At 73.0% G+C, this 57,671-nt stretch carries 39 protein-coding genes and 1 pseudogene (1 of these 40 running past the window's edge); 25 read left to right on the top strand and 15 right to left on the bottom strand.

The features are described 5' to 3' along the window. The coding region (locus LO762_RS07900; RefSeq protein ID WP_230613631.1) for a heterodisulfide reductase-related iron-sulfur binding cluster at positions 1-238 on the top strand (238 nt) is incomplete at its 5' end. 145 nt (positions 239-383) lie between these two features. Here the strand turns inward: LO762_RS07900 and LO762_RS07905 are convergent. After that, positions 384-1,328, bottom strand: coding sequence for a methionyl-tRNA formyltransferase (locus LO762_RS07905; RefSeq protein WP_230613633.1), 945 nt, complete (start codon positions 1,326-1,328; stop codon positions 384-386). Between the two features lie 116 nt (positions 1,329-1,444). Between LO762_RS07905 and LO762_RS07910 the strand changes: the two genes are divergently transcribed. From LO762_RS07910 to LO762_RS07925, 4 genes are all read left to right on the top strand, one after another. Beyond that, positions 1,445-2,761: a lysine N(6)-hydroxylase/L-ornithine N(5)-oxygenase family protein gene (locus LO762_RS07910; RefSeq protein ID WP_230613635.1), complete on the top strand. Its 1,317-nt coding sequence runs from the start codon at positions 1,445-1,447 to the stop codon at positions 2,759-2,761. A 181-nt stretch (positions 2,762-2,942) separates the two neighbouring features. Beyond that, on the top strand, positions 2,943-3,962 hold the full coding sequence (locus tag LO762_RS07915; RefSeq protein ID WP_230613637.1) for an ABC transporter substrate-binding protein: 1,020 nt from the start codon (positions 2,943-2,945) through the stop codon (positions 3,960-3,962). Between the two features lie 53 nt (positions 3,963-4,015). Continuing rightward, positions 4,016-19,732 (top strand): non-ribosomal peptide synthetase, encoded by a 15,717-nt coding sequence (locus LO762_RS07920; protein ID WP_230613639.1) that lies wholly within the window; start codon positions 4,016-4,018, stop codon positions 19,730-19,732. Continuing rightward, positions 19,729-19,941 (top strand): MbtH family protein, encoded by a 213-nt coding sequence (locus LO762_RS07925; protein WP_230613640.1) that lies wholly within the window; start codon positions 19,729-19,731, stop codon positions 19,939-19,941. Before LO762_RS07920 ends, LO762_RS07925 begins: the two co-directional genes overlap by 4 nt. A gap of 114 nt (positions 19,942-20,055) precedes the next feature. On the opposite strand, the gene LO762_RS07930 is transcribed toward LO762_RS07925, so the two are convergent. Both LO762_RS07930 and LO762_RS07935 read right to left on the bottom strand, forming a co-directional pair. Beyond that, a complete protein-coding gene (locus LO762_RS07930; RefSeq protein ID WP_304523628.1) occupies positions 20,056-21,840 on the bottom strand; it encodes an ABC transporter ATP-binding protein in 1,785 nt (594 codons plus the stop codon). 20 nt (positions 21,841-21,860) lie between these two features. Beyond that, positions 21,861-23,540 carry an ABC transporter ATP-binding protein gene (locus LO762_RS07935; protein ID WP_230613644.1) on the bottom strand — a complete coding sequence of 560 codons (1,680 nt, stop codon included), beginning with the start codon at positions 23,538-23,540 and terminating at the stop codon, positions 21,861-21,863. A gap of 252 nt (positions 23,541-23,792) precedes the next feature. Here LO762_RS07935 and LO762_RS07940 point away from each other — a divergent pair, with 252 nt between their 5' ends. Continuing rightward, positions 23,793-24,968, top strand: a complete 1,176-nt coding sequence (locus LO762_RS07940) for a CaiB/BaiF CoA-transferase family protein (protein ID WP_230613646.1) — start codon at positions 23,793-23,795, stop codon at positions 24,966-24,968. Between the two features lie 14 nt (positions 24,969-24,982). On the opposite strand, the gene LO762_RS07945 is transcribed toward LO762_RS07940, so the two are convergent. Continuing rightward, a complete protein-coding gene (locus LO762_RS07945; protein WP_230613648.1) occupies positions 24,983-26,125 on the bottom strand; it encodes a CaiB/BaiF CoA-transferase family protein in 1,143 nt (380 codons plus the stop codon). 298 nt (positions 26,126-26,423) lie between these two features. Between LO762_RS07945 and LO762_RS07950 the strand changes: the two genes are divergently transcribed. Both LO762_RS07950 and LO762_RS07955 read left to right on the top strand, forming a co-directional pair. Beyond that, positions 26,424-27,884: a PKD domain-containing protein gene (locus LO762_RS07950; protein ID WP_255685194.1), complete on the top strand. Its 1,461-nt coding sequence runs from the start codon at positions 26,424-26,426 to the stop codon at positions 27,882-27,884. A gap of 199 nt (positions 27,885-28,083) precedes the next feature. Next, complete coding sequence (locus tag LO762_RS07955) at positions 28,084-29,574, top strand: aldehyde dehydrogenase (RefSeq protein ID WP_230613650.1); 1,491 nt, start codon at positions 28,084-28,086, stop codon at positions 29,572-29,574. Between the two features lie 149 nt (positions 29,575-29,723). Here the strand turns inward: LO762_RS07955 and LO762_RS07960 are convergent, their stop codons facing one another. Beyond that, on the bottom strand, positions 29,724-30,185 hold the full coding sequence (locus LO762_RS07960) for a VOC family protein (RefSeq protein WP_230613652.1): 462 nt from the start codon (positions 30,183-30,185) through the stop codon (positions 29,724-29,726). A gap of 210 nt (positions 30,186-30,395) precedes the next feature. Here LO762_RS07960 and LO762_RS07965 point away from each other — a divergent pair, with 210 nt between their 5' ends. The 3 genes from LO762_RS07965 (at position 30,396) to LO762_RS07975 (ending at position 33,658) form a co-directional block, all read left to right on the top strand. After that, on the top strand, positions 30,396-30,737 hold the full coding sequence (locus LO762_RS07965; protein WP_230613654.1) for a DUF4286 family protein: 342 nt from the start codon (positions 30,396-30,398) through the stop codon (positions 30,735-30,737). Between the two features lie 282 nt (positions 30,738-31,019). Further along, entirely contained in the window at positions 31,020-33,275 is a 2,256-nt protein-coding gene (locus tag LO762_RS07970) for an ATP-binding protein (protein WP_230613656.1), read from the top strand. Next, on the top strand, positions 33,272-33,658 hold the full coding sequence (locus LO762_RS07975; protein WP_230613658.1) for a roadblock/LC7 domain-containing protein: 387 nt from the start codon (positions 33,272-33,274) through the stop codon (positions 33,656-33,658). The genes LO762_RS07970 and LO762_RS07975 overlap by 4 nt, the downstream gene beginning before the upstream one ends. 502 nt (positions 33,659-34,160) lie before the next feature. On the opposite strand, the gene LO762_RS07980 is transcribed toward LO762_RS07975, so the two are convergent. From LO762_RS07980 to LO762_RS08000, 5 genes are all read right to left on the bottom strand, one after another. After that, complete coding sequence (locus LO762_RS07980) at positions 34,161-35,321, bottom strand: low temperature requirement protein A (protein ID WP_230613659.1); 1,161 nt, start codon at positions 35,319-35,321, stop codon at positions 34,161-34,163. Positions 35,322-35,408: 87 nt separating this feature from the next. Continuing rightward, on the bottom strand, positions 35,409-36,296 hold the full coding sequence (locus LO762_RS07985; protein ID WP_230613661.1) for a CoA ester lyase: 888 nt from the start codon (positions 36,294-36,296) through the stop codon (positions 35,409-35,411). Between the two features lie 47 nt (positions 36,297-36,343). Further along, positions 36,344-37,138: an enoyl-CoA hydratase/isomerase family protein gene (locus LO762_RS07990; RefSeq protein ID WP_230613663.1), complete on the bottom strand. Its 795-nt coding sequence runs from the start codon at positions 37,136-37,138 to the stop codon at positions 36,344-36,346. A 48-nt stretch (positions 37,139-37,186) separates the two neighbouring features. Further along, complete coding sequence (locus tag LO762_RS07995; protein WP_230613665.1) at positions 37,187-38,431, bottom strand: CoA transferase; 1,245 nt, start codon at positions 38,429-38,431, stop codon at positions 37,187-37,189. A gap of 105 nt (positions 38,432-38,536) precedes the next feature. Then, positions 38,537-39,433 carry a LysR substrate-binding domain-containing protein gene (locus LO762_RS08000; RefSeq protein WP_308103554.1) on the bottom strand — a complete coding sequence of 299 codons (897 nt, stop codon included), beginning with the start codon at positions 39,431-39,433 and terminating at the stop codon, positions 38,537-38,539. An 83-nt stretch (positions 39,434-39,516) separates the two neighbouring features. Between LO762_RS08000 and LO762_RS08010 the strand changes: the two genes are divergently transcribed. The 4 genes from LO762_RS08010 to LO762_RS08025 are packed head-to-tail and all read left to right on the top strand — an operon-like array spanning position 39,517 to position 43,181. Then, entirely contained in the window at positions 39,517-40,689 is a 1,173-nt protein-coding gene (locus tag LO762_RS08010; protein WP_230613666.1) for an acyl-CoA dehydrogenase family protein, read from the top strand. A 24-nt stretch (positions 40,690-40,713) separates the two neighbouring features. Beyond that, positions 40,714-41,454 (top strand): 3-oxoacyl-ACP reductase FabG, encoded by a 741-nt coding sequence (fabG, locus tag LO762_RS08015; RefSeq protein ID WP_230613667.1) that lies wholly within the window; start codon positions 40,714-40,716, stop codon positions 41,452-41,454. A 49-nt stretch (positions 41,455-41,503) separates the two neighbouring features. Continuing rightward, positions 41,504-41,959 carry a MaoC family dehydratase gene (locus LO762_RS08020; protein ID WP_230613668.1) on the top strand — a complete coding sequence of 152 codons (456 nt, stop codon included), beginning with the start codon at positions 41,504-41,506 and terminating at the stop codon, positions 41,957-41,959. A gap of 25 nt (positions 41,960-41,984) precedes the next feature. Continuing rightward, positions 41,985-43,181, top strand: coding sequence for an acyl-CoA dehydrogenase family protein (locus LO762_RS08025; RefSeq protein ID WP_230613670.1), 1,197 nt, complete (start codon positions 41,985-41,987; stop codon positions 43,179-43,181). Between the two features lie 61 nt (positions 43,182-43,242). Here LO762_RS08025 and LO762_RS08030 read toward each other — a convergent pair whose 3' ends face one another. Continuing rightward, positions 43,243-44,085 (bottom strand): NAD(P)H-binding protein, encoded by an 843-nt coding sequence (locus LO762_RS08030; protein WP_230613672.1) that lies wholly within the window; start codon positions 44,083-44,085, stop codon positions 43,243-43,245. 198 nt (positions 44,086-44,283) lie between these two features. On the opposite strand from LO762_RS08030, the gene LO762_RS08035 reads away from it, so the two are divergent. The 7 genes from LO762_RS08035 (at position 44,284) to LO762_RS08065 (ending at position 52,904) form a co-directional block, all read left to right on the top strand. Further along, on the top strand, positions 44,284-45,108 hold the full coding sequence (locus LO762_RS08035; protein ID WP_230613674.1) for a helix-turn-helix domain-containing protein: 825 nt from the start codon (positions 44,284-44,286) through the stop codon (positions 45,106-45,108). A gap of 258 nt (positions 45,109-45,366) precedes the next feature. Then, positions 45,367-46,959, top strand: a complete 1,593-nt coding sequence (locus LO762_RS08040) for an amidohydrolase (protein ID WP_230613676.1) — start codon at positions 45,367-45,369, stop codon at positions 46,957-46,959. Further along, positions 46,959-47,630, top strand: a complete 672-nt coding sequence (locus LO762_RS08045) for a TetR/AcrR family transcriptional regulator (RefSeq protein ID WP_230613678.1) — start codon at positions 46,959-46,961, stop codon at positions 47,628-47,630. Before LO762_RS08040 ends, LO762_RS08045 begins: the two co-directional genes overlap by 1 nt. Continuing rightward, positions 47,627-48,349: a C45 family peptidase gene (locus LO762_RS08050; RefSeq protein ID WP_230613680.1), complete on the top strand. Its 723-nt coding sequence runs from the start codon at positions 47,627-47,629 to the stop codon at positions 48,347-48,349. The genes LO762_RS08045 and LO762_RS08050 overlap by 4 nt, the downstream gene beginning before the upstream one ends. 118 nt (positions 48,350-48,467) lie before the next feature. Next, entirely contained in the window at positions 48,468-49,166 is a 699-nt protein-coding gene (locus LO762_RS33400) for a GntR family transcriptional regulator (RefSeq protein WP_230613682.1), read from the top strand. A 467-nt stretch (positions 49,167-49,633) separates the two neighbouring features. Then, a complete protein-coding gene (locus tag LO762_RS08060) occupies positions 49,634-51,238 on the top strand; it encodes a sigma-54-dependent Fis family transcriptional regulator (RefSeq protein ID WP_230613684.1) in 1,605 nt (534 codons plus the stop codon). 115 nt (positions 51,239-51,353) lie between these two features. Continuing rightward, positions 51,354-52,904 (top strand): aldehyde dehydrogenase, encoded by a 1,551-nt coding sequence (locus LO762_RS08065; RefSeq protein ID WP_230613686.1) that lies wholly within the window; start codon positions 51,354-51,356, stop codon positions 52,902-52,904. Between the two features lie 186 nt (positions 52,905-53,090). Here LO762_RS08065 and LO762_RS08070 read toward each other — a convergent pair whose 3' ends face one another. Together LO762_RS08070 and LO762_RS08075 are read right to left on the bottom strand one after the other, a co-directional pair. Next, on the bottom strand, positions 53,091-53,981 hold the full coding sequence (locus LO762_RS08070) for an alpha/beta hydrolase (protein WP_230613687.1): 891 nt from the start codon (positions 53,979-53,981) through the stop codon (positions 53,091-53,093). 262 nt (positions 53,982-54,243) lie between these two features. Beyond that, a complete protein-coding gene (locus tag LO762_RS08075) occupies positions 54,244-54,597 on the bottom strand; it encodes a metalloregulator ArsR/SmtB family transcription factor (RefSeq protein ID WP_230613689.1) in 354 nt (117 codons plus the stop codon). A 335-nt stretch (positions 54,598-54,932) separates the two neighbouring features. On the opposite strand from LO762_RS08075, the pseudogene LO762_RS08080 reads away from it, so the two are divergent. After that, a pseudogene (locus LO762_RS08080) lies at positions 54,933-55,754 on the top strand (cation diffusion facilitator family transporter); the annotation flags it as partial. A gap of 110 nt (positions 55,755-55,864) precedes the next feature. Here LO762_RS08080 and LO762_RS08085 read toward each other — a convergent pair. Beyond that, positions 55,865-56,485 carry an FAD-dependent oxidoreductase gene (locus LO762_RS08085; protein ID WP_230614463.1) on the bottom strand — a complete coding sequence of 207 codons (621 nt, stop codon included), beginning with the start codon at positions 56,483-56,485 and terminating at the stop codon, positions 55,865-55,867. Between LO762_RS08085 and LO762_RS08090 the strand changes: the two genes are divergently transcribed. Both LO762_RS08090 and LO762_RS08095 read left to right on the top strand, forming a co-directional pair. Continuing rightward, positions 56,447-56,929 carry a helix-turn-helix transcriptional regulator gene (locus LO762_RS08090; RefSeq protein WP_230613691.1) on the top strand — a complete coding sequence of 161 codons (483 nt, stop codon included), beginning with the start codon at positions 56,447-56,449 and terminating at the stop codon, positions 56,927-56,929. The genes LO762_RS08085 and LO762_RS08090 overlap by 39 nt on opposite strands. A gap of 50 nt (positions 56,930-56,979) precedes the next feature. Then, positions 56,980-57,495 carry a hypothetical protein gene (locus LO762_RS08095; RefSeq protein ID WP_230613693.1) on the top strand — a complete coding sequence of 172 codons (516 nt, stop codon included), beginning with the start codon at positions 56,980-56,982 and terminating at the stop codon, positions 57,493-57,495. 149 nt (positions 57,496-57,644) lie between these two features. On the opposite strand, the gene LO762_RS08100 is transcribed toward LO762_RS08095, so the two are convergent. Continuing rightward, positions 57,645-57,671 carry the 3' portion of an isoprenylcysteine carboxylmethyltransferase family protein gene (locus LO762_RS08100; RefSeq protein WP_230613695.1) on the bottom strand. The gene runs 579 nt beyond the window's last position, so only the last 27 of its 606 coding nucleotides appear in the window; the start codon falls outside the window, past its right edge; the stop codon is at positions 57,645-57,647.

Below are 57,671 nucleotides of genomic sequence, written 5' to 3' on the forward strand. Positions count from 1 at the left end.
CGCCCGGATGTGGATGGAAGAGCGGATCGGCAAGCGCATCAACACCGAACGCGTCGATGAGGCCCTGGAGACCAACCCCGACACCGTGTCGACAGCGTGCCCGTTCTGCCTGGTGATGCTCGGCGACGCCATCAACGAGAAGAAGTCCGCGGGAGAAGCGAAAGAGACCCTGGAAGTCGTCGACGTCGCCCAACTCCTCATCAAATCCATCAAGGGCGAAGTCCCGGCCGCTTCCTAGCCGTGACCGCGCGGCGGTGAGCACCAGACCCGTCGCGTGAGAGCTCAGTCAAGGCCCGGTTCCGGACATGCTCCGGTACCGGGCCTTCGCGTTGAGGCGGGCCGTCCTGCCGTGGAGCGGTGACGGGGGACGGCCGGGCCCGGCGTCAGGGCTCGCGGGTGAGATAGCCGCCCATCACGGTGAACAGCTCGGTGGCGGGCAGCTCGGTGCCGTCGTCCAGCCGGACGCGCTCGATGACGAGCCCGTGGCTGCGGCCGCGCCGCGCCTCGGCGCCCGCGACGATGACGACGCCGTCGCCCTCGCGGATGAAGACACGGCCGGGCGTGCCGCCGTAGACGCCCTCCGACAGCGACGCCTTCAGCACCCGGACACGCTGCCCCTTGTAGTGGGTGAAGGCGTTCGGGTACGGGTCGGACTGGGCGCGGACGAGGCGTTCGATGTCCTCGGCGAGCCAGGTCCAGTCGATCTTGCTGTCCTCGATCGAGCGCTTGTGGAAGAAGTTCGCCCGCGCGCGGTCCTGCGGCGTCAGCTCGGCGGTGCCCGACGCGATGCGCTCCAGCGCCTCGGTGACGATCGGGCCGATGAGGTCCACCGTGCGGTGGAACAGGTCCGTCGCGGTGTCCTTCGGGCCGACGGTGATGGCCTTCTGCACGACGATGTCACCCGCGTCGAGCTCGGCGTCCATCATGTGCGCCGTGACGCCCACCTCCTTCTCGCCGTTGATGAGCGCCCAGATGAGCGGGGAGAAGCCCGCGTACTTCGGCAGCAGCGAGTCGTGCACGTTGAGCGTCCCGTGCTTGGGCAGGGTGAAGATCTCCGGCGGGATCCAGGTGCGCCAGTTGTTGGCGACGATGAGGTCGGGCTCGGCCTCCTTGAGCGCGACGGCGAGCTCGTCGTCCGGCCGGTTCTTCAACACCGTCGGGACGCCGTGCGCGTGCGCGAGGTCGGCCACCGAGTCGCTCCAGATGCGCTCGTAGGCGTGGTCGCTCTGGGGGTGGGTGACGGCGAGGACGACGTCGTGCCCGGAGTCCAGCAGGGCTTGGAGGGTGCGGTGTCCCCAGGTCTGGTAGCCGAACATCACGACCCGCATCAGGGCTCTCCTTGTGGGGGGGATCAAGTAAAGGTTACGCTCCTATATTAGGTGAGCCTAACCTAACAAGAGTTTCGGCTCCACCATGGATCCCCCCTTTCCCGAAAGGCATTGTCATGCCCACTCCCGACCGGCACGTCCACGACCTCGTCGGCATCGGCTTCGGACCGTCCAACCTGGCGCTCGCCATCGCGCTGCGGGAGCGCGAGGAGCGCACCGGCGAGCGGATCGACGCGGTGTTCCTGGAGAAGCAGCACGCGTTCGGCTGGCACCGCGGCATGCTCCTGGAGGGCACGACGATGCAGGTCTCCTTCCTGAAGGACCTGGTCACGCTGCGGAATCCGGCGAGCGGGTTCAGCTTCCTCAGCTACCTCAAGGACCGCGGCCGGATGGTGGACTTCATCAACCACAAGACGATGTTCCCCTCCCGGATGGAGTTCCACGACTACCTGGAGTGGGCGGCTGCGCCGTTCACCGACCAGGTCGAGTACGGCGCCGAGGTCGTCGCGGTGACTCCCGTCACGGTGGACGGCGCGGTGGAGTACCTCGACGTGGTGGTCCGCCAGGACGGCGACGAACTGAGCACCCGCCGCACCCGGAACCTCGTCGTCGCGGTCGGCCTCGAACCGGTGCTGCCGGACGGCCTCGTCCGCGACGAGCGGGTGTGGCACAGCGAGGAGCTGCTGCACAGGCTGCCGGGCGTGCGGGACCCGCGCAGGTTCGTTGTGGTCGGCGCCGGGCAGAGCGCCGCCGAGGTCACCGACCACCTGCACGGCACGTTCCCGGACGCCGAGGTGTGCGCGGTGTTCGCCAAGTACGGCTACACGCCCGCCGACGACAGCCCGTTCGCGAACCGCATCTTCGACTCCGCCGCCGTGGACCACTGGTTCGACGCCCCCGAGCAGGTGAAAGAGAGCCTGCGCACCTACCACTCGTCCACGAACTACTCGGTGGTGGACCTCGAACTCATCGAGGAGCTGTACCGCAAGCACTACCAGGAGAAGGTCCAGGGCCGGGAGCGGCTGCGCATCCTCAACACCTCGCGCCTCGTGGACGTCACCAGGGGCGCCGACGGGGTGCGCGCGACCGTCGAGCACCTGGTGAGCGGCGAGCGCGCGGTACTGGAGGCCGACGTGCTCGTCTGCGCCACCGGCTACCGGCCCGGCGACCCGGCGACGCTGCTGGGCGCGACGGGCGAGCTGTGCGAGCGGCTGCCCTCGGGCGCGCTGCGGATCGAGCGCGACTACCGGATCGCCACGTCCGACCTGCTGCGCTGCGGCGTCTACGTGCAGGGCGCGACCGAGCACACGCACGGCCTGACCTCGACACTGCTGTCGAACACCGCGGTCCGGGCCGGCGAGATCGTCGAGGCCGTCGCGGTGCGGCTGCGCGACGGCGGGCGCGCCACCGGCGCCTACGCGCTCTCCGGCTGACCTGTTTCGGCCACCCCCTTTTTTTTCGGCCGCGCACTATCGACGTCCCGTGACGCCGGTGCCACCCTGCGCGGCCTTCTGTGGGGCACCCCGCGTTGATGATTAGGTAAGCCTTACCTTAGTATCGCCATGATCGACGGCCGGCGCCCGACGTCGGCCGGTTCCCCCGAAGAGGACGCAGATGCCCCACGCTTCCCCGTTGTTCCGCCGGATGGCCGCCCTCGCGGTCGCCCTGGCGCTGCCCCTGGCCCTGACGGCCTGCGGCTCGGACTCCGCCGACGAGCCCGCCGCCACCGGCACCCCCACCCCCGCCGCGGCGGCGTTCCCCGTGACGGTGGAGCACCTGCATGGTTCGACGACGGTGGACAAGGCGCCGGAGCGGATCGTGACGATCGGGCTGTCGGACCACGAGCCGGTCCTGGCACTGGGGTACAAGCCCGTCGGAGTCACCGACTGGTTCGAACGCAAACCCTTCACCGACTGGCCCTGGGCCAAGGACGCCTGGGGCGACACCGAACCCGAAATCCTCGGCCTCCGCGAAGACGGCGTCAAGGTGGAGAAGCTCGTCGCGTTGAAGCCGGACCTGATCTTCGCGATGTACTCCGGCATCCAGAAGGACAACTACGACCAGCTCTCCCAGATCGCCCCCGTCATCGCCCAACCCAAGGACCACGACCCCTACGCCGCCCCGTGGCAGGACTACACCCTGCTGGCCGGCAAAGCCCTGGGCGTGGAGCAGAAGGCCAAGGACCTCATCCAGAACATCGCCGACCGGTTCACCCAGGCCCGCAAGGACAACCCCCAATGGGGCACCCTGACGGCGGTGGCCGCCGACTCCTTCAAGGCGGGCCAGTACTCGGCGTTCCAGAAGGGCGACCCCAAGTCCGCGTTCCTGGCCGACCTCGGCTTCCAGATCCCCGAAGAGATCACCAAGAAGGCAGGCCAGTCCAACGTCGCCGAATTCGGATCCGAAGGGTTGAACATCCTGGAAGTCGACCGGCTCGTCTGGCTCACCACCGGCACCGAACCCCACGGACGCATCAAGAACGACGCCGTCTACAAGGAACTGAAGGTCGCCAAGGAAGGCCGCGACCTCTTCCTCACCTACCAAGACCCACCCATCGGCGCCGCCCTGTCCTTCAACACCGTCCTGTCGATCCCCTACGCCATCGACCAGGTCGTCCCCCTCATCAAGAAGTAACCAGCCGACCCCCCTCGGATTGATCCCCCCCGCGAAAGGCTCAGGTAGTTACGGTGTTCAGTGATGGGTTCGCGCTGCCGCTGACCGGGGCGCAGACCGGAATCTGGCTCGCCCAGCAGATCGAGCCGGACAGCCCGGCCTACAACCTCGGCTGCTACCTGGACCTCACCGCGCGGGACGGAGAACTGCCCGACGTGCCGCGACTCGCCGTCGCCGCGCGCCGGGCGGTCCTGGAGGCCGAGAGCCTCCACGTCGTCGTGGCGGAGGAGGACGGCGCACCCGTCCAGCGCCTCCGCCACGACCCCGACTGGACGCCCCTCGTCGTCGACCTGTCCGGCGCGGACGACCCGGAGGCGGCGGCGCACGCGTGGATGCGCGCCGAGTTCGCCACGGTCGCCGACCTGGAGCACGGCCCGCTGTTCGCGCACGCCCTCGTTGTGCTCGGCCCGGACCGGGTGTTCTGGTACCAGCGGTACCACCACCTCGTCACCGACGGCGCGGGCGTCATCCAGCTGATGCTGCGGGCCGCCCAGCACTACAACGGCGAGGACGCGCCCGTCCCGCCGGGCTGGGCGGTGCGGGACATCGTCGGCGGCGACACCGGCTACCGGACGTCGCACGAGTACACCGACGACCGCGCGTACTGGCACACCGACCTCGCGGGCCTCCCGGACGAGCCCGCGCGGCTCGTCCCCTGCCCGCCCGAGCGCGCGCGCCGGATCATCCAGCACACCCTCGACCTGCCGCCCGAGCGGACCGCCGACCTGCGGGCCGCCGCGGCCGCCACGGGCACCCGGTTCTCGCGGCTCCTCATCGCGGCCGTCGCGGCCTACACGCACCGCGCGACCGGCGAGCGCGACATCGTGCTCGGCCTGCCGATGACGGGCCGCACGGACGCCGCGCTGTTCCAGACCACCGGGTTCCTCTCGAACGTGCTGCCGCTGCGGCTGCGGCTCGACCCCGGCACCACGCCCGCCGCGCTGCTGGCGCAGGTGGCCGAGCGGGTCCGGAGCATGCGCGGCCACTCCCGCTACCGGGGCGAGGAGCTGGCCCGCGACCTGGGCCGCTCGGACGGCCTGCGGGCGCTCACCGGGCCGTCCGCCAACGTCATGCCGTTCCACCTGTTCCCGCACTTCGGCGGGCTGGGCATGCGGCCGGTCTTCCTGTCGATGGGCCCGGTGGACGACCTCTCGGTGCTCGTCTACGACCAGCCCGAGGGGCTCGGCACCCGGATCGACCTGTTCGCCGACGCGGCGGTCTGCACCGAGGACGAGCTCGCCGCGCACGGCCGCCGCTTCCGCACCGTGCTCGACGCGCTCGTCACGGGGTCCGACCGGCCGTTGGCGCTGCTCGACCTCGCCGACCCGGCCGAACGCGCGGACGTCGCGCGGTTCGCGGACCCGGCCGCCGCCGCCGGGACCGCGGCGCCGCCGCCCGAGTGGGAGCTGACCTGGCCCGAGGCGTTCGAGCTGCGCGTCGCCGAACGGCCGGACGCGCCCGCGGTCGTCTGCGAGTCCGAGCGGCTCACCTACGCCGAGCTGAACGCGCGCGCCAACCGGCTCGCCCGGCTGCTGCGCGCCCGGGGCGTGCGGGACGAGGACGTGGTGGCGGTCGCGCTGCCGCGCTCGCTCGACCTCGTCGTCGCGCTGCTCGGCGTGATGAAGGCGGGTGCCGCGTACCTGCCGCTCGATCTTGACCATCCGGCCGACCGCGTCGCCTACATGGTGGCGGACGCGGGCGCGCGGCTCGCCGTGTCGGTGGGCGCGCTCGCCGACACGCTGCCGCTGCCCGCCCTCGCGCTGGACGACCCGGCGACGGCGGCCGAACTCGCCGCGCAGGACCCGGCCGACCTGCCGACCGACTTCCCGCTCGACCGTGCCGCGTACGTCATCTACACCTCGGGCTCGACCGGACGGCCCAAGGGCGTCGTGCTGTCCCACGACGGCGTCGGAAGCCTGATGGCGACGGCCGTCGAGCGGATCGGGATCACCGCGGACAGCCGCGTCGCGCAGTTCGCGTCGGTCGGCTTCGACGTGACCGTCTGGGACCTCGTCATGTCGCTGTGCGTGGGCGGCACCGCCATCGTCGTGCCGACCGAGCGGCGCGTCGCCGGGCCCGAACTCACCGGGTACCTGGCCGAGCACCGGGCCACCCACATGATCCTTCCGCCGTCGCTGGTGGCGGCGCTGCCCGCCGACTGCGAGCTGCCCGAAGGCGCCGTGCTCATCGTCGGCACCGAGACCGTGCCGTCCGAGCTCATCGCCCGGTGGGGGCGGCGGCTCCAGGTCGTCGTCGCCTACGGGCTCACCGAGGCGACGGTGAACTCGACGCTGTGGCTCGCCGACCCCGACTGGGCAGGGCCCGTCCCCATCGGCGTGCCCGACCCCGGCACCCGCTGCTATGTCCTGGACTCCGCGCTGCGGCCGGTGCCGCCCGGCGCCGTCGGCGAACTGTACGTGTCCGGGCGGGGGCTCGCGCGCGGCTACCTGGGCCGTCCGGGGCTGACCGCCGAGCGGTTCGTCGCCGATCGGTACGGGCCGCCCGGATCCCGGATGTACCGGACCGGCGACCGGGCCCGCTGGCGTGCCGACGGGAACATCGACTTCCTCGGCCGCGGCGACGGCCAGCTGAAGATCCGCGGCTTCCGGATCGAGCCCGCCGAGGTCGAGAGCGTCCTCATGGCGCACCCCGACGTCGCGCAGGCCGCCGTGATGGCGCGCGCCGACCACCGGAACGTGAAGCGGCTCGTCGCCTACGTGACCGGCGCGCCCGGCCTGGACGCCGCGGACGTGCGGCGGCTGGCGGCCGAGACGCTGCCCGAGCACATGGTGCCCGGCACGATCGTCGTGCTGGACGGCGCGCTTCCGCTCACCCCGAACGGCAAGCTCGACCGGCGGGCGCTGCCCGAGCCGGACTGGACGGCGCGCGGCGCGTCCGCCCCGCCCCGCACGCCCGCCGAGCACGCGGTCGCGGCGATCTTCGCGGAGCTGCTCGGGCTGCCCGAGGTCGGCGCGCACGACAGCTTCTTCGAGCTGGGCGGCGACAGCATCAGCGCGATCCAGCTCGTCAACCGGGCCCGCCGCGCCGGGCTCACCCTCACCCCCCGCGACGTCTTCCGGCTGCGCACCGTCGCGTCCCTGGCCGCCGCCGGTTCCGCCGCCGCGCCCGACGCTGTCGCGCACGACCCGGGCACCGGCACCGTCGCGCCGACCCCCGTCATCCGCTGGCTGCGCGCCCTGAACGGCCCGATCGACGGCTACCACCAGTCCGTCACCGTCCAACTCCCGCCGGGCCTCCGCCCCGACACCCTCACCGCCGCCCTCCAGGCCCTCCTCGACCACCACGGCATGCTCCGCGCCCGCCTCGACCCCACCGACTGGACCCTCCACGTCCCCTCCCCCGGCGCGGTACACGCCCCCGACCTCCTCACCCGCCTCCCCCTCGATCCCGCAGCGACTCCGGAGGCGGCCGGGGACGGTTCGCCGGGGCGGACCGACACCCGTGCGGCCGCCGAAAGCGGAGCGCCCGGCACCGGGCCGGATCAGGCCGGACCGCTGGGACGGGCCGACACGCACCCGATCGGGGACACCGACTCGTCCGGCGCGGGAGCGGACATCGCGGGGCAGTGGGGACCGCGCGGGACCGATGGGGCGTGGGCGGCCGCAGTGGCCGAGGCTCGGGCGCTCGCGGTGGCGGGGCTTGATCCGTGGGGCGGGGTGATGGTGCGGGCGGTCTGGCTGGACGCCGGGGCGGACGCGCCGGGGCTGCTCGTGCTCGTCGGGCACCACCTTGTGGTGGACGGCGTGTCTTGGCGGGTGCTGCTGTCGGACCTCGCCGAGGCTGCCGGCGCGCTCGAAGCGGGCGGCGCGGTGCGGCTGCCGCCGGTCGCGACGTCGTTCGGACGCTGGTCGGAACTGCTCGCGGCCGACGTGCCGGAGCGCCGGTCCGAGCTGGCGCACTGGGCCGAGGCCGTCGCGGAGGTGCCCGACCTCGGGCTCGCGGCGCTCGACCCGGCCGTGGACACCGTCGCGACGGAGCGGACGCTGACCGTCTCGCTGCCCGTCGAGGAGACGGCGCCGCTGCTGGGCGAGGTGCCCGCCGCCTACCACGGCCAGGTGAACGACGTCCTCCTGACGGCGCTCGCCGTCGCCGTCACGCGGTGGCGCGGGACGTCCAGCGTCGTCGTCGACCTCGAAGGGCACGGCCGCGAGGAGGAGCGGGTGGCGGGAGCCGCCGACCTGTCGCGGACCGTCGGCTGGTTCACCACCGTGTTCCCGGTGCGGCTCGCGCCGGGCGAGGTGGACTGGGCGGACTTCACCGCGGGCGGCGCCGCCGTCGGCGGGGCGCTCAAGCGCGTCAAGGAGCAGCTGCGCGCGGTGCCCGCGGCCGGGCTCGGCTTCGGTTCGCTGCGCCACCTCGACCCCGAGGCGGCGCTCACCGGCGGGACGCCGCCGATCCTGTTCAACTACCTGGGCCGGTTCCGGACCGGCGCGGGCGCCGACTGGCAGCCCGCCGCCGGGCTCGACCCGCTCGCCGCGGGCCGCGACCCCGGCATGCCGTTCGGCCACGCGCTCGAAGTCAACGCCGTCGTCCAGGACGGCCCGGCCGGGCCCGTGCTCAGCGCCACCCTCTCGTGGCCGGGCCGGGTGCTCGACGCGGTGTCCGCCGCCGAGCTCGCCGAACTGTGGATCGCGGCGCTGCGCGGCCTCGCCGCGCACCGGGAGGGGCGCGGGCACACCCCGTCGGACTTCCCGCTCGTCACGCTCGGCCAGGACGACGTGGACGCGCTGGAGGCGACCGTCGGCCCGCTCGCCGACGTGCTGCCCGCGACCCCGCTCCAGCAGGGCCTGTTCTTCCACACGCTGTTCGGCGACGCGTTCTCCGACGTGTACACGGTGCAGCAGATCATCGAGCTGACCGGCGCGGTGGACCCCGAGGCGGTGCGGCGTGCCGTGCAGGGGCTCGCGGACCGGCATCCGGCGCTGCGCGCCGCCTTCCACCACGCCGACGACCGGCTCGTCCAGGTCGTCCCGGAACGTGCGGAAGTGCCGTGGCAGGTCGTCGACGGCGACGCGGACGCCGCGCGGCTGATCGCCGCGCGGGAGGCCGGGCTGCCGTTCGACCTCGACGCGCCGCCGCTGATGCGGGCGGCGCTGGTGCGCGACACCGGCAGGGCGCACCTCGTGCTCACCCTGCACCACCTCATCGCCGACGGCTGGTCGGTGCCGCTCATCCTGCGCGACCTGCTGGACGCGCCCGACACGCCGGTGGACCCGGCGAGCGGCCTGCCCGCCTTCCAGCGCTACCTCGCCTGGCTCGCCGGGCGTGACACCGACGCGGCCCGCGCGGCCTGGCGGGACGCGCTGGCCGGGCTGGACGAGCCGACGCTGGTGGCCGGGCCGTCCCGGCAGGAGGCTTCAGGCCCGTTCGCCGAGGCCGACGCGGCGCTCTCGCCCGAGGCGACGGCTCAACTCACCAGCTGGGCCCGCGCCAACGGCCTGACCCTGGGCACCCTGGTCCAGGGCGCGTGGGGCCTGCTGCTCGGCCGGATCACCGGCCGCCGCGACATCGTGTTCGGCACCACCGTGTCCGGCCGCCAGGCCGACGTGGACGGCGTGGAGTCGCTCGTCGGCCTGCTGGTGAACACCGTGCCGGTCCGCGTCACGTGGCGTCCCGAGGACCGCCCGGCCGACCTCCTGGCCCGCCTCCAGGACGCGCAGACCGACCTGCTCGACCACCAGCACCTCGGCCTCACCGAGGTCCAGCGCCTCTCGGGCCTGGGCGACGCCCTGTTCGACACCCTTGTCGCCGTCGAGAACTACCCGGCCCCCGGCGCCCTCCGCAGCAGCGACGGCTCCGTCGAGATCACCGGCCTCGACGTCCGCGACGGCAGCCACTACCCCCTGTCCCTCACCGCCCTCCCCGGCGAAACCCTCCGCCTCCGCCTCGACTACGACACCACCCGCTTCCCCCAAGAAACCGCCACCCACCTCACCACCGCCCTCACCCTCCTTCTCACCGCCCTCCCCACCAACCCCCCCGTCAGCCACATAGACCTCCTCCCCCCACCCACCCTCAAAACCGCCACCCTAACCGGCCCCACCCACCCCCTCCCCCACACCACCCTCACCACCCTCCTCACCACCCAAGCCACCCAAACCCCCACCGCCCCCGCCATCCTCCTAGCCACCCCTGAACCCCACAACACTGCCAACAGCAACGAACTAGCCACCGCCAAGATCTTGCACTCCGGCGCCCGCACCCCGGAACTAGCCAGCGACAAGATACTGCGTTCCGCCACTTCCAACCCAGAACCAGCCACCGACAAGACCTCGCCTTCCGACCGCGCCAGCTCGAACGCGGGCAAGGCGGCCAGCGCCTCCCAGGACGCACCCGGCGCGGAACTAGCCAGCGACAAGACCTCGCATGGCGGGCAGCACGGGGTGTCTTGGCTTTCTTATGGGGAGTTGGAGGAGAGGGCGGAGGGGCTGGCTCGGCGGCTTGCTGGGTTGGGGGTTGGGCCTGGGGGGTTTGTGGCGGTGGCGGTGCCTCGGTCGTTGGAGCTGATGGTGGGGCTTGTGGGGGTGTTGAAGGCTGGGGCGGCTTATGTGCCGTTGGATGTGGACTATCCGGCTGAGCGGCTGGCGTTCATGTTGGCGGACAGTGGGGCCAAGGCGGTGGTGACGCTCAGTGGGATCGAGTTGCCTGGGGATGTGGCCCGGGTTGAGCTTGATGTGGCGTTTGACGGGGCTGAGGGGGAGCCTCGGGAGGCGCTGCCGGAGGATCCGGCGTATCTGATCTACACGTCGGGGTCCACCGGGACGCCGAAGGGTGTTGTGGTGACGCACGCGGCGATCACGGCGCATCTGGCGTGGGCGCAGGGCGAGTTCCCGATGGGCGCGCGGGACCGGATGCTGCAGCAGGCGTCGGCGAGCTTCGACGCGTCGGTGTGGCAGCTGTTCTGGCCGCTGTGCGCGGGCGGCGCCGTCGTCCTGGCCGAGCCGGGCGGGCAGTTCGACCCGCTCTACCTCGCGGGCGCCATCCGCGACCACGAGGTGACGGTCCTGGACATCGTGCCGTCGATGATCCACGCGTTCACCGAGACACCAGAACTTGTCAGTGACAAGACGTGGGCGTCGTCGCTGCGCCGGGTCTTCGGCGGCGCGGAGGCGCTCACCGACGCCGTCGCCGCGCGCTGGCGCGACCTCGCCGGGGTGCCCGTGGACAACTGCTACGGGCCGACCGAGGCGACGATCCAGGTCACCTGGTGGGACGGGCACGAGCCGTCCGGCGGCGCGGGCGTCCCCATCGGACGGCCCGTGTGGAACACCAGGCTGCTCGTCCTGGACGCGTGTCTGCGGCACGTGCCCGACGGGATCCCCGGCGAGCTGTACATCGCCGGGGCCCAGCTCGCGCTCGGCTACCACCGCCGTCCCGGCCTCACCGCCGACCGGTTCGTCGCCGACCCGTACGGGCCGCCCGGATCCCGCATGTACCGGACCGGCGACCTGGTGCGCCGCCGCCCCGACGGCGCGCTCGACTACGTGGGCCGGGTGGACGACCAGGTCAAGATCCGCGGCAACCGGGTCGAGCTGGGCGAGGTCGAGGCGCGGATCGCGGCGCTGCCCGGCGTGGCCCGCGCCGTCGCCGTCACCGCGGGCCAGGGCGCCGCGCTGCGCCTCGTCGGCTACGCGGTGCCCGAACCGGGCGTGACGCTCGACGGGAACGCGCTGCGTGAGGAGTTGGCCGCGCGGGTGCCCGCGCCGATGCTGCCGAGCGCCCTCGTGGTGCTGCCCGCGCTGCCGCTCACCCCGAACGGCAAGGTGGACCGGGCGGCGCTGCCCGTGCCCGCGCCGACCCGGCGCGCGGTGCGGGAGCCCGGCACCGAGCGCGAGCGGCTGCTGTGCGGCATCTTCGCCGAGGTGCTCGGCACCGATGTCGGCGTCGATGACGACTTCTTCGCGCTGGGCGGCGACAGTATCGCGTCGATCACGGTGTCCAGCCGGGCCCGCCGGGCGGGGCTGCCGCTGAGCCCGCGCGACGTGTTCGCGCTCCGCACGCCGGGCGCGCTCGCCGCCCTGGAGGCGGCCGAGGAGTCGATCGTGTCCGGCGAGCTGCTCGCCCTCACCGACGACGAACTCGCCAGGGTGAGGGAAACCGCCGGGGGCCCGGTCGCGGACGTGTGGCCGCTGTCCCCGCTCCAGGAGGGCATCCACTTCCACGCGAGCTTCGACACCACCGCCGTGGACGTCTACACCTCGCAGGACGTGTTCGAGTTCGCGGCTCCGCTGGACGCCGAGCGCCTCCGCACCGCCTGCGCGAGCCTGCTGGCGCGCAATCCCTCGCTGCGCGCGGGCTTCACGGGCGAGGGCCTGTCCGGCACCGTCCAGTTCGTCGCCGACGACCTGGCGCCGCCACTCCGCGTCGTTGATCTGTCCGGATTGTCCCCGGCCGAGCGGGACGAACGGGTTTCCGCCCTGCTGGCACAGGACCGCACCACACGGTTCGACCTGGCCGCGCCGCCCCTCATGCGGCTCCTCCTGCTGCGCCTCGGCGACCGGGACAGGCTCGTCGTCAGCCACCACCTGATCCTGTGGGACGGCTGGTCGGCGTGGCTGTTCCTGGAGCAGCTCTTCGCCCTCTACGAGAGCGCGGGCGACCCCACGGGCCTGCCCTCCCCCGGCTCCTACCGCGACTACCTGGCGTGGCTCGCCGGGCAGGACGCCGAAGCCGCGCGCGCGGCGTGGCGGCACGCCCTCTCCGGCCTGGACGAGCCGACCCTCGTCCGCCCGGACGACGACGGCCTGCACCCGGTCATCCCGGTCAACCTGGACGAGGTGCTCTCCGCCGAGACGGGCGGCGGCCTCCAAAGGGCCGCGCGGGAGAACGGCCTGACCCTCAACACGTTCATGAACGCCGCCTGGGGCCTCGTCCTGTCGGCGGCGGTCGGCGGGTCGGACGTCGTGTTCGGCGCTGCCGTCGCGGGCCGCCCGGTCGCGGTGCCGGACGTGGAGAACATCATCGGCATGTTCCTCAACACCGTCCCGGTGCGGGTCGCGCTCGACCCGGCCGAGACCGTCCGGGACCTGCTGCGCCGCCTCCAGGACGAGCGGGTCGCGCTGATACCGCACGAGTACCTCGGGCTCGGCGACCTCCAGCGGGAGAGCGGCCACCGCCGCCTGTTCGACACGCTCTTTGTGCTGCGGGACGCGGGCGGCGAGGAACGCGGCCTCCAGTTCACCGCAAGGCACGGCATCGTGGACGTCAGGGGCGTGGACGCCACGCACTACCCGCTCACCCTGATCATCACCCAGGGGTCGCGGCTGCGGGTGACGCTCTCCTACCGGCCCGACGTGTTCGCCGCCGAGGAGGCCGAGGCGCTGCTCACCCGCTTCACCTCGGTCCTGGATCTCCTGACGGCCGGGCTCGACGCGAAGGTCGGCACGCTCGACCTGCTGCTTCCCGCCGAGCGCGCGTCCGTCACCGCCGCGTGGGACGCCACCCGCCGCCCGCTCCCCGAGGCGACGATCGCGGAGCTGCTCGCCGAGCAGGCCGCCCGCACACCCGACGAGACGGCCCTGGTCTGCGGCGCCGAGCGGCTCACCTACGCGGAGCTGGACGCCAGGGTCAACCGGCTCGCCCGGCTGCTGCTGGCGCGCGGCGCGGCCCCGGAGCGGGTCGTCGCGCTGGCGCTGCCCCGCTCGACGGACATGGTCGTGGCGCTGTTCGCGGTGCTCCAGACCGGCGCCGCCTACCTGCCGCTCGACCTGGAGTACCCGGCCGACCGGCTGGAGTTCATGCTGGGCGACACCGACCCGGCGTGTGTGCTCACCACGTCCCGCGCGGCTGCGGCGCTGCCGGAGACGGCGGCCCCTGCCGTCCTCCTCGACGACCCGGACGTCGCGGCGGAGCTGGCGGCGCTGCCGTCCGGGCCGCTCGCCGACGCCGAGCGCCCCGGCTTCGCGCCCGGCCTCCCGCACCGGCTCGACCACCCCGCCTACGTGATCTTCACGTCGGGTTCGACCGGACGGCCCAAGGGCGTCGTCACCCCGTACCGGGGCCTGACGAACATGCAGTTCAACCACCGCGAGGCGATCTTCGCGCCGGCGATCGACGCGGCGGGCGGACGGCGGCTGCGGATCGCGCACACCGTGTCCTTCGCGTTCGACATGTCGTGGGAGGAGCTGCTGTGGCTGGTCGAGGGCCACGAGGTGCACGTCGCGGACGAGAACCTGCGCCGTGACGCCGAAGCCCTCGTCGCCTACGGGAACGAGCAGCGCATCGACGTCATCAACGTGACGCCGACCTACGCCCACCACCTCATCGACGAGGGCCTCCTGGACGGGCACCGGCCCCCGCTGGTCCTGCTCGGCGGCGAGGCCGTCTCCGAGCACGTGTGGACGACGCTCCGGGAGACCGAGGGCACCTTCGGCTACAACCTGTACGGGCCGACCGAGTACACGATCAACACGCTCGGCGCGTCCACCGGGGAGAGCGCGACGTCCACCGTGGGCCGTCCCATCTGGAACACCCGCGCGTACGTGCTGGACGCGGCGCTGCGGCCCGTCCCGCCGGGCACGCCGGGCGAGCTGTACATCGCGGGCGTCGGGCTGGCCCGCGGCTACCACCGGCGGCCGGACCTGACCGCCGCGGCGTTCGTCGCCGACCCGTTCGCGGCCGAGCCGGGCGCGCGGATGTACCGGACCGGCGACCTGGTGCGCCGCCGCCCCGACGGGCACCTCGACTTCCTCGGCCGCACCGACGACCAGGTGAAGATCCGCGGCTACCGGGTCGAACCCGCCGAGATCGCCACGGTCCTGGAGGACCACGACCTCGTCGCGCACGCGGCGGTCGTCGCGGACGGGTCAGGCGCGGTGAAGCGGCTCGTCGGCTACCTCGTGCCGCGCGACCCGGCGCCCGATCCGGAGGAGCTGGTGACGGTGCTGCGGCAGGCGCTCAAGTCGCGGCTGCCCGGCTACATGGTGCCCGCGGCGCTCGTCCCGGTGGACCGGCTGCCGCTCACCGTCAACGGCAAGCTCGACGTGCGGGCGCTGCCGAAGCCGGCGATCACCGCGGCCCGCGCGAGCCGCGCGCCGGAGACCGAGGCGGAGCGGGTGCTGTGCGCCCTGTTCGCCGAGCTGCTCGGCGCGGACCGGGTCGGCGTGGACGACGACTTCTTCGACCTGGGCGGGCACTCGCTGCTGGCGACCCGGCTGGTCGCGCGGGCGCGCGCCGCGCTCGGCGCGGACCTGGCGATCCGCGACCTGTTCGAGGCGCCGACCGTCGCGGAGCTGGCGGCCCGTGCGGCGGCGGCCGGGGACGGGCGGCGGCCCGAGCTGGTCCCGGTGCCGGAGCGGCCCGCCGAGCCGCCGCTGTCGTTCGCGCAGCAGCGGCTGTGGGTGATCGAGCAGCTCGAAGGCCCGAGCGCCCTCTACAACTTCCCCCTTGTGGTCCGCCTACGGGGTGCGCTGGACGTGTCCGCCTTCCACGACGCGCTCACGCACGTCATGGACCGGCACGAGGCGCTGCGCACCCTTATCCGGGACCGGGAGGGCCGCCCCTACCAGGACGTCCTTCCGGCCGGGCAGGCACGGCCCGTCCTGGACGTCGTGGAGGCGACCGAGGCGGGGCTCGACGCCGTGCTGGCGGCGGCGCTCGGCCGTCCCTTCGCGCTGGCCGAGGAACCGCCGCTGCGCGCCACGGTCGTCCGGCTCGGCCCGGACGACCACGTGGTGGCGCTGCTGCTGCACCACATCACGACCGACGAGTGGTCGGACGGGCCGTTCCTGCGCGACCTGTCCGTCGCGTACGCGGCGGTGCTGGAGGGCCGTGCGCCCGAGTGGGCGCCGCTTCCCGTCCAGTACGTGGACTACACGCTGTGGCAGCGGGAGCTGCTCGGCGACCGGACCGACCCCGAGAGCGTCGCCGCGCGGCAGCTCGCCTACTGGAGGCGGACCCTCGCGGGCGCGCCCGAGCAGCTCGAGCTGCCCACCGACCGGTCGCACCCGGCCCGGCCCAGCGCGGCGGGCGGCGAACTGCTCGTCGAGCTGCCCGCCGCCGACGGCCTGCGGCGGATCGCGCAGCGGACCGGCGCGAGCATGTTCATGGTGTGCCACGCCGCCGTCGCGGCGCTGCTGCACCGGCTCGGCGCGGGCGACGACCTGCCGCTGGGCGTGCCCGTCGCGGGCCGCGCCGACGGCGCGCTGGAGGAGCTCGTCGGGTTCTTCGTGAACACGCTCGTGCTGCGCGCCGACGTGTCCGGGAACCCGGCGTTCACCGACCTCGTGGGACGGGTCAGGGCCGACGCGCTCGCCGCGTTCTCACACCAGGACGTGCCGTTCGAGGCGGTCGTGGAGGAGGTCAACCCGGTCCGCTCGCCCGACCGGAACCCGCTGTTCCAGGTGATGGTCGGCTACCGGAACCGGGGCGCCGACGACTTCGGGCTCGCCGGGCTCGACGTGGTGCCGCAGCCCGTCGAAGCCCGCACGGCCAAGTTCGACCTGGTGCTCTCGTTCGTGGAGGACACCTCGGCCGGACGGCTCGGATGCGTCATCGAGTACCGCTCGGACCTGTTCGACCGGGCGTCCGTCGCGACCCTCGGACGGCGGCTCGCCACGCTGGTCGATGCCGTCGCGGCCGAGCCGGAGCGGCCCGTCGGCGGCATCGACGTGCTCACCGACGCCGAACGCGCCCTCGTCCTGGACGGGTTCAACCGGACCGCCCGTGACGTCGAAGAGGACACCATGATCGGCCTGTTCCGGCGCAGGCGCGCCGAGCGGCCGGACGCCGTGGCCATCGTGGACGGCTCCCGTACCGTCACCTACGCCGAACTCGACGCGCTGTCGGACCGGATGGCCAGGCTGCTGGCCCGGCGCGGGGTGCGGACCGAGAGCGTCGTCGGCGTCGCCGTGCCGCGCTCGGCCGAGATGGTCGCGGCGATGCTCGGCGCGGGCAAGCTCGGCGCCGCGTTCCTGCCGCTCGACCTCGCCCACCCGGCCGACCGGCTCGCCTACATGCTGGCCGACTCCCAGGCCGCCGTGGTCGTCGCGACCCAGCAGGTCGCGGGCAAGATCCCCGAGGCGCACGGCGTGACGGCGCTGCTCCTGGACGACCCGGACGTGGCCGTCGAGTTCGCCGGGATCGAGCCGGGCGGCCAGTTCCCGCCCGTCGCGCTCGACCACGCCGCCTACGTCATCTACACGTCGGGCTCGACCGGACGGCCCAAGGGCGTCGCGGTGCCGCACAAGGGCATCGGCAGCCTCGTCGCCACGGCGGTGGACCGGATGGGACTGAAGCCGGACAGCCGGGTGCTCCAGTTCGCCTCGATCGGCTTCGACGTGACGATCTTCGAGCTGTCCATGGCGCTCTGCTACGGCGGACGCCTCGTGCTCATCCCGGACGAGGCGCGCATGCCGGGCCCGGAGCTGACGGACTTCCTCGCCGCGCAGGAGATCACACACGCGATCCTGCCGCCGTCGCTCGTCGCGGCGCTCCCGCCCGGCTGCGACCTGCCGGAGGGCGCGACGGTGCTCGTCGGCACCGAGACGGTGCCGCCGGACGTCATCGAGCGCTGGGCCGGACGGCTCAACCTGCTCGCCGCGTACGGGCTCACCGAGGCGACGGTCAACTCGACGCTGTGGCCGTCCGAGCCCGGCTGGACCGGCGCCGTGCCGATCGGCGTGCCCGACCCGAACACCCGCGTGTACGTGCTGGACGCCCGGCTGCGCCCGGTGCCGCCCGGCGTCGTCGGCGAGCTGTACGTCTCCGGGCGAGGGCTCGCGCGCGGCTACCTGGGCCGTCCTGGCCTGTCCGCCGAGCGGTTCGTGGCGTGCCCGTTCGGCCCGCCCGGCGCCCGCATGTACCGGACCGGCGACCGGGCCCGCTGGCGCGCCGACGGGAACCTCGACTTCCTCGGCCGCGCCGACGACCAGGTGAAGATCCGTGGATTCCGGATCGAACCGGGCGAGATCGCCGGGGCGCTGACCCGGCACCCGGCCGTCAGCCAGGCAGCGGTGCTCGCCGACCGGAGCGGCCGCGAGGCGCGGCTCGTCGGCTACGCCGTCTGCCCGCCGGACGAGGCGGAGCGGGCGCCCGAGCCCGCCGAGCTGCGGGCGCACGTCGCGGCGCTGCTGCCGGACTACATGGTGCCCGCCGCCGTCGTCGTGCTGGACGGGCCGCTGCCGCTCACCCCGAACGGGAAGCTGGACCGGCGGGCGCTGCCCGCGCCCGACTGGTCGGCGCTCACCGGCGCGGACCGTCCGGCGACGGCGCTCCAGCGCACGCTCGCCGAGCTGTTCGCGGAGCTGCTCGACCTGCCCGGCGTCGGCGCGCACGACAACTTCTTCCAGCTCGGCGGGCACTCGATGTCGGCGATGCGGCTGCTCGGCAGGATCAGGGGCCGCCTCGACGCGGACCTGGCGCTGCGCGACATCTTCGACGCGCCGACCGTCGCGGAACTCGCCGACCGGCTCGGCGACGCGGCCGAGACGGGACGGCCCAGGCTGCGCCGGATCGAGCGGCCCGAAGCCCTACCGCTCGCGCCCGCGCAGGAATGGCAGTGGACGCGGTTCGCCTCCGGGCCGGAGCGGCCCGCCGACATGGCGTTCGCGCTGCGGCCGTCCGCCGGGTTCGACCCCGCCGCGCTGGCCGCCGCACTCGCCGACGTCGCCGCCAGGCACGAGCCGCTGCGCACGGTGTGCGACCCGTCCGGCGGCGGCGTCGTCCAGCGGTTGGCGGCGCTGGAGTTGGAGACGGTCCAGGTCGCCGACGTGGAGGCGGCGGTGCCCGTCCTGGCGGCCGAACGGCTCGACCTCGCGGCGCTCCCGCCGCTGCGGGCCCGGCTGCTCACCGACCCGTCCGGCGCGACCGCGCTGCTGCTGACGCTGCACTACATGGGCGTCGACGAGTGGTCGGTCGTGCCCCTGGCCGGTGATCTGGCCGCCGCCTACACCGCCCGCCTGCGCGGCGCGGCTCCCGAGCTGGCGCCCCTGCCCGTCGGGTACGCGGACTACACCGTGTGGGCGCACGAACTGGTCGCCTCGACGCAGGACGAGCAGCTCGCCTACTGGCGGGACGCCCTACGGGACGCGCCGCACGACCTCGCCCTGCCCTACGACAGGCCGCGCGCCGGGACGCCGGAGACGCGCGGCGCGTACGTCGAGTTCACCCTGGACGAGGCGCGGCACCGCGCCGTCGACGCGCTTGCGGCCCGCACCGGCACGAGCATGTTCATGGTGTTCCAGGCGGCGTTCGCCCTCCTGCTCACCGAGCACGGCGCGGGCACCGACCTGCCTATCGCGTCGCTGACGGCGGGCCGGACCGAGGAGGAGCTGACCGACCTCGTCGGCTGCTTCTTCAACACGGTGATCCTGCGCACCGACACGTCCGGCGAACCGGACTTCACCACGCTGCTCGCCCGCGTCCGCGCCGCCAACCTCGCCGCGCTCGACCACCAGGACGTCCCGTTCGACCGGGTCGCGCGGGAACTCGGCCTTGACGCGCCGCGCGCCATGGTCGTGCACCACGAGCAGGCCCGGATGAGCTCGTCGGCGGGCTTCGGCACCTTCACCTACGTGCCGACCGGCGCGCTCAACGCCGACCTCACGCTCAGCTTCTTCGAACCGCAGGGCGACGGGCCCGTCTCCTGCCTCCTGGAGTACGCGAGCGACCTGTTCGACCGGGCGACGGTCCAGCGCCTCGCCGACGGTCTCGTCACCATCCTCGACGGCGCGCTCGCCGCCCCGTCGGACCCCGAGAGGAACCCCGCATGAGCACCAACCCGTTCGACGACGCCGAAGGCAGCTTCCTCGTCCTGGTGAACGCCGAGAACCAGCACTCGCTGTGGCCGTCGTTCGCGGAGGTCCCGGCGGGCTGGACCGTCGTGTTCGGCCCCGACGCCAGGGACGCGGCGACCGCCTACGTCGAGGCGCACTGGACCGACCTGCGGCCCCGCTCCCTCGCCGAGGCGCTCGACGGCTGAAGCGCCCGTGGGTTCCTTCCGGTGTCCTCCCGGAAGGAACCCACGGGACCCGCAGGGACCGGCCCTGCCTGAAGGGCCCTCCGGTTCGGCTCCCGGAGGGCCCTTCGGCGTGCGTCAGGGGCGGTGGTCGGACCAGGCGCGCCAGAGCGCGGCGTAGCGGCCGCCCTGGCGGAGCAGGTCGTCGTGGGTGCCGGTCTCCACGACGCGGCCCTCGTCGAGGACGACGACGCGGTCGGCGGACGCGGCCTGGGTGAGCCGGTGCGCGACGACGAGGGAGGTGCGGCCCCGCACGGCGGCGTCGGCGGACGCCTCAAGGGCGCGGGCACCCGAGCTGCCCGCCTCGGCCGTCGCCTCGTCCAGCACGACGACGCGCGGGTCGGCGAGCACGAGCCGGGCCAGCGCGAGCTGCTGGGCCTGCGCGGCGGTGAGGCGGTGCGCGTCGTCGCCGACGACGGTGTCCAGGCCCTCGGGCAGGGCACGGGCCCAGCCGTCCGCGCCGACCTGTTCCAGGGCCGCCCAGAGGGCGTCCTCGTCGGCGTTGGGGCGGGCGAGGCGCAGGTCCTCGGCGAGCGGCCCGGCGAACACGTGCACCTCCTGGCTGACCAGCGCGGACGGCCCACCGACCGTCACCGCGCCGCCGCCCGGCGGGTGCACGCCCGCGACGAGCCGGGCCAGCGTCGTCTTGCCCGCGCCGCTCGACCCGACGAGCGCGACCCGCTCGCCCGGCGCGACGTCCAGGTCCACGCCGTGCAGGACGGGCCGGTCGGGCCGGTAGGCGTAGGAGGCTTCGCGGACCCGGATGACCGGCTCGTCGGAGGGCTCGGGACGCGCCTCGTCGCCCGTCTCCAGGTCGGCGACGCCGACGAGGCGGGCGAGGCCGGCCGTCGCGGTCTGCGCGTCGTCGGCGAGGCCGAGCGCGACGTTCACCGGGGTGAAGAGGCTGTGGAAGTACAGCGCGGCGGCGCTCGCGGTGCCGATGCTGATCGCGTCCCGCCCGACCAGGAAGTACGCGGTGACGAGCACCGCCGTCAGCCCGGCGAACTCGGCGACGTTGAGCCGGGAGAAGAACGTCGTCACCAGGCGGACGCCGCGCAGCGCGAGGTCCACCGAGGCGTGCGACCGGTCCGCGACGAGCCCGACGTGCCGGTCGGCGAGGCCGAACGCGCGCACCGTCGGCGCGCCCCCGACCGTCCCCAGCATCTGCTGCTGGAGCGCGCCCGAGGCCACCCGCTGCGCCGCGTACAGGGGCGCCGCCCTGCGCGTGTACCAGCGCAGCGTCACGATCTGGAGGGGGACGGCCACCAGCGCGACGATGAGGAACCGCCAGTCGAGCACGGCGAGGGCGGCGAGCGTCAGCACGATCGTCAGGACGGCCCGGATCAGCGCCGGAACCGCCTCCCGCACCACCTCGGTGACCACGGTGACGTCACCGGTGACGCGCGACGTCAGGTCGCCCGACCCCGCCTTCTCGACCCGCGCCAGCGGCAGCGCCAGCGCCCGCTCCACGAACCGCTCGCGGAGCAGCGCGAGCATGCCCTCGCCCGCCCTGGCCACCAGCGACACGCCGACGGCGGTCGCCGCCGCCTGCACGAGCGCGATCACCACGAGCGCCACCACCGGCCCCGTCACCGCCCCGGCGGGCTCCCCCGCCGCCACGAGGTCGATGATCCGCCCCAGCACCGGCGCCGCCAACAACCCGACCACGGTCGCCCCGACCAGCACCGCGACCCCGCCCCACGCGGCCCCCCGGTGCTCCCCGGCCAGCTCCACCACCGCCGCCCGCACCCGCCGAGGCTCCGCCACCGGCAACAGCACACGCCCGTCCTCGTCCGGGGCGGGTCTGGGTTCCGGGACGGGGGTGGGGGTGTGGGGGGCGGTGGGGTCGGGGGCCTCGGGCATCGGGGGGTTCTCCTCGGGCATCAGGACAGGACCGCGGTGCGGTAGGCGGGGTTGGTGAGGGCCAGGGAGGCGTGGGTGCCCTCGTCGGCGACGGCGCCGTCGGCGACGAGCACCACGCGGTCGGTGACGGCCAGGAGCGCCGGGCTCGTGGTGACCAGGACGGTGGTGCGGGACTCGCGGGTGGCGCGCACGCCGTCGGCGATCCGGGCCTCGGTGGCGGCGTCCACCGCCGTCGTCGGGTCGTGCAGGACGAGCACGGGTGCGGCGGTCGCGAGGGCGCGGGCCAGGGCGACGCGCTGGCGCTGTCCGCCGGACAGCGACCTGCCGCCTTCGGCGAGCCGGGTCCCGCCGCCCTGCGGCAGGTCCACGACGGCGGCGGCGAGCGCCGGTTCGGCGGCGGGCCCCGCGACGTTCTCGGCGACGGTGCCCTCGAACAGGTCGGCGTCGTGGTCGGCCACCACCACGACGCGCCGGACGTCGGCCGGATCAACACCGGCGAGGACGGCGCCGTCGAGCGTCACCGCGCCCTTGTCGGGGTCGGCGTCCCGGCCGAGCAGCCGCAGCAGCGCGACGGCGGCGCGCGGATCGGGCGCGACCACCCCCAGCAGCTCACCGGGCGCCACCCGCAGGGTCAGCCCCTCCAACGGCCCGTAAGACACCTCATCGAAGGCGATCTCCCCTTCGACGTCCGTAGGCAGCGTGCCCTTCCCTTCCGGGACGGCGTGCGGCTCCGCCAGCAGCGCCGCGATCCGCTTGGCCGAGGCGCGGCCCTGCGCGATCTCCGCGTTCGCCCAGCCCAGGATGAGCAGCGGCGTCAGCATGAACTGGGCGAGCCCGACCGCCGCCACGAGGTCGCCGACGCTGATCTCGCCCTGCGCCGCGAGCCGTCCGCCGACGAGCGCGACGAGCGCGAGGAAGATCCCGGTCATGCCGAGCACCCCGCCGTCGTGCCACGCCTTGGTGACGGCGGCGCGCAGCGTCGCGGCGAGCGCGGCCCGGCTGGTGCGCCGGTACCTGGCGACGGCGGCTGCCTCCGCGCCGAGCCCCTTGACGACCCGCAGCCCGCGCACGAGGTCGGCGGCGACGGCCGAGGCGTGCGCGGCGCGCTCCTGCTCCGCCTCGCTGCGCCGCTCCAGCGGCCGGGCGAGCAGTTGGGCGAGGACGAGCAGCGGCGGGATGCCCAGCAGCACGAGCAGGCCGAGCGGCACCGAGACCCGCAGCAGCGCGATCCCGCCGACCACGGCGCCGACCACGGCGGCGACGGCGGAGGCGAGCGCCACGGTGACGGCGCCGACCCTGCGGGCGTCCTCGGTGGCGATGCTGACGAGTTCGCCGGGCAGCCGTCCGGAGGCCATGCCGCGCGGGTCGAGGACCCTGCGCGCGATGGAGATCCGCAGCCCGTGCGCGGCGCGTTCGGCGGCGCGTCCGGTGGCCCGGTAGCTCATCCGGTAGCTGACGGACAGGCCGACGAACACCAGGGCGAGCACGGCGATCCAGCGGATCAGCGCCCGGCCGTCGCCGCCGCGCACGGCCTGGTCGATGAGCACACCGACGACGACGGGCACGAGCGCCTCGCCGGCCTGGTGGATCGCTTCGAGGACGGCCCCGGCCGTGGTGTCCCGCCACTGCCCGCCGACCGCCTGCCGCAGCACGCCCCCGCCCGCGCGGCCGCGCTCGGCCGCCTCCCGTCGCCGCTTCAAGCGCACACCAGCCTCCCACCCGACAAATAAGGGAAGGCTAACCTAACAGTTTTACCCGGCCCATCCCCTACCCAGGGAAGCCTAAGGAACCATCGGGTGGCCGGGAAGGGCGATCATCGCGCGGCAGCCATGCCGAACCATGAGCAATCACCCCTAAACTCAACGTAACCCCAGTAATCGACCACTGGCCCGCAAACCACACATAATGTATTATGCGTCACAACCCCTGGTTGATTGAAGCGAGGTCCCTCCGTGCAGCACAAACCCCTCACCGGCATCCGCGTCCTCGAACTCGGGAGCTACATCTCCCTGCCCTACGCCGGGGCGCTCCTGTCCGCGCTGGGCGCCGACGTGGTGAAGGTGGAGCGGCCGGAGGTGGGCGAGGACTTCCGGCGCCGCGCCAACGACAAAAGCCCGTTCTTCATCCAGTACAACGCGGGCAAGCGCAGCCTGAGCGTCGACCTCAAGCGGCCCGAGGGCGTCGAGCTCGTCAAGGCGCTGGTGCCGCGCTTCGACGTGGTGCTGGAGAACCTGCGGCCCGGCAAGCTCGCCGCGCTCGGCCTCGGCCCCGACGTGCTGGCCGGGCTGCGTCCCGACCTGATCCACGGCTCGGTCAACGGGTTCGGCGAGGGCGGCCCGCTCGCCCACCGGCCCGCCTACGACACGATCGGGCAGTCCTTCAGCGGGCTCTACTCGATCCTCGGCGAGCCCGGCTCCGCCCAGCTGTCCGGGACGATCTTCGCCGACCTCATCAGCGGGTTCACCACCCTGACCGGGGTGCTCGCCGCGCTCGTCGGCCGGGGCAGGTCCGGCGCGGGCGTGCGGGTGGACACCTCGATCATGGAGGCGGTCAGCACCCTCACCGCCGACGCGCTCACCCAGTACCACGACACCGGCGCCGCCCCGCACCGGCAGAGCCGCCACCCGCAGGCGCAGAACTTCTGTGTCGCGACGGCCTCCGGCGAGAGCATCGCGATCCACCTGTCGTCCTCGGAGAAGTTCTGGGGCAACTTCTGCGACGCCATGGGCCGTCCCGACCTCAAGACCGACCCCCGCTTCTCGGTCTACCGGCTCCGCGAGGACAACTACTTCGCACTCGTCCCGATCGTCGAGGCGGAGTTCGCCAAGCGGACGGCGGAGGAGTGGGACAAGCTCCTCTCCGAGTTCGACGTCCCCTTCGCCCCGGTCCTCACCATGGCCACCTGGACGACGCACCCGCAGGTCCAGTGGCTCGACCTGCTGGAGCCGACGCCGGACGACGGGATGGCGCTGCTCCGGCCGCCGTGGCGCTTCGACGGCGTCCGCCCCGACCGCGGCGGCGTGACGCCCCGCGTCGGCCAGCACACCAGGGAGGTCGCCGCGGAGGTCTACGCCGCCGCCGAGATCGACGCGCTCATCGAGGCCGGCGTCCTGTTCGCCGACGCCTGACGCCCGGCGGCCGGTCAGCCGTCGGCCACCTCGGCGCGGATCGCGTCGGTGTGCTCGCCCAGCGCGGGGACGGCACCGGCCGGGACGCGCCAGTCACGGCCGAGCGCGGGCGGCAGCAGGGCGGGCACCGGGCCGGCCGGCGTGCCGACCTCGCGCCAGCGCTCCCGCTTGACCAGTTGCGGGTGCGCGGCGAGGTCGGCGACGCTGTTCAGCCTGGCGTTGCCGATGCCCGCCTCGTCGGCGAGTCGCTGCACCTCGGCGAGGTCGCGGGCGGCGCACCAGGCGCCCAGCACGGCGTCGAGTTCCGCGCGCCGCTCCACCCGGTCGGCGTTGCGGGCGTACCGGGGGTCGGCGGCCAGGTCGGGCCGCCGCAGGAGGTTCTCGGCGAGCCGCCGCCACTCCCGGTCGCTGGTGGTGCCCAGGACGGCCGTCTGGCCGTCGCGGGTCGGGTAGGCGCCGTAGGGCGCGATCATCGGGGAGCCCATGCCGACGGGCACCGGCTCCTCGCCGCTGTGCAGCACCCCGTTCAGCGCGAAGCCCATGAACTCGGCGACGACGTCGAGCATCGCGATCGGGATGACCGTGCCGTGCCCGGTCCGCTCCCGCTCGTACAGCGCGGCGAGGATGCCCGAGTAGGCGTACAGGGCGGTGCCGATGTCGGCGACGGGGATGCCGGGCTTGGCGGGCGCGCCGGGCAGCCCGGTGATCGAGCAGGACCCGCCCTCGGCCTGGACGAGCAGGTCGTAGGCGCGCTTGTGGTCGAGCGGCCCGCCCTTGCCGTAGCCGGAGATGTCCACGACGATCAGCCGCGGGTGCCGGTCGAGGAGGTCGTCGGGCGCGAGGCCGAGCCTGCCGAGCGCGCCGGGCGCGAGGTTGCTGACGAACACGTCGGCCCTGGCCAGGAGCCGGGTGAACACCTCGAAGTCGGCCGCGTCGGTGAGGTCGAGCGCCGCTGACTCCTTGCCGTGGTTCAGCCAGACGAAGTGCGCGGCCAGGCCGCGCACCACACCGTCGTAGTGCCGGGTCGAGTCGCCGATCCCGGGGTTCTCGACCTTGATCACCCGGGCGCCGAGGTCGGCGAGGTGGCGGGTGGCGAGCGGTGCCGAGATCGCCTGTTCCAGCGACAGGACGGTGACGCCCTCCAGGGGAGCGCTCATCGGGCCGCTCCTTTCCGTGACGCGTGCGGGGAAACGGAGCGGACGCGGTGCCGACCGTCGTGAGCAAAGAGCGCAAAATATATCATGTTTGAAGCATTCGACAGCCGCACCCGTGTGCAACTACTTGGACAGTCGGCCGATTCCGGCGTGACTAGTGTCGGGCACCGAGCAGCCGGAACCACCCCGAAGCGTCCCCGCTCCGGCTGCCCGAGCGACGCGCCTGCGGATCGTAAGCACCCCCTCCGGCGCCTGAACACGGCTCATCCAAGGCCCCCGACCCACGGAGACGTGAACACCCTTGTTCAGGAACACGAAGCTTCACCCGCGCACCGCCGCGACCGCCTCCGCGGCCGCGCTGACCCTGGCGGCCACCGCGCTGCTGGCCTCCGCGCCCGCCACCGCGGCCCCCGAGCCCGCCGACACCGCCCCGAAGTCCCGCTTCCTGCTGACCGGCGGCACCGCCTCGATGGACACCGCCGTCTTCCGGCTCGGCCGGGAAGGCTCCCTCGCGAAGGTCCCCGGATCGCCGTACAAGACGGACTTCGGCTTCTCGGTCGTCGTCAGCCCCGACGCGAAGACCGCTTACATCGCGAGCCTCAAGAACAACTCCATCACCGGCTACCGGATCGGCGCCCAGGGGTCCCTCACCCCGCTGCCCGGCGCCAAGATCGTCGCCGAGACACCCGTCATCGGCCTCGCCCTCACCCCCGACGGCAAGCGGCTGTTCGCCACCATCGGCGGGCTCAACGGCAAGGTCCGCTCCTACGACGTCGCCGCGTCGGGCGAGCTCAGGCCCTCCGGCGCCCCCGAGTTCCGCCTCGGCGGCGGCACCCTGCTCAGCCTCCCGGCGGTCACCCCCGACGGGAAGCACCTGTACGTCGCGGGCATCTTCGCCAACAACGTCTACGCGCTCAGGATCGGCAAGGACGGCACCCTCACCCAGCTCGGCGACCCCGTGCCGACCGGGAACACCGCGGTGCTGCCGTCGATCACCCCGGACGGCCGCTTCCTCTACATCACCAACGAGAACAGCGAGAACGTCTCCGGCTTCGCCATCGGCGCGAACGGCAGGCTCACCCCGACGCCCGGCTCGCCCTACGCGACCGGCGGCATGCCGCACGGCGTCGCGATCACCGCCGACTCGCGCCGCCTGTACCTGCCCGAGGCGGCGGGCGGCGACATCCCCGGCTTCGCGATCGGCGCCGACGGCAGGCTCACCCCGCTGCCCGGCTCGCCCTACCCCGGCCCGCGCGACGGCAACATGCCGGGCCTGGTCAGGCTCAGCCCCGACGGAAGCAAGCTCTTTGTCATCGACGTGCTCACCAGGCACATCTCGTCGCGGATCTACACCTACGCTGTGAACCCCGACGGCAGCCTCACCGAGTCCGGGCTGCCCGCCGTGGACACCGGCGTGGTGTTCTCCGACGGCCCCGCCACCGTGATCACCCCGAACCTGGGCCCGGTCGCGGCGCTGAAGGCCACCGGCGGGAACGGCCGCACCAGGACCTTCTCGGCCAGGGAGTCGCGCGACCCGGACGGCACGGTCGCCGCCTACCGCTGGACCTTCGGCGACGGCACCAGCAGGACCACCACGTCGCCGACCGTCAGCCACACCTACGCGGCCCCGGGGAGGCACACCGTCAGCGTCACGGTGACGGACGACGAGAACTGCTCGACCGACCTCTTCTACACCGGCCAGACCGTGCACTGCGGCGGCGGTGACGCCGCCCGCGCGACCACGGAGGTCGCCGTGGACTGAGGCGTGCGCACCCGCCCCGCGCACGGCTCCCCGCGGGACTCCCGCCCGGCTCACCCCGGGCGCCGAACGGGCCGCCGCCCGCCCCCCACGGCGGTCCCCGGGTCCCCCGCCCGCTTTCCCGGCGGGCGGGGGATGGAAACCCACCACAGGATCCGAGCATAATATATCATGTCTAAAATTTACCCCCTGAGGAGGGGCCATGACCGTATCCGCCGAAGACGCGCTCGCACTCGCGCTCGGTCCCGACGGCAAGGAGGGCAGGCTGCTCATCGACGGCGCCCTCGTGCCCGCCCTTTCCGGCGCCACGTTCGACGTCGTCGACCCCGGCACCGGCGAGGTCGTCACCCGGGTCGCGCGCGCGGACGCGAGCGACGTGGACGCCGCCGTCGCCGTCGCCCGCACCGCCTTCGACGAAGGGCGTTGGACCGGTCTGTCCTCGGCCCAGCGCGCCGTCGTGCTCTGGCGCGTCGCCGAGCTGCTGGAGGCCAACGCGGACGCGCTGGCCCGGCTGGAGAGCCTCGACGTCGGCATGCCGGTCACCCAGGCGCGGCTCATGATCGCCGAGGCGGTCAACCAGTTCCGGTACTTCGGCGGCTGGGCCGACAAGATCGAGGGCAAGACCGTCGAGATCGGCCCCGGCGAGCGGCGCTTCCACGGCTACACCCTCAGGGAGCCGATCGGCGTGGCGGGGCCCATCACCGCGTGGAACGCGCCGCTGATCAACCTCGCCATGAAGATCGCGCCCGCGCTAGCGGCGGGCTGCGCGTGCGTGGTGAAGCCCTCCGAGGAGGCCCCCCTCACTTCGCTCGCCGTGGGCAGGCTGCTGCTCGAAGCGGGCGTGCCCGCCGGCGTCGTCAACGTGCTCAGCGGCTTCGGCGACGCGGGCGCCGCGCTCACCGCGCACCCCGACGTGGACAAGATCAGCTTCACCGGGTCCGGCGAGGTCGGCCGGCGCATCATCCAGGCCGCGACGGGCAACCTCAAGAAGGTCGCGCTGGAACTCGGCGGCAAGTCCCCGACCATCGTGTTCGCCGACGCCGACCTCGCCCAGGTCGTGCCGGGCGTCGCCGTCGGCATCTTCTGGAACACCGGCCAGATCTGCACCTCGGGCAGCCGCCTGCTCGTGCACCGCTCGGTGTACGACCAGGTGGTGCAGGGCGTCGCGGACGCGGGCCGGGCCACCCGGATCGGGTACGCCACCGACCCCGACGCCGAGATCGGCCCCCTGATCTCGCGGCGGCACCTGGAGCGGGTGTCCGGGTACGTCGAGAGCGGCATCGCGGAGGGCGCCACCGTCGTCAGCGGCGGCAAGCGCGTGGGCGACCGGGGCTTCTTCTACGAGCCGACCGTCGTCGCCGACGTCACCAGCGAGATGAAGATCGTCCGGGAGGAGATCTTCGGCCCCGTCATCGGCGCGCTGCCCTTCGACGACGTGGACGAGGCCATCGCGATCGCCAACGACACCGAGTACGGGCTGGCGGGCAGCCTGTGGACCCGGGACGTCGGCGTGGCGCACCGCGTCGCGCGCGGCCTGAAGGCGGGGCGCATCGGCGTCAACATCCACCGGGCGGGCGGCGTCCAGATGCCCATCGGCGGCTACAAGCAGTCCGGCTGGGGCCGGGAGAACGGCGCCGACGCCGTTGAGGAGTTCCTGGAGACCAAGTCGGTCGTCGTCAACCTGGACCGTTGACCCTGAGACGACCGGCCCCACCGAGCCGACGGCCCAGGGAGACTGCCCTCTCCCTGGGCCGTCCTCACCTGCCCGGCGGAGGCCCCGGAGACAGCGGCGAGCCCGCCGCCCGGGGAACTTCGGGCGGCGGGCTCGGCGGGGGAAGCGCGTCAGCGGAGGACGCGCTCGTGGATCTCCGGGATCGGGTGCGGGATCTTGGCGGTGCCCTCCGGGAGCGACTCCAGGACCTCACCCGTCGAGGAGATGATCTCGACGAGGTAGCCGTCGGGGTCCACCGCGATGGTGATCGTGACGCCGCCGACCGACAGCGGCGGCTCGAAGGCGAGCTCGTGGCCCGCGGCCTTGAGCTCCTCCGCCGCGGCGGCCGCGTCGTCGACGTTGAGGACCACGTTCGTCCACGACGCCTGGCCCGAGTGCACCGGCAGCGCGTCGCCCGCGATGAGGACGAGCGAAGGCTTGCCGTCGGCGCCGGCCAGGACGACCTCGATGACGTCGGGGCCGGTGAACTCGATGCGGTGCACCTCGGTGAAGCCCAGAACCGTCGTGTAGAAGGCCACCGACTTCTCGATGTCGCTCACGACGATCTTCGACTGGGCGTAACGGGCTTGCATTCCTGTACCTCCAAGAGGGGGGGTGAACGGTACGGAAGAACCGCCGCCGAGCGCCCGATCGGCGGCGTGCGCAGCATCATGGACTACGTATTATGTATTGAAACACACACCCAGAAGAGACGCGCTTCACATCCGAAGCAATGCACGATATATTATCCATCTCACTTTCCCCCACCCCCGACGCGTCGTCGGGAGAGGAGTCCACACCCCATGGGTCAGTACACCTACATCGTCCTGACGAACCCGGTCGAAGGCCGCGAGGACGAGTACAACGACTGGTACGACAACACCCACCTGCACGACGCCCTGCGGATTCCGGGCTTCGTCGCGGCCCAGCGGTTCGAGCTGGCCGACGCGCAGCGGGCCGAGCCGCCGCACCCGTGGAAGTACCTGGCCATCTACGAGCTGGAGATCGACGACCCGCAGAAGACCGTCGACGCGCTCGCCGCCGCCTACAACACCCCCGACATGATCATCAGCGAGGCGCTGTCCCAGGTCCGCCTGGGCTGGATCTACCAGCCGATCACCGAGCGCCTCGAAGCCAAGCGCTGAACCATCGGCGCGTCACCGCCGGAGCCGCCGCCCGACCGGCGGCGCGCTCGGCCGCGTCTCCCCCGAGCCCGTCCGCGACCCCGTGCGGACGGGCTCGGCCCGCTCCGAGCTGGTCCGGCACGGCGGGGCTGGCTGCGCGGCACTCGATTTCATCTCGAAACCGGCGGCCCGTTGCCGTCGATCCGCGCGCGAACTACCGTGCAGGTGAACATCATGCATCATATGAAACTCATGATGCACGATACGAAAGACTTTTGTGTTTTGAGGAGGACGGGATGAGCCGTGCGCGGTAGACGGTCGGCGACCAGGAGCCCGAGGAGGTCAGGAGCCGCCCCCGTCGGCGGACGGCTCGCCCTCGTCCTGGTCCTCCCCCTCGTCTCGCTCGTCGCGCTGTGGGCCTTCGCGGCCGGCGCGTCGCTCAACGAGGCGCTGCGAATGCTTGACCTTCGGGCCCAGACCGAATACCTGCACAAACCCATCGAGGGGGTGATCATCGCGATCCAGGAGGAGCGCACGGCGGCCGCCATGGGCACCTCCGACTTCGCCGACAAGGTCTCCAGGACCGACACCCTCATCGCCGGGTTCCGCGCCGAGGCGTTCTCCCCGGACAGCCGCGACGTGATGGACCCGATCACCGAGACCCGGCTCCGCGCCGTGGACGACGCCCTCACCGGGATCTCCACCCTGCGGGCCCAGGTGAAGGACGCGAACCCGCTCGACGTCGTCAACGGCTACAGCGAGGTCTTTGACACCATCATGTACCTGATGGGTGTTGTGGTCTCCATCGACGACCTCGACATCCAGCGCAACGGCGCCTCGGTGCTCGACCTGTTCCGGTCCAGCGACCTCCTGATGCGCCAGACCGCGCTGCTGGGCGGCCTGCCCCACGACGGGAAGCTCGACCCCGCCCAGCGCGCCGCGTTCGCGGGCTGGGCCAGCGCCCGTGAGCAGTTCTTCCGCCTGGGCGTGTCCGGCCTCGACGCGGAGTACGCGGCGAAGTTCGAGGCGGCGGCGCGCACCCCCGAGTACGCGCGCCTCACCGACCTGGAGCGGCGGATCGGCGTCGCCGGGGTCAACACCAAGAACGGGCCGTCCGTCGCCGAGTGGCAGCAGGCCGTCGGCGCCGCGATGCCCGCGCTGTTCGGGCCCACCCCGGACGTCGTCACCGCGCTGCGCGCCGACGTCGAGCCGATCGGGCGGCAGATCATGACGCGGCTGGTCGTCGCGGGCGGCCTCGGGCTCCTCGCCGTCATCGGGTCGCTGCTGCTGTCGATCCGGCTCGCGCGGAGCATCACCGGCGACCTCAAAGGGCTGGAGAAGGCGGCGCACACCCTGGCCGACGAGCGGCTGCCCGACGTCGTCGCCCGGCTGCGGCGCGGCGAGGACGTCGACAGGTCTCTCGCCGAGGCGCCGCTGCCCGGTGACGCCAGGACCAGCGAGATCGTGTCGGTGGCGCGGGCGTTCGGCACGGTCCAGCACACCGCCGTCGAGGTCGCGATCGGCGAGGCGCACCTGCGGCAGAGCATCGGCAAGGTGTTCGTCAACCTGTCCTGGCGCAGCCAGGGCCTCCTGCAACGCCAGCTCCAGCTCCTCGACCAGATGGAGCGGCGCGCGGCGAGCCCCGAGGAACTCGACGACCTGTTCAAGGTCGACCACCTGACGACCCGGATGCGGCGGCACGCCGAGGGTCTGGTGATCCTGTCCGGAGAGCCGACCGTGCGCGCATTCGACCACCCCGTACCGATCGAGGACATCATCAGGGCGGCCATCGGGGAGGTGGAGGACTACACGCGGGTCGAGCCGATCGTCTCCCGGTCGTCCTCCATCACCGGCGCCATCGTCGCCGACGTCATCCACCTGCTCGCCGAACTCATCGAGAACGCCACGGTGTTCTCGCCGCCCGGCACCGAGGTGCTCGTCAAGGCCGAGACGGTCGCCAACGGCCTCGCCGTCGAGATCGTCGACCGCGGGCTCGGGCTGTACCCGGACCAGATCGCGGAGCTGAACGGCAGGCTCGCCGACCCGCCCGAGTTCGACCTCGCCGACTCCAGCAGGCTCGGCCTGTTCGTCGTCGCGCGGCTCGCCGACCGGCACGGCATCAGGGTCGCGCTCCAGCCGTCCGCGTACGGCGGCACGACGGCCGTGGTGCTCATCCCGTCGGCGCTCACCGTGCACGAGGCGGAGCGGCGGCCCGCCGTCGAGCGGTCGGCGCCCCGGCCGGAGCTGGAGCCGCCCGCGACGTCCTCGGGCGCGCACGCGCGGCCGCCCTCCCCCGTGCTGGAGCCGCCGCGCGGCGCGGACAACAGGTTCGAGTCCGGGAGCACGCCGGGACGGCTGCCGCGCCGCCGCCGCCAGCAGAACATGGCGCCGCAGCTGCGGACCAGCGCCCCACCCGCCGCCTCCCTGCCCGACGACGACTTCGAAGAGCCCGATCCCGAGTCGAGCCGCGCCCTCATGGCCTCGCTCCAGCAGGGCTGGACGATGGCGCGCGAAGGGAAGAACCCCGCAGACCCCGAGAACGAACGGAACAGACCGTGACCGGCGAACTGAACTGGCTGCTCGACGACCTCGTCGACCGGGTGCCTGCCGTCCACCAAGCCCTCCTCCTCTCCCGCGACGGCCTGGTGATGGCCAACTCGCGCGGACTCGCCGCCAAGGACGCCCAGTTCCTCGCCGCGCTCTCCTCCGGGTTCCACAGCCTGGCCAGGGGCGCCGCCGAGCACTACGCGGCCGACCGCATCAACCAGGCCGTCATCGAACTGGACGACCGGCTCTTCTTCGTGCTGCCCGCGGGCACCGGCACCTGCCTCGCCGTGCTCAGCGACTCCGGCCCGCAGGCCGCCCAGGTCGCCTACGAGATGGCCGTGCTCATCGAACGCGTCAGCCGCCACCTCACCGCCGCCGCCCGCACCGGCACCTGACCCTCCCGACCCGCCCCATCCACCTGACCCGCCCCATCCACACCGGGGCCCGCGGCCCTTCCCCAGCCGCGGGCCTCCCTCCCCTCCCCCAGGCCCTCCGCCCACCCCTCCCCCGGGCCTCCGCGCGCCCTCCCCTGCCTTACACGCCACACACGCGCCTCACACGCCACACCTGGGCCCTTCGCCCACCCCTCCCCCGGGCCTCCGCCCACCCCTCCCCCGGCCTTCCGCCCACCCTTCCCCCGGCCCTCCGCGCGCCCCTCCCCCGCCTTACACGCCACGCACGCGCCTTACACACCACGCACGCGCCTCACACACCACACACGCGCCTCACACGCCACACCTGGCCTGCACGCCACACCCGGTTCTCCCGCGAGTCACAACGATCTCTCCTGACGGACAGGCGAGAACCCTCGCGCACCGGGGAAGACTCCGCCATGAGCCGACCCGACGTGCGGTCCACGCGGTCCAGGCGGTCGCGGGGCGAGGGCGGGTGCGGGTGTCAGGGTCGGGTGGCGGTGAGGATCGTGGCGGTTCTGCGGTGGGTGCGGGCGAGGGTGAAGGCGGTGGGGATGAGGAGGGCGTTGAGGAGGGCGAGGGCGGCCAGCGGCGGGAGCAGCGGCGCGGCGAGGCCCGCGAGGGCGAAGACGAGGCAGAGGACGGCGCGTTCACGCCAGGCACGGCCGATCGTGGCGCGGTAGTACCAGGCTTGCGCGCCGAGGTAGAGGAGCGTGCCGCCGAACAGCAGGAGGGCGACGGGTGTGGAGCCGTGGCCGAGGGGGTGGGCGATGACGAGTTCGCTGCCGACGGCGAAGAGGACGAGGCCGGTCAGGGTGGCGTAGGTGGTGTTGATGGCGAGGCGGACCGAGCGCAGCGGGTCGCGGGTCGTGGCGAGGTGGCGGGCGATCACGTCCTCGCCGCCGCCGAAGTAGCTGCCCCACAGGCAGACGAGGGCGACGAACACGCCGGTCGTGCCCGCCACCGTGGGGACGTCCACGGGCGCGTCCGCCACGGCGGGCCCGACGGTGAGGATGGTCTCGCCGAGCATGATGATGAGGAACAGGCGCAGGCGTTCCAGCATGTGGCCCGCGTCGAACACCACGCTGGCCGAGTGGAAGACACGGCCGGGAAGGGGGTGCGCGAGGAGCGTGCCGAGGAGGTCGATGAGCGCCGCGGCGCCCCACCAGGCGAGCCGCGGGCCGGGGGCGGCGAGCGCGCCCGCGATCCACAGCGGGGTCGCGACGGCGTGCCACACCAGGACGCGCTGGTAGTGGCGGCGCATCTCCGGGCCGGGCGAAAGCAGCGCGCCGATGGCGGGCACGACGAGCAGGATCAGCAGCATCGGCACGACGAACGCCCAGGGGCCGCCGCCGAACGCGCGGGAGATCGCCGCGTTCATGAACAGCCCGAGGCCCATGGCCACCACGACCATGAGCCGGGTGCGCGGCCTGTCGATGTCCAGGAGTGTCGCGCCGAAGCTGGTGAACGCCCAGGTCCCGATGACGCTGACGAGCAGCACTCCCGTCTCGGCCGCGCCGCGCCACGTCAGATGCTCAAGGAGGTGGTGGGCGAGTTGGGAGACGGCGAAGATGAAGATGACGTCGTAGAGCAGTTCGAGCGGCGAGACCGCCCGCTTGGTCCGGGACACGGCGTGGCCTGGCATGCGCTTCACCCTAGGGCGCGGGCGACCCGGCCCCCGGGACGTCGCTCGGCGTGACGAGGCGTGTCCCGGAGGGCGGGTCAGGGCTCGTCAGACGCCGACGGACTCGGCCAGCGCGATGACGCCCTCGGCCGTCTTCACGTGCGCGATGTCGATGTGCTGGCCCTCGAAGTCGACGGCGGCGCTGCCCTCGGACTCGGCCTTGCGGAACGCCTCGACCATCCGGCGGTAGAAGTCGACGGTCTCCGGCTTGGGGGTGAACACCTCGTTCGCGACGGCGACGTGGGACGGGTGGATGCAGACGAGGCCGCGGTAGCCAAGCCGCCGGGAGTCCTCGGCGAAGCGGCGGCACCCGTCGAGGTCGCGGATGTCCTGCCACACGCCGGTGACGGGGTGGTGCAGGCCCGCCGCGCGGGCGGCGAGCACGATCCGGCTGCGCAGGTAGAGGGTCTCCAGGCCCTCGGGGGTGAACTCGAAGCCGAGTTCGCGGCCGACGTCGGCGTTGGGCCCGGTCGCGCCGAGCAGGCTGGAGACGCGCGGGCTGGCGGCGGCGATCTCCTCGCAGCGCGCCATCGACACCGCCGTCTCGTAGCTGAGGATGAGGCCGATGGAGCCGGGGGCGAGGCCCTCGCGCTCCTCGACGTGCGAGACGACGGCGTCGATGCGCTTGACCTCGTCGGCGGAGAAGACCTTCGGCAGGAACAGCCCGGCCAGGCCCGGCACCGCGATCGCCTCGATGTCGGCGCCGAACAGGCCGCTGTCGTAGCTGTTGGGCCGCACCCACACGTCGGGCCGGACGCCCTGCTCGCGGAGCCGTCCGAGGGTGTCCCGGACGGTCCGGCGCGCCGCCGCCTTGTCGGCGACCGGGACGGAGTCCTCAAGGTCGAGGATCAGCGCGTCGGCGTCCGCCGCGACCGCCTTCTCGGCCCAGGTGGGCTTGTGCCCGGGGACGAACAGCATGGAGCGGTAGGGGTTCACGAGTCTTCTCCTTGCTCGGTGTGGGGGTGCCCGGCCGGGGACGCCGGTCAGAACCGCGGCTTGCGGCGTTCGCGGTGGGAGGCGAGGCCCTCCCTGACCTCCGGGCCGCCGAACCCATAGAACTCCAGGGCCAGGGAGGCGTCGAAGATGGATCCGGCGACCTGCCGGTACCAGTTGTTGAGCGACTGCTTGGTCCAGCGGATCGCGGTCGGCGCGCCGGTGGCCAGCTCGCGGGCGACCTCGCGCGCGGTCGGCAGCAGCTCCTCGGCCTCGTCCACGCACAGCGAGACGAGCCCGATCCGCTCGGCCTCCTCGCCGTTCAGGGGACGGCACGTCATCAGGTAGTACTTGGCCTTGGCCATGCCGCACAGCAGCGGCCAGCAGATCGCCGCGTGGTCGCCCGCCGCGACGCCGAGCCTGGTGTGCCCGTCGATGATCTTCGCCGTCCTGGTGACGACGGAGACGTCGGCGAGGATGCCCGCGACGAGCCCGGCGCCGACGGCGGGGCCGTGGATGGCCGAGACGATGGGCTTGGAGCAGTCGAGGAGGTTGTAGACGAGGTCGCGGGCCTCACGCATGACGCGGGAGCGGGTCTCGAAGTCCTCGGCGATCCGCTCGACCATCTCGAACGCGCCGCCCGCGGAGAAGCCCTTGCCCTCGCCCCTGATGAGGATCGCCTTGACCTCGGGGTCGGCGTCGAACGCGCGCCACACCTCGGCGAGGTCGGCGTGCGCGCCCTCGCTCACCGCGTTCAGGTTCGGCGCGTCGAAGACGAGTTCGACGACGCCGTGCTCGTCGGGCTTGTCCACCCGCAGGTGCTCGAAGCGCGCGTAGCGGCTCATGGGGTCCTCTTCTCTCTGTGGGCGGTAGTATACATCATATATTAAGTATTAGCTCTTGTCGGGCCCGGCGACGACGCCACGGGCGCGCAGCGCGCCGATCTCGGCGTCGCTCAGCCCGAGCCGTCCGGCGAGCACCTCGTCGGTCTCCCGGCCCAGCTCGGGGGCCTCCCCCGCGCTCCCGTGGTCCCCGTTCCAGCGCAGTGGCGAGCGCGCGGTGATCGCGCTCGCGCCGCACGCCAGCACGGCGTCGGCGAGCACCGGGTGCGCGCCCGCGCGGTGCTGGGCCACGACCTCAGCCATGCCCCGGTACGGGCCCCACAGGACCCGGTGGCCGGTGAGCGCGGTGTGCACGGTGGTGCTGTCGCGGGCGGCGAACCAGGGCTTGAGGACGGCTTCGATCGTGTCGCGCACCCGGTACCTGTCGGCCTCGTCGGTCAGGTCGACGCCGAGCGCGGGCTCCAGCGCGGCGAAGACGTCCGTCGTGCCGGTGGCCGTGCACACGGCCCGCCACTGGCCGGGGGTCAGCGCGACGACCATGACGCGCTCCCCGTCGGCGCAGGCGAAGTCCACGCCGAACGTGCCGTACAGGTGGTTGCCCTGCCGGGGGCGTCCGGTGCCGCGTTCGGCGGCCTCCGACAGCCAGCCCAGGTTCGCCACCCCGGCCAGCGCGACGTCGGAGAGCGCGAGTTCGACGAAGGTGCCGCGCCCGGTGCGGGAGCGCTCGTAGAGGGCGGCGAGCACGCCGGTCGAGACGGTCAGCCCGGCCACGAGGTCCCAGGCGGGGAGCACGTGGTTGACCGGCGCGGCGCTGTGCTCGGGGCCGGTCATGGCCGGGACGCCCAGTTCGGCGTTGACCGTGTAGTCGACGGCGGGACGGCCGTCCGGGTAGCCCTGGACGCGCACGTGGACGAGGTCGGGGCGGCGGGCCGTCAGCACGTCGTTGGCCATCCAGCCACGGCCGACGACGTTGTCCACCAGTACGCCCCGGTGCTCGCCGGGCGCGGTGATCAGCGCGGTGACGAGTTCGCGGCCCTCGTCGGAGCGCATGTCGATCGCGATCGAGCGCTTGCCCTTGTTCAGCGACGCCCAGTAGTAGGACTCGGCCTCCGGGCCGCCCGTCCCGTCGCCGACGACGGGCCAGCGCCGGTGGTCGCTGCCGCCGCCGACCGGGTCGATCCTGATCACGTCCGCGCCGAGCTGGGCGAGCGTCATGCCGCCGGTGGGCCCTGCGACGAAGCTCGCGCACTCGACGACCTCAAGCCCGGCCAGCGGCCGGGCCACGGTGTCCTGCATGGCAGACCCTCCCCTATATTTCCCGCATAATATATTGTTCGACATTACTCCTCGTCGCCGGCGGAAGGGCACCCGGGTATGCCGCAGGACCCCGCGCCCGAGCGGTCACCCCACCGTCGGCAGGACGCGTTCGGACAGCTCCAGGACCTTGGCCAGGGCCGGATCCCGGTCGTCCGCGCGCCACAGGAGATAGCCGGAGATCGGCGGCATCCCCTCGGTGAGCGGGACGATCCGGACGCCGTCCAGTGTCATCTGGGCGACCGCCGAATCGGTGGTGAAGTGGAGTCCGACTCCGGCCGCGACGAGCGCGACGCACGTCCAGGAGTCGGGCGCGGTCTGCACGATGTCGGGCGCGAACCCGGCGGTGTGGCAGCCCGCGACGAACATCGCGTGCACCGCCGACTCCACCGACTCCGGCAGCGCGATGAGCGGCTCGCCGTACAGGTCGGCGAACGAGACCGACTCGGCGCCCGCGAAGGGGTGCCCGGCCGGGACGGCGAGCACCCCGTGCTCGCGGGCGACCATCCGGCTCTCCACCCCGACGGGCGCGTGCGAGAAGCGGGCGATGGCGAGGTCCGTCGTGTGGTCGAGCAGCTCCCGGACGGCGGCGGGCCCGTACCGTCCGGGCCGGAACGCCAGGTCGATGCGGCGGTGCCGCTCCCGGACCGCCCGCGCGAGCGCGCCGACCATCGCCTGGGAGGACGGCCCGGCGAAGCTGAACCTGACCCGGCCGCTCTCGCCCCGGTGCGCCGCCTCGACCTCGCTCCTGGCCCGCTCCCCCAGCCGGACGATCGCCGCCGCCGGTTCGAGCAGCGCCCGTCCGGCCGGGGTCAGCTCGACCCGGCGGGTCGTGCGGTCGAAGAGCGGGGTGCCCAGATCGTCCTCCAGCGCCTTGATCGTCCGGCTCAGGTAGGGCTGCGCGAGGTGCAGCCGCCGGGCCGCCCTGCCGAAGTGCAGCTCCTCCGCCACGGCGAGGAACACCTCGAGTTGCACAAAGTCCACACCCCGACTTTATCCATATCCGCATCAATCAGAGAAGTATTGGTATTGGACATGCATCAGAACGGATCTGAGAATCGATGACCATGAGTGACGAGAAGGTCAGTGCCGAGGACTTCGCGGAGATCCTCGCGACCGTGCGGCGCTTCATCCGCACCGACGTGATCCCCCGCGAGATCGAGATCATGGCGACCGACCGCATCCCGGACGACCTGCGGAACGCCGCCGCCCAGATGGGCCTGTTCGGCTACGCCATCCCGGCGCGGTGGGGCGGGCTCGGGCTCGACCTCACCCAGGACGTCGAGCTGGCCATGGAGTTCGGCTACACCACGCTCGCGCTGCGCTCGCTGTTCGGCACCAACAACGGGATCGCCGGGCAGGTGCTCGTCAACTTCGGCACCGACGAGCAGCGCGAGCGGTGGCTGGAGCCGATCGCGTCCGGCGAGGTCATCGCCTCGTTCGCGCTCACCGAGCCCGGCGCCGGATCCAACCCGGCCGGGCTGCGCACCCGCGCCCGCCGCGACGGCGCCGACTGGATCCTCGACGGCCAGAAGCGGTTCATCACCAACGCCCCGCTCGCCGGGCTGTTCGTGGTGTTCGCGCGGACCCGCGAACCGTCCAAGGGCGACCCCGGCATCGCCGTGTTCCTCGTGCCCGCCGACACCCCCGGCCTGTCCATCGCCCCCAAGGACGCCAAGATGGGCCAGGAGGGCGCCTGGACCGCCGACGTCATCCTCGACGGCGTCCGGGTGCCGGACTCCGCGCTCGTCGGCGGCGCCGAGGACGTCGGCTACAGGGCGGCGATGGCGTCGCTGGCCCGAGGCCGGGTGCACATCGCGGCGCTCGCGGTCGGCTCGGCGCAGCGGGCGCTCGACGAGTCCGTCGCCTACGCCGAGGCCAACACCCAGGGCGGCGTGCCGATCGGCGACCACCAGCTCGTCCAGGCGATGCTGGCCGACCAGTACACCGGCGTCGCGGCGGGACGCGCCCTCGTCCGCGAGGCCGCGCTGAAGTACCACACCGGCGAGGACAGGCGCGTCACCCCGTCGGCGACCAAGCTGTTCTGCACCGAGATGGCAGGGAAGGTCGCCGACCTGGCCGTGCAGATCCACGGCGGCACCGGCTACATGCGCGAGGTGCCCGTCGAGCGCATCTACCGTGAGGTCCGGCTGCTGCGCCTGTACGAGGGCACCAGCGAGATCCAGCGCCTCATCATCGGCGGCGCCCTCATCCGCGGCCAGCGCGCCGCCCGTTCCTGACCCACCCCCCACGAGGAGAGAATCATGAGCCTGCTTGAAGGCCGCGTGGCCGTCGTCACCGGCGGCGCGCAGGGCATCGGCTTCGCCATCGCCGAGACGTTCGTCGCGCAGGGCGCCCGGGTCGTCCTCGGCGACCTCGACCTGGCCGCCACCGAGGACGCCGCCAAGCGCCTGGGCGGCCCCGACGTCGCCGCCGCCGTCCGCTGCGACGTCACCAAGGCCGACGACGTGGACGCGCTGCTCGCCCGCGCCGTCGAGGGCTTCGGCTCGCTCGACGTGCTGGTGAACAACGCCGGGATCACCCGCGACGCCACCATGCGCACCATGACCGAGGAGCAGTTCGACCAGGTCATCTCGGTCCACCTCAAGGGAAGCTGGAACGGCACCCGCAAGGCGGCCGCCATCATGCGCGCGCGGAAGAGCGGCGCGATCGTCAACATCTCGTCGCTGTCCGGCAAGGTCGGGCTCGTCGGGCAGACGAACTACTCGGCCGCCAAGGCGGGCGTCGTCGGGCTGACGAAGGCCGCCGCCAAGGAGCTCGCGCACCACGGTGTCCGGGTCAACGCGGTGCAGCCGGGGCTGATCCGCTCGGCGATGACCGAGGCGATGCCGCAGAAGGTCTGGGACCAGAAGATGGCCGAGATCCCCATGGGCCGTCCCGGCGAGGTCGCCGAGGTCGCCAACGTCGTGCTGTTCCTCGCCAGCGACCTGTCCTCGTACATGACGGGCACCGTGCTCGAAGTGACCGGCGGACGGTTCATGTGACGGGCTCCGGCGATGCCCGGGACGTCCGAGAAGTCCGAGAGGAGAAGGCATGACCACGCCGTTCGGCTCGCTGGAGGAGGTCCGCGCCGCGCTCGGCACGCCGCTCGGCCCGACCCCGTGGCTGCCCGTGCACCAGGACTGGATCAACGAGTTCGGCAGGCTCACCGGCGACCAGCAGTGGATCCACACCGACCCCGACCGCGCCGCGTCCGGACCGTTCGGCACGACGATCGCACACGGGTTCCTCACGCTGTCGCTCGTCCCGCAGTTCGGCGCGCAGCTGTTCCGACTGGAATTCGGGAGCGCGCGGGTGAACTATGGACTGAACCGGGTTCGGTTTCCCGCGCCCGTCCCGGTGGACGCCCGCGTCCGCGCGGCCGCCGAGTTCCGCGAACTCAGCCCCTCGGGAGCGGGGCACCAGCTGACCACCCAGTACACGATCGAGCTCGAGGGAAGCGCCAAACCGGCCTGCGTCGCCGAGACGCTGACGCTGCTGCTGCCCTGACCGTGCCGAAGGAGACCACCCCGCCGTGACCCGCCTCGCCCAGACCGCCGGACTCACCGACGTGCAGCGGGAGATCCTCGCGACCGTCCGCGACTTCGTGGACAAGGAGATCATCCCGCACGCCCAGGCACTCGAACACGCCGACGCCTACCCCGCCGACATCGTCGCCGGGATGCGCGAGATGGGCCTGTTCGGGCTGACCATCCCCGAGGAGTACGGCGGTCTCGGCGAGTCCCTGCTCACCTACGCGCTCGTCGTCGAACAGATCGCGCGCGGCTGGATGAGCGTCTCCGGCGTGATCAACACGCACTTCATCGTCGCGCACATGATCAGGCAGCACGGCACGCCGGAGCAGAAAGCCGCCTACCTGCCCCGGATGGCGACCGGCGACGTGCGCGGCTCGTTCTCGATGTCCGAGCCCGACCTCGGCTCCGACGTCGCCGCCATCAAGACCCGCGCCCGCCGCGACGGCGACGGCTACGTCATCGACGGCAGCAAGATGTGGGTCACCAACGGCGGCACCTCCAACCTGCTCGCCGTGCTCGTCCGCACCGACGAGGGCGCCGCCAAGCCCCACCAGAACCTCACCGCGTTCCTCGTCGAGAAGCCCGCCGGGTTCGGCGAGGTCGCGCCCGGCCTCACCATCCCCGGCAAGATCGACAAGATGGGGTACAAGGGCGTCGACACCACCGAGGCGATCTTCGCCGGATACCGGGTCGCCGCCTCCCAGGTGCTCGGCGACGCCCCCGGCGGCGGTTTCGCCCAGATGATGGACGGCGTCGAGGTCGGCCGCGTCAACGTCGCCGCCCGCGCCTGCGGCATCGCGCTGCGCGCCTTCGAGCTGGCCGTGGACTACGCCCAGCAGCGCCGCACCTTCGGCAAGCGCCTCGCCGACCACCAGGCCATCGCCTTCAAGCTCGCCGAGATGGCCACCAAGGTCGAGGCCGCCCACCTGATGATGGTCAACGCCGCCCGGCTCAAGGACTCCGGCGCCCGCAACGACGTCCAGGCGGGCATGGCCAAGCTCCTCGCCAGCGAGTACTGCGCCGAGGTCACCCAGGAGGCGTTCCGCATCCACGGCGGCTACGGCTACTCCAAGGAGTACGAGATCGAACGCCTCATGCGGGAGGCGCCGTTCCTCCTCATCGGCGAGGGCACCAGCGAGATCCAGAAGACCATCATCAGCCGCGGCCTCCTCACCACCTACCGGAACCCCGCCTGATCCCCTGCCGACGGCTGAAGGCCCGCCGGGCGCCCTGTGCGGCGACCGGCGGGCCTCGGCGTCACGCGGAGCGCCAGACGTCGGCGGCGGCGCGCGTGAACTCGGTGAAGTCGGTGGCCTCCCGGCCGAGCGCGCGCCGCACCCCGTCCGCGACGACCGCCTCGCGGCCCGCCGCGACGGGGGCGAGCACCGACGTCCACATCGCGGCGTCCGCCTGCGGCCAACCCTGCCCGACGAGCTCCTTGACGAACTCCTCCGCCGGGACGGCGACATAACGGGCGGCGTGCCCGGAGACGCGCTCGATCTCGGCGAGCGCCTCGGCCAGTGTCAACGCGCGCGGGCCCGACAGCTCGTACACCTCGCCCGCGTGCCCCTCCTCGGTGAGCGCGGCGACCGCGACGTCCGCGATGTCGCCGGTGTCGACGAACGCGGCCGCCCCGTCACCGGCGGCCAGCCGCACCTCGCCCGCGCGGACCGGGTCGAGGAAGAAGCCCTCGCTGAAGTTCTGCGCGAACCAGCCGGGCCGCAGGATCGTCCAGGGCACCCCGCTGGCGCGGACCGCCTCCTCGTTGCGCAAGTGGCCGCCCGCGCCGTGGTAGTCTGGGCCGTAGTAGCCGGGCACGTCCACCCCGCGCGCCGACAGCAGCACGAGCCGTCCGACGCCGAGATCCGCCGCCCGCGCGACGAACGCGGGAACCGTCTCGGCCTCGTCCGGGGCAGCGACGTACACCCCGGCGACGTCCTCCAGCGCCGGGCCCCACGTCGCCTCGTCCGTCCAGTCGAAGCGCCGCTCCGCCGTCCGGGACGCCACCCGGACCGGCACGCCGAGCGCGCTGAGCCGGGCGACGACCTGACGGCCGGTCTTGCCGGTGCCGCCGACGACGAGGATCGGGTCGGATGCCATGAGAACTCCTTGGATTGGCGAAATCAGCTGCGGATCAGGGCGTCTCGGCGGACATCGGGCGCGTCGCCGAGGGGGGCGCTGACCAGCCGGATCCCCCGGCCGGTGCGCGGTGTCGCCCACCGCCCAGCATGCGGCCGGGCACCCGAGGGCAGCCAGCATCACAGCTTGGGTACCCAACCGGTGACTACCCTGGGGACGGTGGACACCCGTACGGAGCTGACCGACTTCCTGATGTCGCGCAGGGCGAGGCTGCAACCGGAGAGCGTCGGTGTGCCGCGCTACGGCGAGCGCCGCCGCGTCCCCGGGCTGCGCCGCGAGGAGCTGGCCCAGCTCGCCGGGGTGAGCGTCACCCACTACACGCGGCTGGAGCAGGGCAACGGCCGCAGCGTGTCGGCCGAGGTCCTGGACGCCGTCGCCGACGCGCTGCGGCTCACCGGCGACGAGCGGGAGCACCTGGCGAACCTCGTCCGCCCGCCCCGGCGCGACGCGGGCGGGGCCGGGCCGCAGGGGCGCGCCGACCTGCTGTGCCTGCTCGACAACATGGCCGAGTCCGCCGCGTTCGTGCACGGCAGGTCCGGCGAGATCCTCGCCTGGAACGACACCGCCGCCCATCTCCTCGGCGACCTCGACGCCCTGCCGCCCGAGCTGCGCTCCTGGCCCGGCCTCGTCTTCCGCGACGGCCCCTTCCGGTCGATGGTCGACCCGGCGGACTGGGAGCCCCTGGCCCGCCAGCACACCGGCTACCTGCGGCTGTGCCTGAGCCGCTACCCCCACGACCCCGGCGTCGCCGCCGTCGTCGCGTCCCTGCACGCGGCCGACGCCGACTTCCGCCGCCTCTGGGCCGAGCACCACGTCGCCGACCGGACCCCGCTCACCTGCCGCCTCCACCACCCCTCCGCGGGCGTCCTGGCGGTCGCCGTCAACGCGATGAAACCCGCGGGACACCCCGACCAGTGGCTCGTCACCTTCGCCGTCGAGCCCGACTCCCCCTCCCAGAAGGCACTCCGCCTCCTGACGGCCTGACCCCCGCCGTCCCGCGCCGTCCCCCGGCCCGAAGACGGCCGCTCCCGACGAAGTCGGGGCCGCGAAGCGGCCGTCCCCCGGGCCCATCGAACACAGCCCATCGAACACAGCCCGCGCTTCGCCATCCGGGCCGCGACGCATGCCCTCACCAGGCCGGTCGGCCTTCATCCGGGCATGTCACGGTGAATGTCACGGGCATTGACATGGGTCCTGGCACGTGGTTGCCTGTGGCGACTCGGTGGAAGGGGAGGCTGCGGAATGTCGGAGTTGTATGTGGGTGGGCGGGTGTTCACCGGGGATCGGCGGGCCTGGGCGGAGGCGATCGTCGTCGTCGACGGGCGGATCGGCTATGTCGGGGATGTGGGGACCGCGCGGCGGCTGGCCGGGGCCGGGGCGACCGAGGTGGATCTCGGGGGCGGGCTGGTGCTGCCCGGGTTCGTCGACGGGCACGCGCACGTGCTGGGCACGGGGGCGGCGGCGCGTCAGGCGGACCTGACCGGGTCGGGCGGCCTCGCCGAGATCCAGCGGCGGATCAAGGCGTGGGCGGCGGGCGCGCCCGAAGCCGAGCGGGTGCAGGCTTACGGCTGGCAGCCGTCCGAGATCCCGGGCGGCCGTCCCACCCGCGCGATGCTGGACGCCGCGGTGCCCGACAAGCCGGTCTACGCGCAGTCCGCCGACTTCCACTCGATCTGGCTCAACAGCGCGGCGCTCGCCGAGACCGGCATCGACGCGACGACACCCGACCCGCCCGGCGGCGCCATCGGGCGCGACCCGGCCACCGGCGAACCCACCGGCTACATCGACGAGACCGCCATGCACCGGCTCGTCTGGCCGGTCCTGGAGGGCGCCCAGACCGACGCCGACCGTGACGGCTTCCTCGCCGACGCGCTGCGCGGCTACCGCGAGTCCGGCGTGACGGCCGCCGTCGACATGGGCCTCGGCGAGGACGACCTGGCGGCCATGGTCCGCGCCGAGCGGGCGGGCACCCTGACCGCGCGGCTCGTCGGCCACTGGATGGTCGAGGAGCACGGCGACCCGTTCGCCGCCGTCGCGCGGGCCGCCGAACTCGCCGCGACGCACACCTCGCCGTGGCTCCGCGTCACCGGAATCAAGATCATCGTCGACGGCACGGTGGACGGCTGCACCGCCGCGCTCGGCAGCCCCTACGCCGACGGCGCGACGCCGGGGCCGATCTGGGCGCCCGACGCGCTCGCGCCCGTCGTCGCGGCCGCCGACCGGGCCGGGCTCCAGGTCGCGATGCACGCGATCGGCGACGAGGCGATCCGGATCGCGATCGGCGCGGTCGAGCACGCCGTCCGCGTCAACGGCCCCGCCGCGCGCCGCCACCGCATCGAGCACCTTGAGGTCGCCGACCCCGCCGACATCCAGCGGCTCGCCGCGCTCGGCATCACCGCGAGCATGCAGCCCGTCCACGCCGACCCGGCCATCCAGGACAACTGGCGCGCGATGCTCGGCGACGCCAGGGTCGAGCGCGGCTACCCATGGCCGGAGATGGTCGAGGCGGGCGCGGCGCTCGCGTTCGGCTCCGACTCGCCGACCGCGCCCTACCCGCCGCTGCACAACATGTTCGTCGCGGCGACCCGCCGCTCGGCCAGCGACCCGGCGCTCGCGCCCAACGTCGCGGCGTACGCGCTGCCGCTGGGCGCCGCGATCACCCACGCCACCCGCGACGCCGCGTGGGCCTGCCGGGCGGAAGACCAGTTCGGCAGGCTGGCGGCCGGGCTGCACGCCGACTTCGTCGTCCTGGACCGCGACGTGTTCGCCCTCCCGCCCGAGGAACTCCTCACCGCCCGGGTCGTCAGCACCGTCGTCGGCGGACGGGGCGTGTGATGGCCGAGCGGCGCGCGCGCACCCGGCTCAGCCCGGAGCTCATCATCGACGCGGCGTTCCGGGTGTCGGAGCGGGGCGGCGCCCAGTCTTTGACGTTCCAGGCCATCGGCGCTGAGCTGGGCGCGCACCCCACCGCCCTCTACCGGCACTTCCGCGACCGCGACGAGCTCATGCTCGCGCTCATCGACGCGCTGCACGCCGAGGCGCTGGACGGCGCGCCCGAGCCGTCCGACGACTGGGCCGCCGACCTCGCCGAGATGGCCCGCCGGACGCACCGGGTGTTCCTGCGCCACCCGCAGGTCGCGCAGTTCTCCGGCGTCCGCACCGCGCGCCGGACCAACGAGTTCCGCAAGGTCGACCGCGTCATCGGCTGCATGCGCCGGGCGGGCTTCACCGACGTGGACGCGGCCCGCTACTACCGGGTCTTCAGCGACTTCGTCCTCGCCTACGCGGCGCAGGACGCGGCGCTCGCCGCACTCGACCCTCGGACCCGCGAAGGCGACCTGACCGCCTGGCAGGTGGACTACCGGATCCTGCCCGAGGGCAGATACCCCCACATCGACGCCGTCTCGGGCGTTCTCCCCGCCCTGGACGACCCCGCCAACTTCGAGACGGCGCTGGAACTCATACTCGACGCCCTGCGCGCGCGGGCGGAGCGGGCACGCCCGTGACGATCACCGTCTTCGCCTCGCCCCCGCTCCCGCCCGCCGCCCGTGGCGAGCACTTCGGCGCCGCGCTGCGCCCCGAGATCGAGGCCACCTGGGACGCCTACGCGAGCCTGTTCGCCGCGCACGGCCTCGACGAACGGCTCGTCCACGACGTCGGCGTCCGCACCCTCGACCTGGTCGCGGACTGGGCGCCGGGGCTCGCCGCCGAGATCGCCGGGATCGCCTGCGGCGCGGCGCTCGACCTGTGGCGCGTCGCCGCGCTCAACGCGCGGTCCGAGGTGCTCGCGCACGTCCGGCACCCGCTGCCCGGCGAGTGCTCCACGGCCGTCCACCTGCCCGGCGACGGCCCGCCCCGCACCATCCAGACGTGGGACTGGTGCGAGCGGATGGACGGCGTCAAGGTCGTCTGGCAGTACCCGAACGACGCGGGACGGACGGTCAAGACGTTCACCGAGTACGGCGTACTCGGCAAGATCGGGGTGAACAGCGCGGGGCTCGGCCTCCACTTCAACCTGCTCCAGCACGACGCCGACCGGGCCGCCGCCCTGCGCGAACACAGGGAGGAGGGGTCCGCGCTCTGCTGTCATCCGACCGAGGACGCCCCGCTCCAGGACCGTTGGAGAACACTCCTCACCATCGCCCTGGACGTCGAACGAGGCACCCTCACCTACCACGACGGCTCGCCCTGCACCGCCACTCCGCAGACCTGGGCGCGCCTCTGACGCGGCGAGGGCTCGTCGTCGGAGCCCTGGCCGCAGGCGGGCGGGCGCGATCATCGCGGTCACCTTTGGTATACGATCCTTAGGCGTTCGAACGAGGTGTTGAGTGAAGGTGTCCGGGGTGGAGGCGGTGGTCGCGATCCAGGCCAACAGGCGGAGGCAGCAGCTACCCGAAGAGGTGGCCAGCTACGTCCGCGAGCAGATCATGTCGGGGGCCTTCCGGCCCGGTGACTTCCTGCGGATCGATCGCATCGCGGAGGCGGTCGGCGTCAGCAACACACCGGTCCGTGAGGGCCTGGTGGCGCTGGCGAGCGAGGGTTTCATCCAGGCGGTCCCCCGCCGCGGCTTTGTCGTCTCGCCGTTCACCCGGCAGGACGTGCGCGATCTGTTCTGGGCCCAGGGCAAGCTGGCCGGCGAACTCGCCGCCCGCGCGGCCAAGAAGATCACCCCCGAGCGGGTCGCCCGGCTCGACTCCATCATCGAGCAGCACGACGCGGCGGCCGCCACCGGCGACCGCGACCTCATCGCCTACCTCGGCCACTCCTTCCACCGCGAGATCAACCTCGCCGCCGACTCGCCGCGCCTCGCGCACCTGCTGGCGGCCGTCGTCAAGCATCTGCCGAACCGGTTCTACGCGTCGTTGGAGAGCCAGGTCGAGGCGACGTCCAAGCAGCATCCCGCGCTCGTCGAGGCGCTGCGCGAGCACAACACGCGCAAGGCGCGCACGCTGATGGAGGAGCACATCAGCGACAGCGCCGCCCATGTCATCGACATGCTGGAGGCGCAGGGCCTCTGGGCGGACGAGGCCAACGGGGACTGACCCCGGCCCAGTGAACGCAAGAGCGGGGCGGGGCCTGTCGGCCCCGCCCCGCTCGTTCGCCATGGCGCCGGCGCCCCCTTCACCACCCCTGACGCGGGAGCGTCGGCGCCACGGCCGTCCCGCTCCGGCCGGAGCGGGGTGCCCGCGTCGACGGGCGGCGCGCCACGCCGACGACGTAGATCATATTGCGCACAATATATTAGGCATCACACATACAACAAGCCTTGAAGATTTCTGCGCAGGTCAACCGGCCCGTAATGCCCGTAACGGGCAAGATGTGGTTGCCATCACAGTCCCGTCAATATAATGTTTCGTGCGTCATGGCGGGCCGCCCCTCCGGAACCTCCGGTCACCCCGCGCGCGACCACCGGCCGGCGTCACCCGCCGAAAGTGCCGGATCGGCGGCCCGGGACGGTCGTCACGAGGCCGGGAGGCGTCGAGCCCCGGCGAGACGAGGTGGTCTTGCTATGCACGGTGTTACCTCACCCCCCGCCGCCGCTACCGAGCGTCCGGAAATCGTCTCCTCATGGAGCCGATCGCGGCTGAACGGCGTACGCCGGGAGGACGCCCCCCGGCTCGACCAGGGCATGGTCGACCTCGAGGGCAGCCTCGTCCGCGCGGCCGGACCGGTCCTGGAGCAGGCCAAGGCCGAGCTCGACGGGGCGCCGTTCGTCCTCCTGCTCGCCGACCGCACCGCCCGGATCATCGACCTGTGGTCCCCCGACCCCGGGTTCCGGGACACGCTCGGCGGCCTCGGCATCGCGGCCGGCACCCGGCTCAGCGAGGAGGAGATCGGCACCAACGCCGTCGGCACCCCCGTCGAGACGCGACAGGGCCTGCTGGTGCGCGGCCCCGAGCACTTCATGGAGGCGTTCCGCACCTTCACCTGCTACGGGCACCCGATCATCCACCCGATCACCCGGCGGCTCGAAGGCGTCATCAACATCTGCGGCACCTCCGACGCGGGCTACGGGCTGTTCTCGCCGCTCGCCCGCCGCCTCGTCCAGGACATCCAGGAACGGCTCCAGCAGGACTCGACGCTCGCCCAACGACGGCTGCTCGCCGAGTTCCAACTGGCCGCCCGGCCCCGGAACCGGCCCGTCATCGCCGTCGGACAGGGCCTCGTGTTCGCCACGCCGACCGCGCTCGACCTGCTGGAGCCCGCCGACCACGCCGCCGTCCGGACATACGCGGAGCAGGCGCGGGTCGAGCGCGGCACGCACGAACTGACCCTCGTCTCCGGCCGCACCGTCCAGCTCGCCTGCGCGCCGATCGACGGCGTGGACGGCGTGCTCATCGACATCATCACCGCCCCCGAGACCCGCCGCTCCCGGCCCGCCGTGCGCCAGGACGTCAGATGGCCGCTGCTGGTCGTCGGCGAGACCGGCACCGGCCGCACCACCGAGGCGCGCGCGGCCACCGGCCCCGACGCCGTCGAGGTGGACGCCGCCGAGATCGTCAGGCAGGGCGAGCGACCCTGGGCGACGGCCGTCACCGGCCTCCTCGCGCAGGACGGGCCCGCCGTCATCGTGGAGAACGTCCAACTGCTCTCCGAGCCGCTGACGACGCTGCTCGCCCAGCGGCTGCGCGACACCCGGCGGCACGTGGTGCTCACCAGCACGCCCGGCGACCACCTCGACGACGCGCACGCGCCGCTCGCCGCCCTGTGCGACGGCCGCCGCGAGCTCGTCCCGCTGCGCCGCCGCAGGCACGAGGTGCCCCGGCTCGCCCAACGCATGCTGGAGGACGTCACCGGGCACACCAGGACCCGGCTGACGTCCGACACCCTGCGCGTCCTGGCCGCGCAGAACTGGCCGGGCAACCTCGCCGAGCTGCTCCGGGTCGTCAAGGCCGTCGCGGCGACAAGATCGGCGGGCGACATCATCCCGGCCGACCTGCCCGCCTCGCACCGCGACCTGCCCGCGCCCGACTCGCCCTTCCGGCAGGCCGAACGCGAGGTCATCGTCACCGCGCTCAAGGCCGCCAAGGGCAACAAACTGCAGGCGGCGCGCGCCCTCGGCGTCAGCAGGTCCACCCTGTACAACCGGATGCGCGCGCTGCACATCCATTGACGCCGTTCCGCGCGGGTGTCCAGTTTCTTGAACAGTCGCGCCGCCGGAATCTCACTACCGTCGAAATCCAAAGGTGCCGGACCTGTTCGGCAGCGGGAAAGCGACAGAGGTGAGCATGACTGAGACTCCGGTCGGCACGGCCATCACCGGCCCTCGTGGAATTCCGCACTACCGGATGTTCATCGGCGGCGAATGGGTCGATTCCGATGAGCTGTACGAACTGATCAACCCCGCCACCGAGGAAGTGTTCGCCACCGCCGCCAAGGGCGGCATCGCGCACGCCGACCAGGCGGTCGCCGCCGCCAAGCGCGCCTTCGAGAGCGGCGAGTGGCGCGACACCCCGCCGCTGGAGCGCGCCGCCGTGATCGACCGGGTCGTCGCCGCGATCGCGGGCCGGATCGAGGAGCTGGGCAGGCTGGGCTCCCTGGAGGGCGGCGCCCCGATACGGCTGTCCACCGCGCTGTCGGTCGGCTTCCCGCTCCTGCACATGGGGCACTACGCGGACCTGACCCGCAGGTACGAGTGGGAGCGCGCCGCCCCCGTCGCCGGCCCGGTGCTGAGCGCGAGCGTCATCCGCCGCGAGCCGCTGGGCGTCTGCCTCGGCATCGTGCCGTGGAACTTCCCGCTGATCATCGCGGTGTGGAAGTCGATCCCGGCGATCGCCGCGGGCAACACCGTCGTCCTGAAGGTCGACGAGAAGACCCCGATCGGCGCGCTGGAACTCGCCCAGACGCTCCGTGCGGCCGGGCTGCCCGACGGCGTCCTCAACGTCGTCACCGGCGACGGCGAGACCGTCGGCGCGCACCTGGTGGCGCACCCCGACATCCGGCTCGCGTCCTTCACCGGCTCCACCGCGGTGGGCCGCGAGGTCGGCCGCAACGCCGCGGGCAACATCAAGCGGACCATCCTGGAGCTGGGCGGCAAGGGCCCGAACATCGTCCTGGACGACGCCGACCTGGACGTCGCCGTCGACGGCTCGATCTACGCGTTCCTGCTGCACGCTGGCCAGGCGTGCGAGTCCGGCACCCGGCTGCTGCTGCCGTCGTCGCTGCACGACGAGTTCATCGAGCGGCTCAGGGCCCGGCTCGGCACCCTCAGGATCGGCGACCCGCTCGACCCGGCCACCGACATCGGCCCGGTGATGAGCGCCGAGCAGCACCAGCGCATCCTCGGCTACATCGAGGCGGGCAGGAAGGAGGGCGCGACCGTCGCCATCGGCGGCAACGTGCCCACCGGCCCCGGATTCGAGAAGGGCTACTGGATCGAGCCGACCGTCTTCACCGACGTGCGCAACGACATGTGCGTCGCGGCGGAGGAGATCTTCGGCCCCGTCCTCTCGGTGATCCGCTACGACTCCGTCGAGGACGCGATCAAGATCGCCAACGACACGGAGTACGGCCTGTCCGCGGGCATCTGGAGCACCGACATCCCGCGCGCGCTGGAGATCGCCAAGCGGCTCGAAGCCGGATCGGTCTGGATCAACGACTGGCACAACATCTCGCACAACCTGCCGTTCGGCGGCTTCAAGCAGAGCGGCAACGGCCGTGAGCTGGGCCCCGACGCGCTCGACGAGTACACCGACCCCAAGGCCGTCACCGTCAACCTGGCGGGCGGCCTCGCGAACCGCCCCTACGGCCTCGTCCTGGGCACTCCCCCCGGCGCCTGACCGCGCCCCCCGGAATCCGGCGGCCGCTCGGCACGCGCGCCCGAGTTGCCGAGCGGTCGCCGGTGTCCATCATCGGGTGACGACCGGTGATGCTCCGAAAACCCGGCCTGTGGTCCTCCCTCGGGGGCGGCGCCACAGGCCGGGCCTGGATCCTCTCTTCGTCTGTTCGTCCTACGTCCGAGGAGGTCAGAGGTGCTTGCCGAAGAAGTCGGTCAGCTTCGCGACGGCCTCGGCCACGTAGGGGTCACGGTCGTACAGGTCGACGTGGGTGGCGCCCTCGATCACGTACAGCTCGGCGGTGTCCCCCGCCGCCGCGACCGCGTCCCTGCTGTAGTGCAGGGTGAACGCCTCGCTGCCCACGATCATCACGAGCGGACGCGGCGCGATCTTGGCGACGTCGGCGAAGGCGTCGAACTGGTCGAGGAGCTGCGCGCTGCGCAACGCCCACTGACCCGTCGCCCGCTCGTGCCCGGCACGGGACGTCTTGTAGTAGTCGAAGAACTCCCGGACGGGGGCGGGCGTCGTGTCGTCCACCTCGGTCGGAACGGCGCCCGCGTAAACGACGGGCTTGCCCTTGAGCTCCTCGGCGCGCAGCCGTCCGGACTGCTCGACGAGCCGCTGGAAGCCCTCGGGGTCGGCGTCGCGGAAGAAGCTCGGCACGTCCGCGCCGCTGACCGTCGCGACCGCCTTGATGAGGTGCTCGGTCTGCGCGGCGAACGGGACATAACCGCCCGAGCCGCAGATCCCGACGGCACCGATCCGCTCGGCGTCGACATCGTCGCGGGACGCCAGGTAGGCGACGGCCGCGCGGAAGTCGTCGGCCCGCTGGACCGGGTCCTCCAGACCGCGCGGCTCACCCTCGCTCTCGCCCTGGTAGGCGGCGTCGAACGTCAGGGTGATGTACCCCTGTGCGGTGAGCCTCGCCGCGTACAGGCCCGCGGTCTGCTCCTTGACGCCCGTCGTCGGGTGGCCGACGACGATCGCGGGACGCGGCCCTGTGGCAGGGGTGTCGGGGGTGTACAGGTGGCCGGCCAGCCGGAGGCTGTTGTTCAGGAACGAGACATCAGTCCTCGCCATGGTGCCGCCTTTCTCAAGCTTTTCTGTGCAGTGTCGTCGGGGTCGCCGGAGGAGCGCTGATCCTTTTGTGCGGAAGGATCTCTCCGGTGGCCCCGGCGGCCGTTTCTTCTCGGCCTCACTCTCGACTCTCCCCGACACCGCACCGTTCCACGAGGGGCGAACTCCAGCCCCCGACAGGCTTGTCCCAGGGACAATTACCGCCCCTTCTACTTTCGGCTGTTCGCGAGCCGACAGACGGTGAGCGCGTCGCGGGTCCGTGGTCCTAGCTTTCTGGCGGCGTGGGCGGCGGTGGCGTCAGGTGGTCGGCCAAAGCGAGTGACTGGGTGATGAGGTGGTGGAGGTGGGTGTGCTTCAGCGCGTAGATGACGCGGCGGCCGTCCTTGCGCGTCGTGACGAGCCCGGCGAGCCGTAGCCGCGCGAGGTGCTGGCTGACGGCGGGGCGTGCCGCGCCGCAGACCTCGGCCAGGGACGTCACGTCCGCCTCGCCTGACGTCAGCTCATAGAGGATCCGCAGCCTCGTCCGGTCGGCCAGCAGCGCGAGCAGCTCCGCCGCCGCACCGAACCGCGCCTCGCCCGTTTTGTGCTGGTGCGAACCGCTGGCAGGTGATAGATGCATGCGTGCGCTCATATGCATATATTGACCCTGGAAGCCGCATCCGTCCACCTCCCCTTCCGAAGGGAGCACCCACCATGCCCACCGCCGACCACGGACACGGACACGGACACGGACACGGACACGGACACACAGGCGAACACGGATCCGGGCAGGAGCGCGGGCACGGGCACGGAGTCGCTCACGGGCATGGTCATGGGCATCGAGACGGGAGCGAGCCCGGGCGGGGGTCGGGGTGGGTTCGTGGGGTTCTGGGGTGGGTGGGGCATGTCGTGCGGCCGCATTCTCACGGGGTGGCGGGGCGGGTGGACGGGGTGGTGGAGGCTTCGGGAAAAGGGATGCGGGCGCTGTGGGTTTCACTGGCCGTGCTGGGGGTAACGACCCTGGCACAGGCTGTGGTGGTGGGGATGTCGGGGTCGGTGGCGTTGTTGGGGGACACCGTGCACAACGGAGCTGATGCGTTGACGGCTGTGCCGTTGGGCGTGGCGTTCCTGGTCGGTAGGCGGGCGGCCACGCGGCGGTTCACCTACGGGTTCGGGCGGGTGGAGGATCTGGCGGGGCTGGTGATCCTGGTGACGATCGCGGCGTCGGCGGCGTTCGCGGGATGGGCGGCGGTAAAGCGGTTGCTGGATCCCCGCGAGCTGGAACATCTGGCGGCCGTGGGCGTGGCCGCCGTCGTCGGGTTCCTCGGGAACGAGTGGGTGGCGCGGTACCGGATCCGGGTGGGCCGCGAGATCGGCTCGGCCGCGCTCGTCGCGGACGGCCTGCACGCCAGAACGGACGGCTTCACCTCACTGGCGGTGCTGGCCGGGGTGGCGGGCGCGGCGCTGGGCTGGCCGCTCGCCGACCCGGTCGTCGGGCTGCTCATCACCGCCGCGATCCTGTTCGTTCTGCGGGACGCGGCCCGCGAGGTCCTGCACCGCGTGCTGGACGCCGTCGATCCCGAACTCGTCGACACCGCCGCGAGGGCGGTCGCGGCGGTGCCCGGCGTCCACGGCGTCGGCGAGCTACGGCTCCGCTGGATCGGCCACCGCCTACGCGCCGAAGTCGCCATCGTCGTGGACGGCGACCTCACCGTGCACGAAGCCCACCACCTCGCCGTCGAGACGGAACACGCCCTCCTACACGCCGTCCCGAAGCTCACCGCCTCCCTGGTCCACGCCGACCCCACCCCACTCCCCCACCACCCCGACCCCCACCACCCCCTCATCCACCACACCGTCTTACCCCCTGACCCGCCGCGCCGCGCCGTGGGGCGGCGCGCGACGGGTCAGGCGTGGGCGGGGGCGTGGGCGGCGACGGCTCGGGCGGTGTCCTCGGCGACGAGGTCGGCGTTGACGGCGGCGCCCGCCATGACGCCCGCTCCCGTCGCGACCGAGACCATCGCGGCGAGGTCGCCGACGTTGCCCGCGGCCCAGACGCCCGGAACGTCGGTGCGCCCCGTCGGCTCGGTCGTGATGACGGCACCGCCCATCGGATGCGGCGCCGGGGTCCCGCCGAGCTGCTCGTACAGCTCCGTACGGGCCACAAAGCGCGGGCTGACGGTCACCGCGTCCACCGGGACCTCGGTGCCGTCGGTGAGGACGACCGCGTGGAGGGTGCCTTCGGTGGCGCGCAGATGGCTCACCGGGGTCTCGACGAGGCGGATGCCGAGCGCGGCGAACCGGGTGAGCGTCTGCGCGTCCGGTTCGGGCCCGGTGTGCCGGAAGACGGTGACGGCGTCGGTGAGCTGGCGGAACAGGAACGCCTGGTGGGTGCTGAGCGGGCTGGTCACGACGATGCCGACCCGCCGCCCACGCACCTCCCATTGGCCCGCGGCTGGTCGCTGGACGCGCTCGCGGCCCGGTGTGGCATGAGCGCGTCGAGCCTCAGCCGGATCGAGACGGGCCACCGCCGGATCGCCCTCGACCAACTCGTGCCGATCGCGCGGGCACTGGACACGACGCTCGACCAGCTCGTCGAGTCCGCGACCGACGAGGACGTGGTGATCAGGCCGCAGCGCAGCCAGGTGCCGGGCATGACGACGTGGCTGCTGTCCCGCGAACGCTCCCTGCACGGCGTGACCATCGCGAAGATGCGGATCACGCCCGAACGCCCCGACACCGAACGCCTCCACGTCCACCCGGGCTACGAGTGGTTCACCGTCCTGGCGGGCACCGTCCGTCTCCGCCTGGGCGAACGCACCATCCTGGTCGAGGCCGGAGACGCCGCCGAGTTCCCCACCATGACCCCCCACTCGATCGCCGCCCACAACGCCCCGGTGGAGATCCTCACCATCTTCGACCACAACGGCGAACGAGCCCACCTCTCCCCGGCCCCGACCGACCCCACCTGAGCGCGGATTCCCCAACATCCCGTTTCGCCGCTATTATCCGATTCCTAGGTGTGGCGTCGATCATGGCGCATCCGGCGGATCGCCTTCTGGAGTGGAACGTGGTGATGGATGGGGCTCTGTTGCCCTACGAGGCGCAGCAACCCGTTCGCCCGCCGCTGAGGCATTGGCTGCTCTATCGGCTGTTCGACAAGCGAGTGCCCTACCCGTACCGGTTCTGGGTGCGCCATGACGTGCGATCCCGATGGTTCCTGTTCAAGCACGCTGTTGGTTGGCTCCTCCTTTTCCCGACCTTCTTCCTGGCACTCTGCGGCGGTGCGTGGCTGGTGCCCTCCCTCATCGCCCCGGCCATCGACTACGTCGGACCGCCCCTGTGGCTGCCTCCCGCGATGTACGCCTCGGCCCTGCTCGGACGCGCGCTCACCCTTCCCCGCATGCGTCGGAGAATCAGGCGCGACACCCTGCGCAAACACGACTTCCACGAGGACGGCGCCCCCGTCGTCCATCCGCCGCCGTCGCCGTTCCCGCCGCCGTTTCCGCCGCCCGCCCCCGGCTGGCGCTACCGCTGACCCGCCGCGCCCGGCACACAACACTCTTCCACCGGGGGCAGGAGTCAGGACCGTCCGCTTCACCCCGTGGGCTTTAAGCTGTCGGGCGGGTCGGGTTCCGCCTCGGCGTAGGGCGCTTTCCGGGTGCCGGGGCCAGGCGGACGCCGGGGTCAGGGGGTGAGGCGGCCGAGGGAGGG

It is taken from the genome of Actinocorallia sp. API 0066 (assembly GCF_020991275.1).
Classification (GTDB): domain Bacteria; phylum Actinomycetota; class Actinomycetes; order Streptosporangiales; family Streptosporangiaceae; genus Actinocorallia.

Coding starts and splice junctions, on each gene's coding strand:
- LO762_RS07905 (WP_230613633.1), bottom strand. CDS start 1,328: ATGCGGGTCGTGATGTTCGGCTACCAGACCTGGGGACACCGCACCCTC.
- LO762_RS07910 (WP_230613635.1), top strand. CDS start 1,445: ATGCCCACTCCCGACCGGCACGTCCACGACCTCGTCGGCATCGGCTTC.
- LO762_RS07915 (WP_230613637.1), top strand. CDS start 2,943: ATGCCCCACGCTTCCCCGTTGTTCCGCCGGATGGCCGCCCTCGCGGTC.
- LO762_RS07925 (WP_230613640.1), top strand. CDS start 19,729: ATGAGCACCAACCCGTTCGACGACGCCGAAGGCAGCTTCCTCGTCCTG.
- LO762_RS07930 (WP_304523628.1), bottom strand. CDS start 21,840: ATGCCCGAGGCCCCCGACCCCACCGCCCCCCACACCCCCACCCCCGTC.
- LO762_RS07945 (WP_230613648.1), bottom strand. CDS start 26,125: ATGAGCGCTCCCCTGGAGGGCGTCACCGTCCTGTCGCTGGAACAGGCG.
- LO762_RS07955 (WP_230613650.1), top strand. CDS start 28,084: ATGACCGTATCCGCCGAAGACGCGCTCGCACTCGCGCTCGGTCCCGAC.
- LO762_RS07960 (WP_230613652.1), bottom strand. CDS start 30,185: ATGCAAGCCCGTTACGCCCAGTCGAAGATCGTCGTGAGCGACATCGAG.
- LO762_RS07965 (WP_230613654.1), top strand. CDS start 30,396: ATGGGTCAGTACACCTACATCGTCCTGACGAACCCGGTCGAAGGCCGC.
- LO762_RS07980 (WP_230613659.1), bottom strand. CDS start 35,321: ATGCCAGGCCACGCCGTGTCCCGGACCAAGCGGGCGGTCTCGCCGCTC.
- LO762_RS07990 (WP_230613663.1), bottom strand. CDS start 37,138: ATGAGCCGCTACGCGCGCTTCGAGCACCTGCGGGTGGACAAGCCCGAC.
- LO762_RS07995 (WP_230613665.1), bottom strand. CDS start 38,431: ATGCAGGACACCGTGGCCCGGCCGCTGGCCGGGCTTGAGGTCGTCGAG.
- LO762_RS08010 (WP_230613666.1), top strand. CDS start 39,517: ATGAGTGACGAGAAGGTCAGTGCCGAGGACTTCGCGGAGATCCTCGCG.
- fabG (WP_230613667.1), top strand. CDS start 40,714: ATGAGCCTGCTTGAAGGCCGCGTGGCCGTCGTCACCGGCGGCGCGCAG.
- LO762_RS08020 (WP_230613668.1), top strand. CDS start 41,504: ATGACCACGCCGTTCGGCTCGCTGGAGGAGGTCCGCGCCGCGCTCGGC.
- LO762_RS08030 (WP_230613672.1), bottom strand. CDS start 44,085: ATGGCATCCGACCCGATCCTCGTCGTCGGCGGCACCGGCAAGACCGGC.
- LO762_RS08040 (WP_230613676.1), top strand. CDS start 45,367: ATGTCGGAGTTGTATGTGGGTGGGCGGGTGTTCACCGGGGATCGGCGG.
- LO762_RS08045 (WP_230613678.1), top strand. CDS start 46,959: ATGGCCGAGCGGCGCGCGCGCACCCGGCTCAGCCCGGAGCTCATCATC.
- LO762_RS08060 (WP_230613684.1), top strand. CDS start 49,634: ATGCACGGTGTTACCTCACCCCCCGCCGCCGCTACCGAGCGTCCGGAA.
- LO762_RS08065 (WP_230613686.1), top strand. CDS start 51,354: ATGACTGAGACTCCGGTCGGCACGGCCATCACCGGCCCTCGTGGAATT.
- LO762_RS08070 (WP_230613687.1), bottom strand. CDS start 53,981: ATGGCGAGGACTGATGTCTCGTTCCTGAACAACAGCCTCCGGCTGGCC.
- LO762_RS08075 (WP_230613689.1), bottom strand. CDS start 54,597: ATGCATCTATCACCTGCCAGCGGTTCGCACCAGCACAAAACGGGCGAG.
- LO762_RS08090 (WP_230613691.1), top strand. CDS start 56,447: ATGAGCGCGTCGAGCCTCAGCCGGATCGAGACGGGCCACCGCCGGATC.